At 73.4% G+C, this 56,501-nt stretch carries 51 protein-coding genes and 1 pseudogene (1 of these 52 running past the window's edge); 37 read left to right on the top strand and 15 right to left on the bottom strand.

Features of this window, described 5'->3' with window-relative positions; translation table 11 throughout:
• Positions 1 to 452, bottom strand: the 5' portion of a protein-coding gene (locus CGE01nite_RS08375) for a flavodoxin domain-containing protein (protein ID WP_048343620.1). 40 nt of this gene lie to the left of the window's left edge; only the first 452 of its 492 coding nucleotides appear in the window; the start codon lies at positions 450 to 452; the stop codon falls past the left edge of the window.
• A 146-nt stretch (positions 453 to 598) separates the two neighbouring features.
• Here CGE01nite_RS08375 and lipA point away from each other — a divergent pair, with 146 nt between their 5' ends.
• Together lipA and CGE01nite_RS08365 are read left to right on the top strand one after the other, a co-directional pair.
• Positions 599 to 1,600 carry a lipoyl synthase gene (lipA, locus tag CGE01nite_RS08370; protein ID WP_048343621.1) on the top strand — a complete coding sequence of 334 codons (1,002 nt, stop codon included), beginning with the start codon at positions 599 to 601 and terminating at the stop codon, positions 1,598 to 1,600.
• A 92-nt stretch (positions 1,601 to 1,692) separates the two neighbouring features.
• Positions 1,693 to 2,403 carry a DUF4191 domain-containing protein gene (locus tag CGE01nite_RS08365; RefSeq protein WP_141370218.1) on the top strand — a complete coding sequence of 237 codons (711 nt, stop codon included), beginning with the start codon at positions 1,693 to 1,695 and terminating at the stop codon, positions 2,401 to 2,403.
• 57 nt (positions 2,404 to 2,460) lie between these two features.
• Here CGE01nite_RS08365 and CGE01nite_RS08360 read toward each other — a convergent pair whose 3' ends face one another.
• On the bottom strand, positions 2,461 to 2,952 hold the full coding sequence (locus CGE01nite_RS08360) for an RDD family protein (protein WP_141370216.1): 492 nt from the start codon (positions 2,950 to 2,952) through the stop codon (positions 2,461 to 2,463).
• 183 nt (positions 2,953 to 3,135) lie between these two features.
• Between CGE01nite_RS08360 and glnA the strand changes: the two genes are divergently transcribed.
• Entirely contained in the window at positions 3,136 to 4,560 is a 1,425-nt protein-coding gene (gene glnA, locus CGE01nite_RS08355; protein ID WP_048343624.1) for a type I glutamate--ammonia ligase, read from the top strand.
• Positions 4,561 to 4,606: 46 nt separating this feature from the next.
• Here the strand turns inward: glnA and CGE01nite_RS08350 are convergent, their stop codons facing one another.
• Together CGE01nite_RS08350 and CGE01nite_RS08345 are read right to left on the bottom strand one after the other, a co-directional pair.
• Positions 4,607 to 5,698, bottom strand: coding sequence for a site-specific integrase (locus CGE01nite_RS08350; RefSeq protein ID WP_170210927.1), 1,092 nt, complete (start codon positions 5,696 to 5,698; stop codon positions 4,607 to 4,609).
• Positions 5,658 to 6,344, bottom strand: coding sequence for a hypothetical protein (locus CGE01nite_RS08345; protein ID WP_141370214.1), 687 nt, complete (start codon positions 6,342 to 6,344; stop codon positions 5,658 to 5,660). The genes CGE01nite_RS08350 and CGE01nite_RS08345 overlap by 41 nt, the downstream gene beginning before the upstream one ends.
• A gap of 112 nt (positions 6,345 to 6,456) precedes the next feature.
• Between CGE01nite_RS08345 and CGE01nite_RS08340 the strand changes: the two genes are divergently transcribed.
• The 11 genes from CGE01nite_RS08340 (at position 6,457) to CGE01nite_RS08295 (ending at position 12,977) form a co-directional block, all read left to right on the top strand.
• Positions 6,457 to 6,654, top strand: coding sequence for a helix-turn-helix domain-containing protein (locus CGE01nite_RS08340; protein WP_141370212.1), 198 nt, complete (start codon positions 6,457 to 6,459; stop codon positions 6,652 to 6,654).
• Between the two features lie 86 nt (positions 6,655 to 6,740).
• A complete protein-coding gene (locus CGE01nite_RS08335) occupies positions 6,741 to 7,340 on the top strand; it encodes a hypothetical protein (protein ID WP_141370210.1) in 600 nt (199 codons plus the stop codon).
• Entirely contained in the window at positions 7,337 to 7,582 is a 246-nt protein-coding gene (locus CGE01nite_RS08330; protein WP_141370208.1) for a hypothetical protein, read from the top strand. The genes CGE01nite_RS08335 and CGE01nite_RS08330 overlap by 4 nt, the downstream gene beginning before the upstream one ends.
• Before the next feature lie 2 nt (positions 7,583 to 7,584).
• A complete protein-coding gene (locus tag CGE01nite_RS08325) occupies positions 7,585 to 8,430 on the top strand; it encodes a helix-turn-helix domain-containing protein (RefSeq protein WP_229747429.1) in 846 nt (281 codons plus the stop codon).
• Positions 8,431 to 8,432: 2 nt separating this feature from the next.
• Positions 8,433 to 8,939: a hypothetical protein gene (locus tag CGE01nite_RS08320; protein ID WP_141370204.1), complete on the top strand. Its 507-nt coding sequence runs from the start codon at positions 8,433 to 8,435 to the stop codon at positions 8,937 to 8,939.
• Positions 8,936 to 9,190 (top strand): hypothetical protein, encoded by a 255-nt coding sequence (locus CGE01nite_RS16950; protein WP_170210926.1) that lies wholly within the window; start codon positions 8,936 to 8,938, stop codon positions 9,188 to 9,190. Before CGE01nite_RS08320 ends, CGE01nite_RS16950 begins: the two co-directional genes overlap by 4 nt.
• On the top strand, positions 9,096 to 9,542 hold the full coding sequence (locus CGE01nite_RS17540) for a WhiB family transcriptional regulator (protein WP_141370202.1): 447 nt from the start codon (positions 9,096 to 9,098) through the stop codon (positions 9,540 to 9,542). The genes CGE01nite_RS16950 and CGE01nite_RS17540 overlap by 95 nt, the downstream gene beginning before the upstream one ends.
• The gene (locus tag CGE01nite_RS08310) at positions 9,539 to 9,922 is read left to right on the top strand and encodes a helix-turn-helix domain-containing protein (RefSeq protein WP_141370200.1); all 384 of its coding nucleotides are present in this window, start codon (positions 9,539 to 9,541) and stop codon (positions 9,920 to 9,922) included. The genes CGE01nite_RS17540 and CGE01nite_RS08310 overlap by 4 nt, the downstream gene beginning before the upstream one ends.
• Complete coding sequence (locus CGE01nite_RS08305) at positions 9,919 to 10,707, top strand: hypothetical protein (protein WP_141370198.1); 789 nt, start codon at positions 9,919 to 9,921, stop codon at positions 10,705 to 10,707. Before CGE01nite_RS08310 ends, CGE01nite_RS08305 begins: the two co-directional genes overlap by 4 nt.
• 100 nt (positions 10,708 to 10,807) lie before the next feature.
• Positions 10,808 to 11,146, top strand: coding sequence for a hypothetical protein (locus tag CGE01nite_RS08300; protein WP_141370196.1), 339 nt, complete (start codon positions 10,808 to 10,810; stop codon positions 11,144 to 11,146).
• The gene (locus CGE01nite_RS08295; RefSeq protein ID WP_141370194.1) at positions 11,139 to 12,977 is read left to right on the top strand and encodes a phage tail tape measure protein; all 1,839 of its coding nucleotides are present in this window, start codon (positions 11,139 to 11,141) and stop codon (positions 12,975 to 12,977) included. The genes CGE01nite_RS08300 and CGE01nite_RS08295 overlap by 8 nt, the downstream gene beginning before the upstream one ends.
• 430 nt (positions 12,978 to 13,407) lie before the next feature.
• Here CGE01nite_RS08295 and CGE01nite_RS08290 read toward each other — a convergent pair whose 3' ends face one another.
• Positions 13,408 to 14,616: a hypothetical protein gene (locus CGE01nite_RS08290; RefSeq protein WP_141370192.1), complete on the bottom strand. Its 1,209-nt coding sequence runs from the start codon at positions 14,614 to 14,616 to the stop codon at positions 13,408 to 13,410.
• 121 nt (positions 14,617 to 14,737) lie between these two features.
• Positions 14,738 to 15,016 carry a hypothetical protein gene (locus CGE01nite_RS08285; protein ID WP_141370190.1) on the bottom strand — a complete coding sequence of 93 codons (279 nt, stop codon included), beginning with the start codon at positions 15,014 to 15,016 and terminating at the stop codon, positions 14,738 to 14,740.
• 20 nt (positions 15,017 to 15,036) lie between these two features.
• Here CGE01nite_RS08285 and CGE01nite_RS08280 point away from each other — a divergent pair, with 20 nt between their 5' ends.
• A complete protein-coding gene (locus tag CGE01nite_RS08280; RefSeq protein WP_141370188.1) occupies positions 15,037 to 15,252 on the top strand; it encodes a helix-turn-helix transcriptional regulator in 216 nt (71 codons plus the stop codon).
• A 177-nt stretch (positions 15,253 to 15,429) separates the two neighbouring features.
• On the opposite strand, the gene CGE01nite_RS08275 is transcribed toward CGE01nite_RS08280, so the two are convergent.
• The 4 genes from CGE01nite_RS08275 to CGE01nite_RS08260 all read right to left on the bottom strand — a co-directional run bounded on the left by CGE01nite_RS08275 (position 15,430) and on the right by CGE01nite_RS08260 (position 17,762).
• Positions 15,430 to 15,681 carry a helix-turn-helix domain-containing protein gene (locus CGE01nite_RS08275; protein ID WP_141370186.1) on the bottom strand — a complete coding sequence of 84 codons (252 nt, stop codon included), beginning with the start codon at positions 15,679 to 15,681 and terminating at the stop codon, positions 15,430 to 15,432.
• Positions 15,682 to 15,782: 101 nt separating this feature from the next.
• The gene (locus CGE01nite_RS16940; RefSeq protein WP_170210924.1) at positions 15,783 to 15,968 is read right to left on the bottom strand and encodes a helix-turn-helix domain-containing protein; all 186 of its coding nucleotides are present in this window, start codon (positions 15,966 to 15,968) and stop codon (positions 15,783 to 15,785) included.
• Between the two features lie 346 nt (positions 15,969 to 16,314).
• On the bottom strand, positions 16,315 to 17,220 hold the full coding sequence (locus CGE01nite_RS17460) for a methyl-accepting chemotaxis protein (RefSeq protein WP_141370182.1): 906 nt from the start codon (positions 17,218 to 17,220) through the stop codon (positions 16,315 to 16,317).
• The gene (locus tag CGE01nite_RS08260) at positions 17,217 to 17,762 is read right to left on the bottom strand and encodes a PAS domain S-box protein (RefSeq protein ID WP_170210923.1); all 546 of its coding nucleotides are present in this window, start codon (positions 17,760 to 17,762) and stop codon (positions 17,217 to 17,219) included. Before CGE01nite_RS08260 ends, CGE01nite_RS17460 begins: the two co-directional genes overlap by 4 nt.
• 316 nt (positions 17,763 to 18,078) lie before the next feature.
• Here CGE01nite_RS08260 and CGE01nite_RS08255 point away from each other — a divergent pair, with 316 nt between their 5' ends.
• Both CGE01nite_RS08255 and CGE01nite_RS08250 read left to right on the top strand, forming a co-directional pair.
• Positions 18,079 to 19,356: a hypothetical protein gene (locus CGE01nite_RS08255; RefSeq protein ID WP_141370178.1), complete on the top strand. Its 1,278-nt coding sequence runs from the start codon at positions 18,079 to 18,081 to the stop codon at positions 19,354 to 19,356.
• Positions 19,357 to 19,409: 53 nt separating this feature from the next.
• Positions 19,410 to 20,237, top strand: coding sequence for an alpha/beta fold hydrolase (locus tag CGE01nite_RS08250; RefSeq protein WP_048341911.1), 828 nt, complete (start codon positions 19,410 to 19,412; stop codon positions 20,235 to 20,237).
• Here the strand turns inward: CGE01nite_RS08250 and CGE01nite_RS08245 are convergent.
• A complete protein-coding gene (locus CGE01nite_RS08245; RefSeq protein WP_170210922.1) occupies positions 20,234 to 20,950 on the bottom strand; it encodes an esterase/lipase family protein in 717 nt (238 codons plus the stop codon). The two genes, CGE01nite_RS08250 and CGE01nite_RS08245, sit on opposite strands and share 4 nt — an antisense overlap.
• Positions 20,951 to 20,966: 16 nt before the next feature.
• The gene (locus tag CGE01nite_RS08240; protein WP_255318488.1) at positions 20,967 to 22,259 is read right to left on the bottom strand and encodes a hypothetical protein; all 1,293 of its coding nucleotides are present in this window, start codon (positions 22,257 to 22,259) and stop codon (positions 20,967 to 20,969) included.
• 335 nt (positions 22,260 to 22,594) lie between these two features.
• On the opposite strand from CGE01nite_RS08240, the gene CGE01nite_RS08235 reads away from it, so the two are divergent.
• The 19 genes from CGE01nite_RS08235 to CGE01nite_RS08145 all read left to right on the top strand — a co-directional run bounded on the left by CGE01nite_RS08235 (position 22,595) and on the right by CGE01nite_RS08145 (position 50,343).
• Entirely contained in the window at positions 22,595 to 23,920 is a 1,326-nt protein-coding gene (locus CGE01nite_RS08235; protein ID WP_141370173.1) for an AI-2E family transporter, read from the top strand.
• A 155-nt stretch (positions 23,921 to 24,075) separates the two neighbouring features.
• Positions 24,076 to 25,443 (top strand): cellulose binding domain-containing protein, encoded by a 1,368-nt coding sequence (locus tag CGE01nite_RS08230; RefSeq protein ID WP_170210921.1) that lies wholly within the window; start codon positions 24,076 to 24,078, stop codon positions 25,441 to 25,443.
• A 267-nt stretch (positions 25,444 to 25,710) separates the two neighbouring features.
• Positions 25,711 to 27,405, top strand: a complete 1,695-nt coding sequence (locus CGE01nite_RS08225; RefSeq protein ID WP_141370169.1) for a hypothetical protein — start codon at positions 25,711 to 25,713, stop codon at positions 27,403 to 27,405.
• A gap of 10 nt (positions 27,406 to 27,415) precedes the next feature.
• Entirely contained in the window at positions 27,416 to 27,796 is a 381-nt protein-coding gene (locus CGE01nite_RS08220) for a hypothetical protein (RefSeq protein ID WP_048341910.1), read from the top strand.
• Positions 27,797 to 27,808: 12 nt separating this feature from the next.
• Complete coding sequence (locus tag CGE01nite_RS08215; RefSeq protein WP_141370167.1) at positions 27,809 to 29,197, top strand: hypothetical protein; 1,389 nt, start codon at positions 27,809 to 27,811, stop codon at positions 29,195 to 29,197.
• Complete coding sequence (locus CGE01nite_RS08210; RefSeq protein WP_141370165.1) at positions 29,194 to 29,904, top strand: hypothetical protein; 711 nt, start codon at positions 29,194 to 29,196, stop codon at positions 29,902 to 29,904. The genes CGE01nite_RS08215 and CGE01nite_RS08210 overlap by 4 nt, the downstream gene beginning before the upstream one ends.
• A complete protein-coding gene (locus CGE01nite_RS16935) occupies positions 29,901 to 30,923 on the top strand; it encodes a hypothetical protein (protein WP_048342161.1) in 1,023 nt (340 codons plus the stop codon). The genes CGE01nite_RS08210 and CGE01nite_RS16935 overlap by 4 nt, the downstream gene beginning before the upstream one ends.
• Positions 30,920 to 31,570, top strand: coding sequence for a phage baseplate assembly protein V (locus tag CGE01nite_RS08200; RefSeq protein ID WP_141370163.1), 651 nt, complete (start codon positions 30,920 to 30,922; stop codon positions 31,568 to 31,570). The genes CGE01nite_RS16935 and CGE01nite_RS08200 overlap by 4 nt, the downstream gene beginning before the upstream one ends.
• On the top strand, positions 31,570 to 31,971 hold the full coding sequence (locus CGE01nite_RS08195) for a PAAR domain-containing protein (protein WP_048342159.1): 402 nt from the start codon (positions 31,570 to 31,572) through the stop codon (positions 31,969 to 31,971). Before CGE01nite_RS08200 ends, CGE01nite_RS08195 begins: the two co-directional genes overlap by 1 nt.
• On the top strand, positions 31,968 to 32,420 hold the full coding sequence (locus CGE01nite_RS08190; RefSeq protein ID WP_141370161.1) for a hypothetical protein: 453 nt from the start codon (positions 31,968 to 31,970) through the stop codon (positions 32,418 to 32,420). The genes CGE01nite_RS08195 and CGE01nite_RS08190 overlap by 4 nt, the downstream gene beginning before the upstream one ends.
• Positions 32,417 to 34,204 carry a baseplate J/gp47 family protein gene (locus tag CGE01nite_RS08185; protein WP_048342157.1) on the top strand — a complete coding sequence of 596 codons (1,788 nt, stop codon included), beginning with the start codon at positions 32,417 to 32,419 and terminating at the stop codon, positions 34,202 to 34,204. Before CGE01nite_RS08190 ends, CGE01nite_RS08185 begins: the two co-directional genes overlap by 4 nt.
• Positions 34,204 to 35,475, top strand: coding sequence for a hypothetical protein (locus CGE01nite_RS08180; RefSeq protein WP_141370159.1), 1,272 nt, complete (start codon positions 34,204 to 34,206; stop codon positions 35,473 to 35,475). Before CGE01nite_RS08185 ends, CGE01nite_RS08180 begins: the two co-directional genes overlap by 1 nt.
• Before the next feature lie 10 nt (positions 35,476 to 35,485).
• Positions 35,486 to 35,983 (top strand): hypothetical protein, encoded by a 498-nt coding sequence (locus tag CGE01nite_RS08175; protein ID WP_141370157.1) that lies wholly within the window; start codon positions 35,486 to 35,488, stop codon positions 35,981 to 35,983.
• Positions 35,984 to 35,996: 13 nt separating this feature from the next.
• A complete protein-coding gene (locus CGE01nite_RS08170) occupies positions 35,997 to 36,944 on the top strand; it encodes a hypothetical protein (protein WP_048342154.1) in 948 nt (315 codons plus the stop codon).
• A gap of 27 nt (positions 36,945 to 36,971) precedes the next feature.
• Complete coding sequence (locus CGE01nite_RS08165; RefSeq protein WP_048342153.1) at positions 36,972 to 38,657, top strand: coiled-coil domain-containing protein; 1,686 nt, start codon at positions 36,972 to 36,974, stop codon at positions 38,655 to 38,657.
• Between the two features lie 3 nt (positions 38,658 to 38,660).
• Positions 38,661 to 39,560, top strand: coding sequence for a hypothetical protein (locus CGE01nite_RS08160; protein ID WP_048342152.1), 900 nt, complete (start codon positions 38,661 to 38,663; stop codon positions 39,558 to 39,560).
• Complete coding sequence (locus CGE01nite_RS08155) at positions 39,557 to 41,029, top strand: hypothetical protein (RefSeq protein ID WP_141370155.1); 1,473 nt, start codon at positions 39,557 to 39,559, stop codon at positions 41,027 to 41,029. The genes CGE01nite_RS08160 and CGE01nite_RS08155 overlap by 4 nt, the downstream gene beginning before the upstream one ends.
• A gap of 10 nt (positions 41,030 to 41,039) precedes the next feature.
• On the top strand, positions 41,040 to 44,273 hold the full coding sequence (locus CGE01nite_RS08150) for a hypothetical protein (protein WP_141370153.1): 3,234 nt from the start codon (positions 41,040 to 41,042) through the stop codon (positions 44,271 to 44,273).
• A 4-nt stretch (positions 44,274 to 44,277) separates the two neighbouring features.
• Positions 44,278 to 50,343 carry a hypothetical protein gene (locus CGE01nite_RS08145; RefSeq protein WP_141370151.1) on the top strand — a complete coding sequence of 2,022 codons (6,066 nt, stop codon included), beginning with the start codon at positions 44,278 to 44,280 and terminating at the stop codon, positions 50,341 to 50,343.
• Here CGE01nite_RS08145 and CGE01nite_RS08140 read toward each other — a convergent pair.
• The 3 genes from CGE01nite_RS08140 to CGE01nite_RS08130 form a co-directional block, all read right to left on the bottom strand.
• Positions 50,330 to 51,088 carry an AfsR/SARP family transcriptional regulator gene (locus CGE01nite_RS08140; protein ID WP_141370149.1) on the bottom strand — a complete coding sequence of 253 codons (759 nt, stop codon included), beginning with the start codon at positions 51,086 to 51,088 and terminating at the stop codon, positions 50,330 to 50,332. The two genes, CGE01nite_RS08145 and CGE01nite_RS08140, sit on opposite strands and share 14 nt — an antisense overlap.
• 233 nt (positions 51,089 to 51,321) lie before the next feature.
• The gene (locus CGE01nite_RS08135; protein WP_141370147.1) at positions 51,322 to 54,369 is read right to left on the bottom strand and encodes a bifunctional [glutamine synthetase] adenylyltransferase/[glutamine synthetase]-adenylyl-L-tyrosine phosphorylase; all 3,048 of its coding nucleotides are present in this window, start codon (positions 54,367 to 54,369) and stop codon (positions 51,322 to 51,324) included.
• Between the two features lie 4 nt (positions 54,370 to 54,373).
• Positions 54,374 to 55,711 carry a glutamine synthetase family protein gene (locus CGE01nite_RS08130; RefSeq protein ID WP_048342146.1) on the bottom strand — a complete coding sequence of 446 codons (1,338 nt, stop codon included), beginning with the start codon at positions 55,709 to 55,711 and terminating at the stop codon, positions 54,374 to 54,376.
• 459 nt (positions 55,712 to 56,170) lie between these two features.
• Here CGE01nite_RS08130 and CGE01nite_RS08125 point away from each other — a divergent pair.
• Positions 56,171 to 56,501: pseudogene (locus CGE01nite_RS08125) on the top strand (hypothetical protein); the annotation flags it as partial.

Below are 56,501 nucleotides of genomic sequence, written 5' to 3'. Positions count from 1 at the left end.
CACGCCCGGACGGCGTCGAGGTCGCGGTAGTCGCCGTCCTGCGCCCGCACCAGGGCGACGAGCGCGCGCTCGGACATCGACAGCGACGCCTTGTCGAGAGCTCCGATGAAGCACTTCGCCTCACGCGCCCCCGTGGCCGTGACCATGGCCTCGACGTCGTCGGGCACGCTCGTCGTCGGGTGGCTGCCGACCGGGCCCGACCAGAACAGCCACACGGGACGCAGCCTCAGGTGGGCACCCTGGCGCACGACGAGGTCGCGCAGGGACGCAGCCAGCCGGCCGACGTACACCGCGGAGCCGAGGACGACGGCGTCGTACGGCATCACGCGCTCGACGTCGTCCGGCGCGGTCACGTCGACCGTGTGCCCGGCCTCCCGCAGGACCGCGGCGACGACTTCGCCCATCTCGGCGGTCGCCCCGTGGCGGGACGCAACGCTCACCAGCACTCGCATGGTCGTCTCCTCCCAGAAGGCACCGTTGCCTGCGTCCAGCCTGACCGCTGACCAGCCCCGCGGCGCGGGACCCAGGTCCCGTGACTGTGACGCCCGCCTCGTGCGTGCGCGGGTGCACCCGTGCGCGCTGCGGCTAGTGTGGCCACGTGACGATCGCACCCGAGGGGCGCCGGATGCTGCGCGTGGAGGCACGCAACGCCCAGACGCCCATCGAGAGAAAGCCCGAGTGGATCCGCACGCGCGCCACCATGGGCCCGGAGTACTCCGAGCTCAAGGGCCTGGTGAAGCGTGAGGGCCTGCACACCGTGTGCGAGGAAGCCGGCTGCCCCAACATCTTCGAGTGCTGGGAGGACCGCGAGGCGACATTCCTCATCGGCGGTGACCAGTGCACGCGGCGGTGCGACTTCTGCCAGATCGACACGGGCAAGCCCGCGGACTTCGACGCCGACGAGCCGCGCCGCGTCGCGGAGTCCGTGCAGGCGATGGGCCTGAAGTACTCCACGGTCACCGGCGTCGCGCGCGACGACCTGCCGGACGGCGGGGCGTGGCTGTACGCCGAGACGGTCCGCCAGATCCACGCGCTCAACGCGGGCACGGGTGTCGAGCTGCTGATCCCGGACTTCAACGCGATCCCCGAGCTGCTCGACGAGGTCAACGCGTCGCGGCCCGAGGTGCTCGCGCACAACCTCGAGACCGTGCCCCGCATCTTCAAGCAGATCCGGCCCGGTTTCCGGTACGACCGGTCGCTGTCGGTCATCACCCGGGCGCGTGAGGCCGGTCTGGTCACCAAGTCCAACCTCATCCTCGGGATGGGCGAGACGTACGACGAGGTCGTCGAGGCGCTCGGTGCGCTGCACGACGCGGGCTGCGACCTGATCACGATCACGCAGTACCTGCGCCCGTCGGTGCGGCACCACCCCGTGGACCGGTGGGTGCGGCCCGAGGAGTTCGTCGAGCTGTCGACCGTCGCCGAGGAGCTCGGGTTCCTGGGCGTCATGTCCGGCCCGCTGGTGCGCTCGTCGTACCGGGCCGGTCGCCTGTGGGGCCAGGCCATGCGCCGCCGCGGCCTGCCGATCCCCGACGCGCTCGCGCACCTGGGTGAGCCGACCACCGCACGCCAGGAGGCGTCGAGCCTGCTCGCCCGCTGAGCCGGGCCCGTCCCAGCGCCTCCGACGACTGGTGCGTGCACGCTCCTCGGACGCGCGCGAGGTGACCCCCGACGCTCGGTAGACTCGGCCGCATGGCCCGTGACAAGTCCGCCTCCCCCGCCGCGCCCAAGACCAAGAAGGTGCGCTGGTACCACCAGGTGTGGGAAGCGTTCAAGATGACGCGGGAGACCGACCCCGCGATCACCTGGATCCTGCTGGCGACGTTCGTCGGCATCCTGGGCATCGGCATCATCGTCGGCCTCGTCCTGGACGCGGTCGTCTACTTCATCCTGCTGTCGCTGCCGTTCGCGCTGCTCGCTGCGATGTTCCTCCTGGCGCGGCGCGCGGAGGCCGCCGCGTACTCTCGGATCGAGGGCCAGCCCGGCGCCGCACTGGCCGCGCTGCGCACCATCCGCCGTGGCTGGACGTTCGTCGAGGAGCCCGTCGCGATCGAGGCCCGCTCGCAGGACATGGTCTTCCGGGGCGTCGGCCGGCCGGGCATCGTGCTCGTCGGCGAGGGCGGCGGCAACGTCGCTCGCCTCCTGGAGTCGGAGCGCAAGCGAACGACTCGCGTGCTCCCGACCGTGCCCGTCACCGTCCTGCAGACCGGGCGCGGCGAGGGCCAGGTGCCGTTGCCGAAGCTCCCGTCCACGGTGCGCCGGCTCAAGCCGAAGCTCACCAAGCAGGAGGTCGCGGAGGTCACCAAGCGCCTGCAGGCGCTCGGCGGCGCGCGGCTTCCCGTGCCGAAGGGCGTCGACCCGATGCGTGCTCGCCCCGACCGCAAGGGCATGCGCGGCCGCTGAGCCGGCCCGCTGGTCTCGACGCCGCCGACCGGCGTGCGAGCCACCGGCGGACGTGGGTCAGCGGCGGACGATCGCCGTCCCTGCGGCGCGGTCGTGCAGGCCGCGGCCGTCGGAGTCCCACACGACCGCGGGGATGACCAGGCACAGCAGGAACGTGCGCAGCGCGGCGCGGCCGAACCCAGGCGCGCGACCGTCGTCGGGCAGCGGCCCGTCCGGGGTCACGCCGGCGCGGCGCACGCGGATGCCCAGCACCCGGTGCCCGACCGTGAACCCGAGCGTGCCGACCAGCACGAGGTTCTCGACCGCGAAGATGGCGAGCGTGACCATGCCGTCGGCGCGCTGCCAGAAGGGGCCGGTCGCGTCACCGGCGAAGAAGGCGGAGGCGAGCAGGAGGCACAGCGTCCAGTCGAGGACGAGCGCGACCGCCCGGCGCCCGATCGTCGCCGCCGATCCGCTCCCCTGCGCCGGCAGACCCAGGGCGGTACCCCGGCCACCGCCGCCGGACGGCCCGCCCTCGAGCCACGACCCCACGTTCTGCCTCGTCGTCACCTGCTCAGCCTAAGCGGGGCCAGTCGCCCGCCCGAACCGCCTGCAGGGGCCACGCGTTCGCATGATCGTTACACCCGCGCGCTGCGCGTAACCTCACGGAAACACTTGCCTCACATCAGAGAAACGGCCCACGCCTAGCGTCTGGCTAGCCCGATGCGGGCACCATCGACCGAGGAGCAGCGGATGTTCAGCAAGCCAGAGGAAGTCCTGGCGTTCATCAAGAGCGAGGACGTCAAGTTCGTCGACGTGCGATTCTGTGACCTGCCGGGCGTGATGCAGCACTTCAACGTCCCGGCCCAGTCGCTGGACGCCGACTTCTTCACGGACGGCCAGATGTTCGACGGCTCGTCGATCCGCGGCTTCCAGGCGATCCACGAGTCTGACATGAAGCTGGTGCCGGACGTCACGACCGCCTACGTCGACCCGTTCCGCGCGGAGAAGACGCTCAACATCAACTTCCACATCGTCGACCCGTACACCGACGAGCCCTACAGCCGCGACCCGCGTCAGGTCGCCGCGAAGGCCGAGGCGTACCTGAAGTCGACCGGCATCGCGGACACCGCGTTCTTCGCGCCCGAGGCCGAGTTCTACATCTTCGACGACATCCGCTTCGAGACGAAGCAGAACGCGTCGTACTACTACATCGACTCCATCGAGGCCGCCTGGAACACGGGCCGCGTCGAGGAGGGTGGCAACCTCGGCCACAAGACGCCCTACAAGGGCGGCTACTTCCCCGTCCCGCCGGTCGACCACTTCGCCGACCTGCGCGACCAGATCTCGCTGCAGCTGGACGCGCTCGGCCTCGGTGTCGAGCGCGCGCACCACGAGGTCGGCACCGCCGGCCAGGCGGAGATCAACTACCGCTTCGACGAGCTCGCCAAGTCGGCCGACAAGGTGCAGCTCTTCAAGTACGTCGTGAAGAACGTCGCGCACGCCGCGGGCAAGACCGCGACGTTCATGCCGAAGCCCCTGTTCGGCGACAACGGCTCGGGCATGCACGTGCACCAGTCGCTGTGGAAGAACGGCGAGCCGCTGTTCTTCGACGAGAAGGGCTACGGCGGCCTGTCCGACCTCGCCCGCTGGTACATCGGTGGCCTGCTCAAGCACGCGCCCGCGCTACTGGCGTTCACGAACCCGACGGTGAACTCCTACCACCGCCTGGTCCCGGGCTTCGAGGCGCCGGTGAACCTGGTCTACTCGGCCCGCAACCGCTCCGCGTGCATCCGCATCCCGGTCACCGGTTCGAACCCGAAGGCCAAGCGCATCGAGTTCCGCGTGCCGGACCCGTCGTCGAACCCCTACCTGGCGTTCGCGGCCATGCTCATGGCCGGCATCGACGGCATCCAGAACCGCATCGAGCCGCCCGAGCCGGTCGACAAGGACCTGTACGAGCTGCCCCCCGAGGAGCACGCCCTGATCCAGCAGGTCCCGGGCTCGCTCTCCGAGGTGCTCGACAACCTCGAGGCCGACCACGACTGGCTGACCGCCGGCAACGTGTTCACGCCGGACCTCATCCAGACCTGGATCGACTACAAGCGCTCCGCCGAGGTGGACCCGATTCGTCTGCGGCCGCACCCGCACGAGTTCGAGCTCTACTACGACGTGTGATCGGCCCTAGCGGGTTGACCTGCGACGACGCTGCCCGAGCCGGGGCCTAGTCCGCAGGGAGTCCGCGAGAGGTCGCCTGGACCGAGGCCACGTGCTCGGTGATCGCTGCTCCGATCGCCGAGCGCGTGGCCTCTTCCGTGCCCGGAAACAGGTGCGAGTACGTGTCGAGCGTCGTCTTCGCGGACGCGTGACGAAGCCGCTCCTGGACGACCTTCACGGAGAGCCCCGCCTCGATGAGCAGGCTCGCGTAATGGTGCCGCAGGTCGTGGAACCGGAAGCCGTCCGGCAGGCCGACCGCCTCGCGGACCGCTCGCACCGCCCGGTCGATCTGCCAGGGCGGCACCTGCTCCCCCGTCGGCTGCTCGACCATCCAGGTGCGCTCGTCGGCGCCATCGGCGAGGAGAAGCGCGAGCTCGTTCGGGATCGGCACCGGCGTCCGTGACGTCTCGGTCTTCAACGGATCGGCCGGCCACTGCACCGCGGGCGAGATCACGCCGCGCATCAGGTCGACGTCGGCGACGCGCAGGCCGCACACCTCCGCTGTCCGCAGACCGGCGAACGCGCCGAGCAGCACCGCCGCGCGAAGGTGTCCCGGCACGACGTCGTGCAGCGCCCAGACCTGCTCCGGCGAGGCGACGTAGGGACGCTGCTTGCCCGCTCCCGGCGACGTGCGGCGCGAGCACGGGTTCCGCGGCAGCACACCGTCGTGCACCGCGTCACCGAGGATCTGGGACAGCCTGCCGTGCAGCGCGTAGACGTAAGAGTCCGCGGCGCCCTCCGCCTTGAGCTTCGCCGTCCACGCCTTCACGTGGGACGGCCGCACCGACTGCAGGGGCACCGCCCCGAACTCCTCGACGATCTTCGCGACGTGCACGCGGGCCTGGCGGACGGTCGAGGGGCGCCGCGTCGCGTAGCCCTCGAGCCACGTGGCGCACCACTGCCCCACCGTCTTCTTCGCGGTCTTCGGGTCGACGTAGGTGCCCGTGACGATCGTTGCCGTGACCTCGTCGAGCCACCGCTGCGCGTCCACCTTCCGCGCGAAGTGCCTCGCGTGCTCCTTGCCGGCGGCGTCCCTGTAGCGGGCGCGCCAGACGCCGTCAGCGCGCTTCTTGACGCTGGCCACGAACTGCCTCGACATCGCTTCGAACCATCGCAACACGCTTCTCCAGCGCGCGGTGCCGTTCACGCACCGACTCGATCTGCTGCTGACAGAAGAGCAGCCGGCGCTCGATGACACGCAGCTCGGCTCTCGCATCCTCTGCCGCAGCGCTATCGACCGCCACCGCCTCGCTCTCCCTCACCTGTGCGGCTCGCACCGTGTACTCGTCCCGCTCGATAGCGAGTTCTGCCAGCACGTCCACGAAGTGGTCCCGCATCAACGCAAGAGTGAGCGGGTCAAGCCGGTCTAGCGCGTGGGGTGACTCCGCGATCGTCCCCGCGGACAGCTGCGCGCGAATCGGAAACGCCCACCACTGTGCGACCTCGGAGACCGAGGCGAACTCCCCGGGCCGCACGTCGAGACTGTCGATGACATCCGCGGGCAGGGTTAGCGACAGTGGGGACACCTTGAGCGCTGTCGCAAGAACAGCAATCTCGTGGACACCGATCGTGGTCTTCCTCCGGTGCTCAAGGTTCACGATCGCGTTGCGCGGAATCTCATAACCGGCTTCCGCTGTCAACTCACTCAAGCGCTGCGCACTGATGCCCTGGCGTCGCCGCTCGGCTCGCACCGCTAGGCCGATCGCGGCCGTCCAGTCCCCAGGCCAGCCCGCATCTTGTGTCATGGAGACACACTAGCCCCATCCCCTTGCGTCTTGCGCCAGCATCACCCATCATGGCTTCCACCAGCACAACACGACGGGCCATTCGTGTTCTAGCAACACTTAGGGAGCTCTCATGGCAAGGATCCTGCTCACGCTGGACCAGGCGGCCGAGCGCACGGGCATCAGCAAGGCCACGTTCAGGTGGCTGCGACACCAGGACCGCGGACCAAAGTTCGGCGTCATCGCCGGACGTCTGCGGATCTACGAGGACGACCTCGAGCGGTGGATCGAGCGCGAGCTCGAATCGACCGCCACCGGCGGCGCCGCGTGACCGCGGCGCCCGTCACCAAGAAGAAGGCCGGGCACCTGGTGCAACAGGTCCCGGCCACGATCCCGACCCCTAGCAGGGAGTTCAAGATGAGCGCCATCATGCCCGACCGCGCGACGACGCGCGAGCCTGTGGCCGTCGACTTCCACTACGCGTGGTGCGACCCGCGCTACTGCTGCCGCGACGACATGTGGGGCGACGGCCTCGAGACGGGGGTCCTCCACTGCTCGGCACCGCTCGTCTGGCCCGGTGACCCGGCTCGGCCGGTGTCGGGTCAGCGCGGATCGGTGCACGTCCAGAGGTGGCGCGCCGACTGGTCCGAGGACGAGACCCCGCTGATCGCGATCGTCGAGCCGCCGGACGAGCTCGCGCCGGAGTCGCTCGCGGAGTACGCGTACTGGCTCATCGACGCACGCTGGGACTTCCTGCGCGCGACGACACCGCGCCCCGCCGCCGACGCACCCTGCCCCGAGTGGTGCACGAAGGCGCAGGACCAGGGTCAGGACGTCCACGAGTGGCAGCTGCAGGCCGGCATGGTCACCGCGACCGCCCCGCGCTGGACGCGGGTGCACAGGGGCGTCGTGGGGCGTGCGTGGGTGGAGCAGCTCGAGTCCACGACGCCCGACGGCGGCACGGAGCTGCGCCGTCGGCGAGCGATGGGTCGGGTCCGTGCGGAGGACGCAGGGTGAAGCCGCTCGACGCGGTACGAGCGATGGTCGCGGACGCGCTCGGCACCGAGCCCGTCGACCGGTACACCGCGGCGCGCGCTCGAGCCGCTCGCGAGAAGCCCGACCGGATGACGTTCCAGCCAGTGCGCCGTGCTCGCCGCAAGACGGCGAAGCGCGATCAGCGGCGGGAGTACGTCGACCAGCTCCGAGAGCAGGGCTTCGACGCCGAGTACCTCGCGGACCGCTACGGGAGGCGCCGGTGAGCATGAAGGCCCTCACTGCCGCCGTGAGGTACATCGAGGCGCAGCCCGCAGGGTCGCTCGCGGGCTGCGCCCCGGCACTTCTGCTCGTGCTGGCCGACATCGCGAACGACGAGGGCCGTGGCTGGCCTTCGGTCGCGACGCTCGCTCGACGGGTCAACCGCGACGAGCGGAACGTCCAGCGAGCCCTGAGCGTGCTCGTCGGCGCCGGCGCGGTGGCGCGCGAGGAGCGTCGAGGCCGCGCCACCGCCTACACCGTCACCCCCGGCGTAGGCGCCACCCCCGGCGCGCAAGTCACCCCCGGCGTAGGCGCCACCCCCACCCCCGGCGCTGACGTCACCCCACCCCCGGCGTCAGCGTCACCCGCCCCCGGCGTAGACGTCACCCAGAACCCTCTACCAACCCTCACTGAACCCGAAGGTGAACCCTCACCCGCGCGCGCGAGCCAGGACGTCGCGGTACCGGATGCGTTCGACGAGTTCTGGGCCGCGTACCCGCGGCGGACCGACAAGAAGCGCGCACGGGCAGCGTGGGCGAAGGCGCGGCGGTCGCACGACGCGACGCAGCTCGTCCAGTGGGCCCGGGCCTTCGCGGCGGACCCGAACCTGCCCGAGTCGCAGTTCGTGCCGCACCCGAGTACCTGGCTGAACGGCGAGCGGTGGACGGACCTGCCGCTGCCGGCGCGTCACCAGTCGCAGACCGCTCAGCAGGCCGTGCAGTCCAAGAACCTGCGCTCGTTGGAGCGCAACGTGCGCGCCGTGCAGGCCGAGCTCAGCGAACGCGAGCGAGCCGGGCTCGCACTTCTCGACGACGCCTTGGCGCAGGAGCGCCGGCAGATCGGAGGCCGCTGACCATGTCGACCCTTGCTGAACGGACCGACCTGCAGGTGCTGCTGACCGCGGACGCCTCGCTGTACGGGTACGAGGTCAGCGACGTCATGCTCAACACGTTCCTGCGGTTCCTCGATGTCGGCGTGACGCGCGACCAGATCGCTCGGGCGCTGGTCGACCACCGTCGCGAGTCGGACCGGCGGTTCACCCCTGCTGTGGTCAACACCTGGGTGCGGCGCCAGCGGGCGGCGTCGAGCGCGCGACTGGCGTACCCGCCGCCGCAGTCGCTCGACGGTGACCCGCTGCGCGAGATTCCGTGGCTGCGCACGTACAACGAGGCCGTCGAGGGCGGCGCGACCCCACAGGCGGCGTACGTGCTGGCGTGCCGAGCACACGGCTGCGATCCCGAGGCGGCGTTCCCCGATGAGCTGGCGAAGCAGCGCGCGTATCGAGTGATCGAGCAGTACGCGGCGGACGCGCGGGCACGGCTCCACGTGTCCACGGCGCCAGAAGGACCGGAGGCCGCGTGATGACGATCGACTGGGAGACCCACGAGGACCGGTGCCGGTCCATCCATCTCTCGCTGAAGCTGCAGGAGTCGGCGATCCAGGACGTGGTCGCAAGTGTCGAGCGCAAGCTCGAGCTCTGGAACGAGTGGCAAGCGTTGCTCATCGAGCTGCGGGCCTATGCGGGGGCCGTCATGGAGCGCGATGCCGAGGCGTTGGGGCTGGTCGCGCTCGTGTACGGCACCGATCTCGTCGGCGATGGGAGCGGGGCGTGAGCGGCGAGCGACGAACGGAGCAGGGACTCACGCTGACCACGGCTGCAGACCACACGGAGGCGGCATGAACTCGCAGGCGGAGTTGTCCGCGAGCCTCGTCGAGCTGCGCGCCGCGGGCCGGCCGGTCCCGTGCATGGACACCTCTGCCGAGGCGCGCAGGGCGTGGACCTCGGACGACCATGCCGAGCAGTCGATCGCTGCGCGTCTGTGCGCCGGCTGCGCCGGGCTGGCGGGCTGTCGCCGGTTCGTCGAGGACCACCCCGACGAGTGGGGTGTCTACGCGGGGTCGACCGATCGCGAACGGCAACCCGGACGCCCACGGCAGAGCCCGAGGGCGGCAGGGGCCGCATGACGGGCCGCGCCCGCGTCGAGATCGCGAGGGACGGAACGCCGCGCCTCGTGATCGACGACGAGTGGACGCTGCTGGAGCTCGGCGGTCTGGTCGAGATGACGAACCGCGGGCGACAGCGGCGCGGGTTGCTCCCGCTCGAGCACGCATCCAGCGTCGTCGCGCCCGCACGGGCCGCGGTCGCTCTGCTCGGGGTTGTGCAGTCACAACCCTTCGACGCTCAGGTGGCCGCACCGGGTGGAGCGTGGATCACGACAACAGAAGCAGCCAGGCGGATGGGGATCAGTCCTCAGGCGATCACGAAGAGGGCTCGAGCCGGTTCGATCACGGCGACGAAGGCCGCGGGCTGCTGGTGGATCGACGCGAAGGAGACAGCACAGTGAGCATCGGGAACCCGTGGATCGGAGCGTGGAACAAGATCATCGGCGACGGCCTGGCGACCGCGGAGGACGTGCTCTCGCGCACCGCAGTCCCCAGCTCCGCACGTGCCGCGTGGTACCCGGTGCGAGACGGTCTGCGCGAGATCCGCGACGAGATGCAGACGCTGTCGCGTCAGGCGACCACGGCCTCGCTCAACCGCGACCTGGTCCCGCAGGCACGGGTGCGGGTGCTCAAGGAGTACCGCGAGCAGGCTCGCGAGAAGATCGCTCCGAACGCGAGCGCGGTGACCGCGGCCGTCCAGCGCACCATCGAGATCCTGCGAGAGGCGTCCTCGCCGCAGCGGCCCGCGCCGCACGACGCCGCACAGGAGACCGCGATCCTCGGCATCAAGGCTGACCTGCAGATGGTCCTCGCGCCGGCAGGAACGGGGCTCGACCTGACCGCACGTCTGCGCCGTCTCCTCGAGCGCGCCCTGCGTGACGGTGACACCCTGCGCGCCTGGGTCCTGTGCTCGCAGTGGGGCGAGGACTACCTGACCTCGCGCGACGCCGAGCAGTACGTCTCCTCGTGGTCCATCTACCTGAGCGAGACGCTCTCGAAGTTCACGCCTGCCGGGCAGATCGGCGAGGTCCGCAACGCGTACGACGACCTGACCAACCCCCAGACGGGCGCGACCGGGATCGTGCTCGCGATGAACACCCTCATCGACCGAGTCCTCAACGAGATGGTCGAAGCGGCCGTTCGAGCCGAGGGCAACGCGATCGTGCTCACTCCCTCGCTCACGTGACCGGGGCACACCCCCTCCCCCCCCGGGGCCAAGGCCACCCCGAGGCATAGGGCCGATCTCTCCCTGACGTTTTTTCCACCACAGCCCGGAAGGGGAACCCATGACCGCAGGAGAGCCGCACGAGGACGCGATGCGCGCCGGTGCCCGTCTCGCGGACATCGCACGAGCGCTCAGCGAGCCACCGCCCGAAGGCAAGGAACGAGTGCTGCGCCTGATCAACGAGGCCGCGGCGTCCCCCGGAGAGATCGCGTACCTGTGCGCCTGCCTCGTGGGCGTCTGGGAGGACACGGTCGTCGAGTGGGCAGGCGGCGACGTCGAACGAGCGCGGCGGGCGTTCGCAGCCGCCGCGCCCAGCATCGTCGCCGACGCCGCAGCCCTCGGGGCCGACGTCATCGTGCAGTCGATCCTCGACCGCGACGGGGAGGTGCACGGTGTCTGAGATCGCGTCCGCCTACGTCTCCATCCTGCCCAGCTTCAAGGGCGGCGAGGCCAGCATCACCAAGCAGCTCGACGGCCCCATCTCCAAGGCCTCGCAGACCGCCGGCAAGACCTCAGGGACCGCCTACGGCAACTCGTTCTCGACGTCGGCCAGCGGCGTGATGAAGGCCGCTCTCGGCGCCGCGGTCATCACGTCCGCCGCCGCTGCCGCCAAGGACTTCATCGGCTCGTCGATCGACGAGGCCCGCGAGGCGCAGAAGGTCGGCGCAACCACCGAGCAGATCATCAAGACCACGGGCGGTGCGGCGAAGATCACCGCCGCCCAGGTTGGCGACCTCGCGACGGCCATCTCGCTCAAGACGGGCATGGATGACGAGGCGATCCAGTCGGGCGCGAACCTGCTGCTGACCTTCAAGAACGTCAAGAACGAGGTCGGCGAGGGCGCGAACATCTTCGACCGCGCGACCGCGGCTGCCGCGGACCTGTCGGCGGCCGGCTTCGGCGACCTCAACGGCGCGAGCAAGCAGCTCGGCAAGGCGCTGAACGACCCGATCAAGGGCATGGCCGCTCTGTCCCGCTCCGGGGTGACGTTCACCGCCGAGCAGAAGGAGCAGGTCAAGGCCCTCATGGCGACCGGGGACATCCTCGGTGCGCAGAAGATCATCCTCGGCGAGGTCGAGGGCCAGGTCGGCGGAACCGCGGCGGCGTCGGCGACGGCGGCCGAGAAGATGGCCGTCGGCTGGGGGAACCTGCAGGAGTCGATCGGCACGCTGCTCCTGCCCGTCATCGACCAGCTGCAGGGCGTGCTCACCGCAGCGTTCGCCTGGATCTCCGAGAACACCTGGGTGCTCGGCGCGTTCGCCGGCGGCGTGACCGCCATCGCGCTCGCGATGGGCGTCGCCAAGATCGCGACCATCCAGTGGAGCGCCACCCTGCTCGCCAACCCCATCACCTGGATCGTCCTGGGCATCGTCGCGCTCATCGCTGCGCTCGTGCTGCTGATCGCGAACTGGGACAGCGTCGTCGCCTGGCTCAAGAAGGTCTGGGGCGGCATCGTCGACTGGCTCGGCGGCGTCTGGGACTCCATCGTCAGCGGCGTCCGTGCCGGCTGGGACGCGGTCGTGCGCTGGATCAAGGACGCCGCGACCAAGGTCGTCGGCTTCTTCATGAAGTGGTCGCTCATCGGCGTCATCGCCTCGAACTGGGACTCGATCAAGTCCGGTGCGACGAGCGCGTGGAACGGCATCGTCGACTGGATCCGGGGCGTCCCCGGCAAGGTCGTCGGCTTCTTCAAGACCTGGACGATCGTCGGGCAGATCGCATCCCACTGGACCCAGATCAAGGCGGGCGTCGAGGACATCTGGGGCAAGATCCTCGACTTCTTCAAGGCGGTCCCGGGCAAGATCAGCGGCGCGTTCTCCGGTCTCGGGTCTGCGCTGACGAGCCCGTTCCGCAGCGCGTTCAACTCGATCGCCGGCTTCTGGAACCGCACGGTCGGGTCGCTGAGCTTCTCGATCCCCGACTGGGTGCCTGGCATCGGCGGCAACAGCTTCTCGCTGCCGAAGATCCCACTGCTCGCACAGGGCGGCATCGTCACCTCGGCCACCGCGGCGATCCTGGGCGAGGGCGCCGAGCCCGAGGCGGTCCTTCCGCTGTCCCGGCTCGACGGGATGCTCGAGCGCGCCGCCTCGTCCGGCGGCGGCATTCCGCGCGAGCTCGTCGTCGTCGACTCCGACGGCGCACTCATCGGGCGCATGCGAGTCGAGGCCGGTGGCGTGATGACGGGCGCAGTGCGGCCCCTGGACGCGGGGGTGGTCGCGTGGGCGCGGTGAGGAGCGCGGGAGAAGGCCCGGTGCGACTAGGTCAGAGGGCCTGCGGCCTCGACTGCGTCACGGATCTTGCGAGCAGCCCTTAGTTGGGCGCTCCGAGACGGGAGGACACGGTGGTCAACACTCGCATGGTCCTCGGGGTACATGGCCTCGCACCCGCAGGCGCACGGCTGCTGCCCGTCGTCGTAGCAGGGCAGGCCGATCTCGTTCGCCAGATGGACAGGCAATGGCCACGTACCGATCAGGGGCGAGTTTCCTTCCCACCGGGAAGCGGCGTCGGCCACCGAGACGTGGCCGCGGAGAGTCGAAGTCATCCCGTCGTGATCCGACGGGGCAAACGCCGTCTTCGACATCTTCTCGCCGTCGAACATCGCGCGCGGCACGTTGCGCCGCAGGATCTCGCCTGGCTCGGTGAGCTCAGGTCCGGTCGCAGTCAACGGAGAACCCCGGTCTCAAGGAAGCGCACGAAGACCTCAGGGTCGAAGGGCGCTGTCATCTCGTCGGCCTGATCAGCTTCCGGATCGTCGAGGCACAAGAACATCTCCGTGCCCTGATGTTCAATCGAAGCGGTGAGGAAGAGTCCCCGCACCTCACGCTCGACCACCACGGATCCGTCGGGCTGAGCGATGACGATCGCGCGGTCACCTGAGAGCCTGCCGAGCGCCGGGACCAACTCGCGCGCGGCCTCGAGTGTGTCGATCTCGACGGCACGACTGTTGGGCCCCCACCATCCGTCGGTGAGCGCCTCGACCTCGTCAATGCGTCGCGACAGAGTCTTCTCCTCTAGGGACCGAACGATCTCAACATCGGTCACTTCGTGTAGGACCTTGAATCGGCCCTCAACATCTGGCGCCGCCCAGCCCTGTACCCGGACGTCAGGTGCGGTGACGCCATCCTCGGCCATGACCGACTTGACGAATGTCGCCAGTGTGGTCTCACCATCGGCAATCTCGCAACGGGTGAGCCCCCGGCGCCCGACAGTGCGGAGATGGAACGTCTTGTCCGTCCCGTCCAGCTCAGTGATGATCCCCTCGACCCACACCGGTTCGGGCTCCGGATCGGCGCTCAGCGCGACTGCGATCTGCCTCAGCGTCTCCCGCACGTCGGCAGTGACCGCAACGACCTCGGAAGGCTCCGCATCCAGCGGTGCCCCCGGCGGCACGATGCCCACCTCGATCGCTTCCAAGTCGTAGAGGGACTTGCCGATCTTCGCGAGTCGAGCGACATCCTCGGCGGCCATCGAAGGCGGCACCGCGAGATCGTCGCGGACGGTCGTGAGGGCCCGCACCAGCTTCTCCGGGGCACGCTGCATGGCCGGATAGATCTCGTCCAGGTCATCGTCGCGCCAGCCTGCTGGCTTCATCAAGACGAGGTGCGGTCGAGCGCTGCCATCACCGATCGAGACGAGCCGAACGTCGAACGCTTCTTCGAAGCCGGCCGGCACGCGCTCGCGCCACGGATGATCCTCGAGCCATCCCTCGCGCGCGAACTGGAACAGGGCCTCGACAACTGGACGGAGTTCGGCCGCGGACTCCGCGGGCATGCCCTTCGCATCGAACCGCTCGCCCGTGAGGCGCAGGTGCAGGAAGAGCTCCGGGCTCTCGGCCGCGCCCTTGCCTGCAGGGGCCCCCTCGTCAGCCATGCCGGGGAACGTAGCACCGCCTGCCGACGCGGCGGGCAAGTTCGCCGGGCGAACTTCGGTAAGGCTCCAGAAGGCCGAGGGCCATCGGCGGCGAGGGAGGCCCCTCGGGTTGACCGGGCGCCTAGAGGGAGGGGGTGCGACCCCCTCCCTCGTCAGCCCCGCCGACATCGAAGAGCTCGGGATACGTCATGCCGACCAGACCGAGCGCGACCACGTCCTTGTGCTGGATCGCGCCGGCGTAGGCGGCGATCGCCGAGAACACCTGCTCCTTGCGCTCTACGAGCTCCGGGGGCGCATCTGAACCAGCTCCGTTGATCTCCGTGAGCAGCGCATCGAGCGTTCCGACCCAGCGCATGAAGTGCGTTCGATGCTCATCCCAGTCGACAGTCGGCTCGCCCATAGGTGGCAGTCTGCCTCGTCATGACGACACTCATCACGCTCGCGCGCGTCGCCTACAGCCTCGCCGGGGCTGTCGAGGCCACCGGCATCTCGTCCGACACCATCCGTGCCGCCGTCGCCGACGGCACGCTCGTCGCTCACTACGTGGGCGAGAAGGCCAGCAAGCCTGTCTTCCGCGCCGTCGAGCTCGACGCCTGGATCGCGTCCCTGCCGACCGAGCGCGGCGCCCGGCGGTAGCGCCCCCGGCATCCGCCCCCGGGCCGGCGCGCTCAGGCTGATGTCGCGTCGTGGGGGCAGCTCAGTACGTCCGCCCTCACCGCGCGCGCCAGTGCAGGGCCACCCCGGGCCGGGGGTGTGGGGGCCGACGTCGCCAACACGTCGTTGAGTGCCCTCTGGGGTCAGCACAGGGCGGCGTCACTGCCGCCTGAGGCGCGCGTGACGGTCGAGCGCGGCCTGCGAGCGTGCCGACCTCGGCTCGATGCGATTCGGGTCGCCGGGGCGCGCGGCCTTCTTGGCCTTCCACTCGGCGAGCTCGTCGGGGTCGACGCGCCACGCGCGCCCGACCTTGAAGCCGGGGAGCGTCCCGGCGCGCAACATGCGCAGGACGGCCTCGACGTTCTCGAGGCGCAGGTCATCGGCGACGTCCGCAGGTGTCATTGCTCGCATGGGCAACAGCCTGCGCTATTCCGCGTATCCCGCACGTCGGATGGGTCCGCGCTAGCCCGGACCCCCTGGCGGTGCCGCGGACGCTCGACGGTGCAGCTACGTCACGCCTCCGGCAGCGACTCGAGCCACGCCTCGAGGTCCTTGGCCAGAATGGCGTACCGACGACCGAGGCGCCTGGCCCGCAGGGTCGGGAGGCCAGTCGCGGCCTCGCTGCCGTGGATCGCCTTCTGGATCCGCGAGACGCTCGTGCCGGCCAGTTCGGCCGCTTCGCTGATCGTGTACGCCATGCGAGACCTGTCGCGCTCTACGCGCCGGATGCCCATGCCCCAGCACCGTAGTCCGCAGAGAGTCCGCAAGAGCACCAACCGCACCCAACCGTCGCCAACACTCGCCAGCGCCGTGACCTGCGGGTATGCATCCCAGTCAACACGTGCCGACATCGCTCAACACGCAGGACGTAGTTCGAGCTCTACTACGACGTGTGATCGTCCCGGCCCCCGGCTGCTCCCGGGGGCCGGTGACCTGCAGTGACGAGACCCCCGTCGCCCTCGTGGCGGCGGGGGTCTCGTGTGTCGGCGGGGGCTCGTCGTCGCCGGGTGCTGTCGGCGAGCGTCGTGAGCGAGGCTGACGTCCTCAGACCGTGAAGCGGCCGATGTCGCTGCGCAGCGTCTCCGCCATGCGTGCGAGGCCGCCCTCGTCGTGGCCCGCCGCGGTCGCGACGCCCTCGGCCTCCTCGTCGATGAGCGAGATGACCGACGCGATGCGCTCCATGGCGACGACGACGTCGCGCGCCGCCTCCTGCGCCGCGGCGACCTGCGCGGCGATCTCCGACGACGACTGCGCCACGTCGTCGGACAACGACTTCACCTCCCCGGCGACCACCGAGAACGCCCGCCCGGCGGCTCCCGCGCGCGCCGCCTCGATCGTCGCGTTGAGCGCGAGCAGACGGGTCTGGGCCGCGACCGCACCGATGACGGTGACGGCCGAGTCGATCTTCTCGGACGACTGCGCGAGCCGCTCGACCAGCCGGGTCGCCTCGTGCAGCTCGCGCACCGCGTCGCCGACGGAGTCCCCGAGCGACTGCGCGGACGCGCCCAGCTCGGTCGACGCCGCGGCGACGTGCTGGGAGACCTCCACGGCCTGCCCGACGATCTCGGCCCGTAGGCGCGACTCGCGCGCCGAGCGCTCGGCGGCATCCCGCATGAGGTCGCGTGAGGCGTTGATGCGCCGGGCCCCCTCGCGGTAGGCGCCCGGCAGACCGCGCTCGATGAGCGTGCGGTGGAAGCGCCCCTGGGAGCTCGCGCTGAGCGCCGCGCCCGACTCACGGACGAACGCGTCGTTGACGTCGAGCAGGTGGTTGAGCATGTCGGCGAGCTCGCCCACGGGTCCGGTTCCCGGCTCGACGACGCGCGCCTCCAGGTCACCCGAGGCAGCGAGACGCAGCACGTCGACGATCGGCGCGAGGTCCTGGCCCACCACGTCCTGCCGGGCCGGCTCGACCGACGCCGGTGCGGTCGTCGAACGTCGGAGACCGATCATCGCGCACCGCCGTGGCGGTTGATGACGTCCCAGACGAGCTCGTCGTAGGTCACGCCTCGGTCGGCCAGCTCACGCGCGAGCAGGGCGCTCGAGGCCGCCACCGCCTGGTTGCCGGTCGTGTGCCGGCGTTCTTCCGCGAGCAGGAGGTCGTAGAGGATCTCGATCTCCCGCACCGCGCCCGGCGCGGGCAGGCGCCGGTTGGAGTGGTACCCGACCGTCCGGCCGCCGCGGGACGAGGGCGTGACGTGCGCGAGCACCCAGTAGAACGACCCGTCGCGAGCGATGTTCTTCACGTAGGCGAAGATCTCGTCTCCCGCGCCGATGGTGTCCCACAACCGCTGGAAGAGCGCGCGGGGCATGTCCGGGTGACGGATGACCGAGTGCGGGCGCCCGAGGAGCTCGCTGCGCTCGAAGCCCGAGACGCGGACGAACACGTCGTTGGCGTAGGTGATGCGCCCCTGCGGGTCCGTCTTGGAGACGATGATCTCCTCCCGACCGAACGTGCGCTCGACCGACGTCGGGGTGATCGCGGTTGTCCTCACGAGCGGGCTCCAGGTGTTCGGCGCGACGGATGCGCCTCGCGCGCGACCGCGGTCCATCCATCGACCGCCGCCGCGGCCGCAGGAGGCCTCCCACGAGTGAATCTGCAGGTCAGGACGGGCAGATGGGTGAGCGCGCCACCCGATCGGCCGCGGACCTTCGTCCCGCCGTCGGGTCGCGGGGCCCGTGCGGGGCACCCGCCCGCGCCGGGCGGCGCCGCCGCACCCGGTGACCAGGGCGACGAGGACCCCTGCCGCCCGGTCGACCGCAGCGCTAGCGTTCGCGTGTGACTCGTCGCGCGGCTCGAAGGAGAACCCCGTGAAGCTCGGTACCACGCACCGCATGCACGCCGCTCGCCGTCGAGTCGTCGCCGCGACGACCGCTGCGCTCGCGCTCGTCGTCCTCGGCGCGGTGCCCTCGTCCGCGGCGACCTGGCGATCGTCGGTCGCGCTCCCCGTCGCCAAGAACGCCACGACCGATGTGCGGGTCGGCGAGGACGGCATCACGGACGTCACGGCGGTCTCCGGGCCGTCCGGCGGCCTGTCGCTGACCGTGGTGGGCGTCGGAGCCTCGTCGGGGGCCGTCCCGAAGGTCGCGTTCAGCCGCACGAAGGTCACGGGCGACGTCGAGCTCGTGGAGTCTCCGAAGGGCGGTGCGCTCGTCGCGTGGACGCGCGACACCGCGGTCGAGTGGGACGACCCGACGACCCTCTACGTCGCGGCGCGGGCCGCAGGGTCGACGACGTGGTCCGCCCCGACGAAGCTCGCCTCCGTGCACCTCGGCGGCTTCGACGTGGGTGTCGACCGCTCGGGTCGGTACACGATCGCGTACCGGACGGCCACGGCGACCAAGGTCCTCACGGGCCGGCCCGGCTCCTGGGCGGCGCGCACGCTGCGCGCGGCGCTGCCGGAGGTCGAGCTCGCGGTCGCGCCGGACGGCACCGCCGCCCTGCTCGCGGTCGACGTGGACACCACCGGCGCTGCCGTGCTCTCGGTCGCGTCGCGCGCGTCGGCGACCGGCGCCTGGACCGCACCGACGGTCGTGCGGCGCGACGCGAGCCCGGCGTTCATCTACGGCCGGCAGGCGGTCGTCGCGGCGTCAGGAGGCAGCGTGAGCGTCGCGTGGAACTCGGGCTCGGGCGTCCGCGTCGCGTCCCGCGCCACGTCCACGGGCGCGTGGGCGACCGCCACGGTGCCCGGGTGGTCCTTCGACCTGACCAGCCGCCCCGACGGGCGCGTCGAGCTCGCGACCGATGCGGTCTCGGTGCGCTCACGCTCCCGCACGTCGACGACCTGGAGCTCGCCGACGACGGTCGCGAAGCGCTCCGGCGTCGTCGGCGTCGACGAGGCCGCGGGCGACGCGCGCGCGGCGACCGTCGCCTGGGTCCAGGCGAGCGGCGTCGAGGCGGGCGTGGTGTACGCGCGCGACCGGACGACGTCCGGCACGTGGGGCACGATCCGCAGGGTCGGGTCGACCGCGGTCGAGCAGGGCGACGTCGCGCACACCTTCGTCGAGGTCGCCCGCTCGGTCGCCGGACGTGGCGCTCTGGTGTACCGGTCGACCACCGGCAAGATCTGGCTCCAGCGGTTCGTGTAGCCCGCGCCTCGACCCGCCTCGCCTGGGCGGGGCAGGTCTGCCACGCTCAGGAGATGGAGACGCCCGACGAGGGCTGGCACGAGCGCCGCGTGGTGGTCGACGGTCACACGGTCAGGGTGCGGTGCAGCGCCGACCGCCCCGACCGGCTCCCCGTGGTCCACGTGCACGGCTTCGCGATCTCGGGTGCGTACCTCATGCCGACGGCCCGCCGGCTGGCGGGTCACTCACCGCAGGTCGTGCCGGACCTGCCGGGCTACGGCGGCAGCGAGGGCTGGGGCCACACGCTCGGCATCCCGGCGCTGGCGGACGCGTTGCTGCGCGTCCTCGACGCCCTCGAGCTCGAGCGCGTGGTGCTGCTCGGCAACTCGATGGGCTGCCCGATCAGCCTCGAGCTCGCCCACCAGGTCCCGGACCGTATCGACCGCACGGTGCTGGTGAGCCCCGCGGGCGGCGTCCAGAACCAGCCGCTGGGCCGTGCGCTGCGCCAGCTGGGCCAGGACGTGCTCCGGGAGAGCACCCGGATGGCCCCGGTCGCACTGCCCGACTACGTGAGGTTCGGCCCGGTCAACGCGTTCCACCTGTTCAGCGAGCTCACCCGGTTCCCGTCGCTCGAACGGCTCCTGCGCACGCCCGTGCCGGCGCTGGCCGTGCTCGGCAGCCGCGACCCGCTCATGCCGCCGCCGCGGCGTGTGCGCGAGCTGGCGCAGCTCGCCCCGGCGCACGTCACGGTGGTGCTCGTCGAAGGGGCGGCGCACGCCGTGAACTTCAGCCACCCTGGCGAGCTCGCGCACGTGGTGCGCTCCTGGCTGGACGGCGAGGAGATCGTCGACGACCCCGACGAGCCAGGCCAGTCCCGTGTGCTCCAGCTCGGCGGGCGCTAGCGGTCCTCGTCCAGCACGTGCCGCACGACGAGGTCCTCGAGCGCGCGGTCGGCCAGAGCACGGAAGTGCCCCGGCGTGCGCAGCACCACGGCCTCGCGGCCGTCAGGCCCGCGGGCGTCGGGGACGTGCGGGTCCCAGACGCTGCGCACCGGGACGATCCTCTCGTCCACGGTCCGGTCCACCACGAGCGCGAGGATCGCCTCGTCGTGGGGCACGAGCGCGCGGACCGCACGCAGCGGGACCCACCGCGCGTAGCGCGAGCCGACGAACGGGGTGTTCACGGTGATCATCGAGGCGATGCGCGGGTCGTCGGACACCAGGTCGTCGATCATCGCGCGCTTGCCGATCAGGCCGCCTTTGCTGTGCGCGAGCAGCACCACGTCGTGCAGCCCCAGGGCCGCGATCGACGCGCGCAGGAGGTCGGCGGACTCCGGCACGGGCCGGCGGTTGCGCCCCAGCGACGGCACCGCGTGCACCCGCAGCCCGTGCTCGTGCAAGCGGCGCGCGAGCGGCCTCAGGAAGTGCCACGCCTCGTACACGCCCGGCACGAGCACCACGGGCCGACCTCGCACGGGCGGCCGCGCGAGCTCGGCGGCGCCGCCGGGCCGCAGCCATCCCGCGACGATCCACCGCACCGCGAACTCGTAGTCACGAGCGCGCCACGCCAGGTGCGCGCCGGCGCGCCGGTGCGCCCGGCCTTCCTGGCGCGGCACACCGTGCACGGGTACGTCAGCGGACGCTGGCAGGGCTCGCCGCCGGGTCGACGTCCGCCGCGTCGGCCGGCCGCGCCGGCCGCGCAAGGAGCGAGACGACGAGCAGGACCAGGATCGCGACGATCGCGGTCCACCCCACGAGCGCGGGCGTGACCCGGTCCGCCAGGACGATGACCAGTCCCGCGACCGACACGACGACGATGCGGACGAACGTGCGCTGCTCGTCGAGCCACCGTCCGACGGGCCCGGTGGACACCCCGTGCCGGTCGCCCGCACCGCGCACCGCCGCCACCCCCCGCGACCACGAGCGGCGCAGCGAGCGGGCCGCGGTCGTGCCACCCGCGACGAAGGCCACGATCGCGACGACGAGGCCCAGCACGGCGACCGCGCGCAGCGCGATCCGCAGCAGCGAGATCACCTGGTCGTAGACGATCACCGCCACGTCGGGCCGCTGCACCGCCTCGGGCAGAGACTCGGTGTAGAGCGTGCGGCCGACCGCGAGGCCGACGCCCAGGAGCAGCATCGCGCCCGCGAGCGCGAGGCCCGCCACGACGAGCGCGCGCGAACGGTGCCGCGAGGCGAGCACGCCGCCCGCGAGCAGCAGCAACGACACCCACGGGAGCCACGTCCCGGCGGCGTGCAGGAGCCGGTACGCGCTCTGCAGACGCACCAGGTCCGCGCTCTGCATGAGCGGGAACGACGCGTCGATGGCGGGCAACCGCTCGAGGATCGTGAAGCCACGGTCGACGAGGAGCTGGGTCACGGCGTCGACGACCGTGGCGAGCTGGACGCTCAGGGTGCCGTCGGCACCGATGCTCGCGAGCGCGTCCGGGTCGCCGCGCAGCGCGGCGACGAGCTGCTCGTGCGCCGTGCGGTTGGCCTCGGTCCACGCGGTCGAGAACGCGTCCGAGGTGACGACCCGTTCGACCCCGCGGCGCACGAAGTCCGTCGCCGCGCTCGCGAGCGGCGCTTGCAGCGACTCGACGAGCGTCGAGACGCGCGGTGGGAGCCCGAGCCCGGCGAGCGCGGACGTGGCCTCGGTGGCGAGGTCGTCGACTCCGACCGCGTCGACGATCGCCGTCGTGATCCGGTTCGTCACCGCCTGCTGCACGGCGGGGTCGTCGGCCAGGGGCGCGACGGTCTCGACCCAGCGGTCGGTGTCGTCGATCAGCCCACCGGCCCAGGAGGCGATCACCGCGACGGGCGCGAGGAGCGCACCGAGCAGCAGGAGCACGACCGCGAGCGTCGAGCGTCCGACGTGCCGGGGCCCGCGCGGCACCGGCGCTGCGACGGGCACGGGTGAGGTCACGGTCGGGACCGCGTCGAGCTGCTCCCTGAGCCGCGCGTTCTCGGCCTCCAGGGCCGCGAGCCGTTCGCGTACGGCGTCGTCCCCGACGGGGACCTCGCCGACGGGGACCGGCTCTGTCAGCTGGTCCGCCGGGGGCGCGCCCGCAGCAGGGCGTCGGGGCCGGGAGCCCCTCGCTTCGCGTGGTGTCGACTGGTCCGCCATGACACACCTCCGTGAGGTCACGCTGGGACGAGCATGGCAGCATCTGCCCGGCGGTGCGCGTCCGCAGGTCCCCGCACCGGTAGCGTCATCGCGACGACCTGCTCGCCCGATCCTGCTCGAGACGACGAGGACCGATGCCGAAGCTCCGCCCCACCGCTGTCGACTCCCGGCGCCCGCCGGCGTGGCTGCCCCGCGCCCTGCTCATGACCGGTGTCGCGGTGTTCGCCGGGATCTTCATCTGGCGCTCGCTCGGGCTGCTCACCAACGTCATCACGATCCTCGCGTGGTCGTGGTTCATCGCGCTCGCGATGGAGCCGCCGATCCGCTGGATCGTGCGGCGCGGCGTGCGCCGCACGCGTGCGACCGGCCTGGTCATGCTGACGGCGGGCGTCCTCATGACCCTCGTGATCGCCCTGTTCGGCAGCCTCTTCGTCCAGCAGGTCGTCGACTTCGTCACGCACCTGCCGGAGTACTACGCGGACTTCGCCGAGTGGCTCGACAACCGGTTCGGGACCCAGATCCCCACGGCGGACGAGGCGCTGGACACCCTCGGCAAGCACTGGCAGTCGCTCGCTCCCGGGATCATCGGCGCCGGCGCGTCGCTCATCGGCGGCATCTTCAACGCCACCTCGATCCTGCTCGTGACGTACTACATGGCGAGCGCCGGCCCCCGCTTCCGCGCCGCGGTCCTCGCGTACCTCGAGCCGAGCCGTCAGCGCGAGGTCCTGCGCCTCTGGGAGGTCTCGCAGGAGAAGGTCGCCGACTTCATCAACTCGCGCCTCGTGCTCGCCGCGCTCTCAACCGTCTTCACGTGGATCTTCCTCATGATCGTCGAGATCCCCTACGCGCTCCCGCTCGCGGCGTTCACGGGCATCGTGTCGCAGTTCGTCCCGACGATCGGAACGTACATCGGCGGGGCGCTCCCCGTCGCGGTCGCGCTGACGATCTCGCCGCTCAAGGCGTTGCTCGTGGTCGCGTGGATCATCGCCTACCAGCAGCTCGAGAACTACGTCTTCTCCCCCAAGATCTCCGCCCGGGCCCTCCAGCTGAACCCGGCGGTCTCGTTCCTGGGCGTGATCGGGTTCGGCGCCGTGTTCGGCGCGATGGGCGCGTTCCTCGCGCTGCCCGTCATGGCGACGATCCAGGCCGTCGCGTCCACTTACGTGCGGCGCCACGAGATCGTCGACGACCCGCTCCTGCACGAGGACGTCGAGGCCCTGCGTCGCAACCGCGGCTGGGAGGACGTCGCCGAGGCCGACGAGCCGACCGCCGACCGATCGACCAGCGACCAGCCGACCGGCGACCGACGGACCCGCACGTGGACCGACCGCATGCGCCGCCGCCCCGACGCCACGTCCCCCTCGACGTCCCCCTCGACGTCGCCGGTCGCTCCGTCGGCGACCGAGGAGGACCGCACGACGGACTCGTCGGAAGACTCCCCCGATGCCGACGACCACTGATCGTCGCTCCGAAACCTCCGGTGCCCGAGCCGAAATGATTCGGCCCTAGCCCCTCCGTGCCACGGCTGACCACAGTCGGTCGACCAGGCAACCGCGCGAGGGGAGACATCGTCATGTGGAGCACACGCAGGAGGGCGACGGCCTGGTGGGGGGCGGTGGCGCTCGCCGCCGTCGGCGCGATCGCGGCGGCAGGCGCACCCGCGAGCGCGGTCCAGACCACGACGAACGTCGCCTACGCACCCGCCGACCCGCAGGGCAGCCGCGGCCACCTGCTCGACCTGTACGTCCCGGACGGCGCCGGGCCTTGGCCACTCGTCGTGTGGTCCACGGGTTCGGCGTGGACGTCCGACGACGGCAAGTCGGGTGCGAACGCGATCGCGCAGCAGCTCAACCCCCGCGGCATCGCCGTCGCGGGTGTGAGCGTGCGCTCGAGCTCGCAGGCGAAGTTCCCTGCCCAGGTGCACGACGTCAAGGCGGCGATCCGCTTCCTGCGCGCCAACGCCACCCAGTACAAGCTCGACCCCGCCAAGTTCGCGACCATGGGCGACTCCTCGGGTGGCTGGGTCGCCGCCATGGGTGCGCTCACGGGCGGCTTCTCCTCGCTCGAGGGCACCATCGGCACGGTCGGCGTCTCGAGCGCCGTCCAGGCCGGCGTCGACTTCTTCGGTCCCACGGACTTCGTCAAGCTCGCGCAGCAGGACCAGGGCGGCTGGATCGACCACAACAGCCCCGACGCGCCCGAGGCGCAGCTGCTCGGGTGCGCGATCCCGACCTGCCCCGCCAAGGCGCAGCAGGCCAACCCGATCGCCTACGTCGACGCGAACGACCCGCCGATGATGCTGCTGCACGGCCGCAGTGACAACGTCGTGCCGCACGCGCAGACCGAGATCCTGTACGACGCCCTCAAGGCCGCGTGCGTCGACACCCAGTTCTTCTCGGTGCCAGGCGCGGGTCACAGCCACGCCGACGTGACCAGCTCGTCGCGCTTCGGCCAGCAGACGGTCCGGACCACCGACGGGTGCCGCGAGAGCGTCACCCAGGGCACGCCGAACCCGAGCTGGGACACCATCGCCGCGTTCCTGAAGGACGCGTGGGGATCAGGCCCGCAGCCGAGTCCGACGCCGACGCCGACCCCCTCGCACACGATGCCGCCGACGCCGACGCCCACCCCCACCTACTCGCACACCCCGTCCCCGCCGGCCACACCGACGCCCTCTCCGACGTCGCAGCCCAACGCCGGCTGCACCGCGACCTACACGCTCGTGAACGGCTGGCCCGGCGGGTTCGTCTCGGACGTCAAGGTCACCGCCGGCAGCACGCCGCTGAACGGGTGGCGGGTCACCGTCACACTGCCGTCCGGCTCGGTGACCAACGTGTGGAACGGCCAGGCGAACGGCGGCGCGCAGATCACCGTCGCCAACGCACCGTGGAACGGGCAGGTGAACGCAGGCCAGAGCACGACGTTCGGCTTCCAGGGCACCGGGTCCGGCGCTGGGGCCACGGTGACGTGCGCGGCAGCATGACCTGACGGCGTCGTCCGACGGCTGATCGCCGGACGACAGCCCCGACGGAGCGACGCCTGCGACGAGCGGCGTGCACGGGTCTCCTGTGCACGCCGCTCGTCTGCGTGGTGCGCCCGCTCCCCGCGCGTGCTGTGACGCGCGCGTGACGCCCGTGAGGCGCAGCCGGTCGCACGCTGCCCTTCGGGGGCTGCGACGCGGGCGTGGGATCCGCGGGCTTCCTCCGGTCGACGTGCTCGCGCCGGCCGGTCGTCGCGCGAGGAGGAAGCCATGGCGACGCTCGTCGTACCCGGAGTGCAGGTCGAGACGCGGTTCGACGTCCTGCCGCCGCTACCCGCGTCGTCGGGCGTCGTCGGCATCGTCGGCATCGTCGACCGGCCACCCGTCCCCGCCGCGCTGGTGGGGCTGTCCCGCGCGGCCGAGATCCCCGGGAGCCTCGGCCCCGGCACGGTCGCGTCGGCTCCCGAGATCGTGCACGCGCTCGCGAACGGCGCCTCGGAGGTGCTCGTCGCGCCGGTGACCGGCGGGGGCGCGGCCTCGCTCGTCCTGCGCAACGCGGTGTCGACGGACGCCGTGCTGCTGCGCGCCCGGTCGGTCGGCACGTGGGCCAACCAGGTCTCCGTCGACGTGCGGACCGTGACGAACGCCGCGGGCGAGACCGTGCGCGTGAGCCTGCGGGTCCTGCGCGGCGGTCAGGTGGTCGAGGAGTTCGCCGACCTCGTCGTCGAGCCCGGCTCCCACCAGGACCTGCTGGACACCATCAACACGCGATCGCTGTACCTCGTCGCGCTCGACCCGTCGCTCGCCGACACGCTCCCCGCCGCGGGCACCTACGTGCTCCCCGCCGACGGCACGGGCGTGGACGTCCCCCGCTCGGGGGCCGCTCAGACGCTGTTCACCCTGCTGCCCGAGGCCGAGGTCGACCCCACGGGGCTGACGGTCGAGATCCTGTCGCCGTCCGCCGACAACGTGCGGGTGCGGGTGTTCCGGGACGGCGCGCAGTCCGAGGAGTTCACGCGCCTGACGATGAACCCCGACTCGGCGAACTACCTGCCCGCGGTCGTGCTGCGCGAGAGCGCGCTGGTGCACGTCCGGCAGGCGTCGTCGCTCGCCGCACCCGACCGGCTGCCCGTCGCGATCTCGCCGACGCCGCTGACCGGCGGCACGTCGCCGTCGGCGGCCGACTACCAGGACGCGATCAACCTGCTCGCGACCGACCCCCGGATCAGCCTCGTGACCGCGTCGCTCGAGCCGACGCGCACCGAGGCGTTCGTGCAGGTCGTGCACCAGGCGCTGGTCGCGCACGCGGTCGCCCAGGCCGACGCGGGTGCGCCGCGGATCGCCTTCGGGTCCGTCACGGTCGCCGAGCAGACGAACCTCGACCGGATCCGCGACCACGCGGCGGGCGTCCGCAACCGCAGGTTCGTGCTCGTGACCCCGGCGGGCGCTGCGGGCGCCGTGATCGGGTCGGTCGCGCGCACCGGACCGTCGGTCTCGCCGACGTTCAAGCCGGTCCCCCTGTTCGGTATCCCACCGGCCCGCTACACGGACAGCGAGCTGAACCGTCTGCTCGGCCCGACGCACAACGCGCTCGTCGTCGCCGACCGTTCCGGCCGCGGCGTGATCGTGCTGCGCGGCCTCGACACGACCGGCGACCAGATCTCGGTGACCCGTGTCGCCGACGCGTGCGTGCGCGAGGTCAAGGCGATCGCCGAGAACTTCATCGGCGAGCTCAACACCGTCGACGCACGCACCGCGTTGCGCCAGCAGATCGTCGCGACGTTCACGCGCATGGAACGTGCCGGCGAGCTCGTGCCGTCGACCGACGGCACCGACCCCGCGTTCCTGGTCGACGTCTACTCGACGCAGCTCGACTTCGCCCAGGGCAACGTCCGCATCGACATCGCGGTGCGCCCCGTACGGGCCATCGACTTCGTCTACGCCACCATCCGCGTGAAGAACTGAGAGGCGCGTCATGCCCACCGTGTATGCGGCCAACGAGAGCTCCGTCCTGGTCAACGGCACCCCCGTCGAGGGCGTGCGCTCGGTCGAGCACCGCTCGGCCACGGTCCGCCAGGACCTCTACGCGCTCGGGTCGTCCGAGCGCATCGGCGTGGTCACCGGGCCGCGCAACGTCGAGGGCCGTATCCGGGTCGCGTCGTCGGCCCCGGACCTGGACGCGCTCGTCGGCGACGACTTCTTCCAGATCACCGCGCCGCTGCGGCAGGGCGGCACGACCGTGACCGTGAGCTTCGACGAGTGCCTCATGACGGAGAAGTCCTTCGCGATGAGCGCCGGCGGGCACGGCGAGACGGTCTACGCGTTCACGGCGACGCGCGTGCGCGAGGAGCGGTGAGGTCGGTCGACCATGAGCGGTGCGGTCCAGCTCGTCGCCGGTGGCGAGGTGCGCGTGGGCGACGCGACGTACCCGGGCGGGGCCCTGCCTGACGGCCGGGTCGCCCTGCTCGGCGTCGCCCTGCGTCGGCTGCGGCTTGCTGAGCGCGACCGTCTCGTCTCGCTGGTCACCGGGCTCGTGCCCGGGTCCGACGAGGCACGGACGCTCGCGGGGCTCGTCCTCGCGGCCGCAGCCACGCCGGGCGAGCCGCTGCCGCGGGACGACGAGGAGCGCGCGGCGGCCGAGGCGGTCGCCCTGCACCTGGCCGGCGCCGCGCTCGACGGACCGCTCGCCCGCACCCGGCTGCTCGTCGCGCGGTCGGCGGGCGCTGCCGCCGACGAGCTCGCCGCGGCCGACGCCGACGTGCTCGCGGCCGAGCTCGCGCGCGCGGTGGTCGCCGACGACGGCTGGACGCGCCTGGTCCTGGACGCCGCCGATGCGTCCGGTGGGAGGCCCGGTGCCGTCCGTGACCGCCTGGCGTCCGCGCTCCTGGCCCGCGCGACCGAGCCTCTCGAACCCGCCCTGGCGCGCGCGCTCCTGACCGGGCCGCTCGAGGACGTCACCGACCCCGGCGACGACCCGCGCTGGGCGGACGCGCGCGCGTCCGGTGCGCCCGACTCGCGGTGGCCGACGAGCGCGTCGCTCGACCTGGTCGGCGACGGCGGTGCCCCGTGGTCCGCCGATGACGCGAGCACGAGCGCCGACGAGCACGCCGTCACGACCGGTCCAGTCGTCACGACCGGGCACGAGGGAACGCCCGACCCGGACCTCCTGACGGGTGGTGCCGGAACCGGTACGACGACCGACCCGGCGGCGCGCCGAGAGCTCGCGGACCGCCCGGACGGCGCCGGCCTGGCCGGATCGCCCGCCGTCCCGCCCGTCCTGACACCCGCGGCCGGGCCGGTACCCGCTGCGCGACGCGACGTCGTCGCGCCAGGCACCTCGGGCGGCAGGCCGTTGACGGCCGGGCCGCGCCTCAGCCCGCAGTCGCCGCCCGGGACGCTTCCCGAGCGCTCCCCGCAGGTCGACCGATGGGGCGCGCCGGTCGGCGCCGCAGCGCACGGCCCGCTCGCGACGACCACGCCCGAGCGCGCCGGAGGCACCCCTGTCGGCGGCGCCTGGGCGACCGAAGCCGGCGCCACCACGCCCGCGAGCGCCGGCGCGCTCGCCGCGACAGCTGTACCGAGCACCCCGGGCGCGACGCTCATGCGGCCGTGGCCCGCCGCGGCGCTCCCCACCTTCCACGATGCCTGGGACTCGGCGGCCTCCACGCGCACCGACGGGCCCGGCACCGCGCCGAGCACCGACGAGCTCGCGCTCGCGCTCCACCGCGCGGCCGACCTGCGAGGGCTGCGCCGATGAGCCTGCCCACCGGTCTGCCCAGCGGGCTGCCTTCGACCGCCCCGTCGTCGGGCGCACGCCCGATGCCCGTGATCGGCGACGTCACGCTCACGGCCGCGCAGCGCGTCGACCACGCGCTCGACGGCGGCTTCGTGGACGTGCCGGTGCTCGGGCTGCAGGGGTACGCGCAGCAGCGCAGCGGCCGCCCGAGCCACCGCATGGCCATCGCGGCCGTGCTCGCCGGGCCGACCGCGCTCGACGACCTCGCCGCGCTGCAGACGCTCGCGGCCTCGGGCGAGGCGACCACGTTCTCCGCGGACATCGTCACCGCGCTCGAGCTCCAGCAGGTCGTCGTGACGCGCCTGGCCGCGAGCGAGGTCGCCGGGCGTCCCGGTGTCGTCGAGATCGTCGTCGAGCTCGCGGAGAGCCCGCCCCTGCCGCCGCCCGCCCAGCTCGCCGGGTTCGGCGGGCTCGACGACTTCGGGCTCGGCGACCTGGGCTTCGACACCGACCTGCTCGGTGACCTCGCCGACCTCGCGGGCGACGTCGCCGGGGCCGTCGAGGGTGCGCTCGCGGCCGTCGACGCGCTCTCCGCGCTCGCAGGGCTCGCGTCGTTCGACTTCGACGGCGTGCTCGCGCCCGTGCAGGACGTGCAGCGCTCGCTCGAGGACTCGGGTGCGCAGCTCGGCACCGCGCTCGACGCACTGGGTGGGGTGTTCGGCTCATGACGCTGACCACCGGCGCGACCGTCACGCTCGACGACCTGCAGTACACCGTGCAGATCAGGTCGGTCGCAGCCGAGCTCGTCCTGCTGCCGGGCGTCAACCGCGTCGAGGTCGCGATCGCCGCCGGGGTCGACGTGCCCGCGAGCACGGGCGCGCGCGCGAGCGTCGAGCTCGACGGCGGCGACGGCGCCGCGGTCGTCATCACGGGGACGGTCGACCACGTCGCGCACACGACGACGGGGGCCGTGGTCGTCGTGACCGACGCGGGCGCCGCGCTCGCGGCGGCGCGGCCCGCCGAGACCTACAACGGGCTCACCGGCGTACAGGTGGTCGGCAAGCTCGCCGACCTCGCGTCGGCGGACACCGGACCGGTCGCCGCGCTCACGCAGACCGCCGCGTACGTGGCCGACCCGCGGCGTACCGCCGCCGAGCACGTCGCGGCGATCGCCGCGCGCTCCGACGCGGTCGCGGTCGTGGACGCCGAGGGCCGGGTCACGGTCGTCGCGTGGCCCGTCGGCGTCCCGACGGCCGCGATGCGGCTCGACCGCGAGTTCACGTCGTTCACCACGTCGAACCACACGCCCGGGCACGACTTCACGCCCGTGGGAGCGGGCGGATCGGGTGCCGCGCTGTCCCCCGACGTGTGGGTGCCCAGCACCGAGGCGGTCACGGGTGCCGACGACCCCGACGGCTCCCGCACGTGGACGCCGGACCCCGTCCTGCGCACCCGCACCGACGTCGACCTCGCGGCGCGCGGCGCCACCAGCCGCCGGGCCGCGTCGACCGCACGCATGCGCGCCACGTGCTGGCTGCAGCCCGCACGCCGACCCGGCGACGTCGTGCGGATCGACGAGACCACCGACTCGGCGCAGGCTGGGCCGTGGCTCCTGACGTCGGTGCGGCACGAGCTCGCCCCCCGGCTCGCACGGACCACGCTCGTCGGCGTGGCCGCGGGCGCGTCCGACGACCTGCTGGGCGGGCTGCTCGGCGGGCTCGCCGGCGGACTGGGAGGCCTGCTGTGACCGACCTGCTGTACGACGCCGTCGCGCGCATCGCGCGCCACGAGGCCGACGCGCGCTCGTGGGTGACGATCGGCTCGGTCACGGACGTCCACACGACCGCCGCGGGCACGCCCGACCACAGCGTGAGCGTGAAGCTGCGCGACTCGGGCGTCGTCGTGCCGCACCTTCCGGTCGCGGTGGGGGCGCTCGGGTTCGTCGCGACGCCCGCGGTCGACGACCTCGTCGTCGTCGCGTTCGCCGACGGCGACCCGCACGCGGGTGTCGTCGTCGGACGCCTCTACCACCGGGACCTCGCACCGCCCGAGAACGCCGACGGCAAGGTCGTGCTGCAGCTGCCGCCCGGCGACACCAAGGTCGACCTGCAGATCGAGGCGGCCACACCGCAGATCACGTTGACGGTCGGCGACGTGCAGGTCGAGATCGCGCAGGACTCCGCGAAGGTCACGATCGGCGACTGCGCGCTCGTCGTCGACGGCGCCTCCCCCGGGACGCTGACGGCCAAGGCGAAGGACAGCACCCTGACGCTCGGCGGCAACGGCGAGGTCAGCCTCGAGGCGTCGTCGAAGCTCACGCTCAAGGCGCCCGAGATCGTCATCGACGGCTCGGGCAAGGTCAAGGTCTCCGGTGGCGTCGTGGAGGTGAACTGATGGGCTCCCCCGCGGTCGGCCAGGACGCCCAGGTGGTGGGGGTCGACATCCACATCGTGCTCGTGCCCACCCCCGCGGGCAGCGTGCCGACGCCGCTGCCGCACCCGTTCGTCGCGAAGGTCTCGGGCGCGACCGTCTCGACCGTGAAGATCGCCGGCAAGCCCGCGGCCACGAAGGACAGCACGACCGAGAACAGCCCGAAGCACATCGCGATGCCACCTGGCGTCTCGTTCCAGTCCCCGCCCAGCGACGCCGGCACGGTCGACCAGGCCTCGAGCACCGTGAAGGTCGGCGGCAAGGGGCTGGCACGCGTCGGCGACCTGGTCACGACCTGCAACGACCCGAGCGACCAGACCACGGGCGCGATCATCGGGCCGGTCGGGACGGTGATGGCCGGATGAACGACGTCCTCGGCACCGACCTGCGCGTGCTGCTCGGCCCGCCCGCGATGGGCGCGCACGACGGCTCGGCGCTCGACCTGCGCCTCGGCGCGGGCGTGGTGGACCGCGCCGCCGACGGGCCGCTGCTGCTCGACGGTCGGCACAACCTCGGGCAGGCACTCGTGCTGCGGCTCCTGACGCCGCGCGGCGCGCTGAGCGACCTCGGCCACGGCGAGTACGGCTCGCGCCTGCACGAGCTCATCGGCGAGCGCAAGGACGAGGCCAGCCGCGCGCGGTGCAAGACCTTCGTGCTCGAGGCCGTGGCGGCCGAGCCCCGGGTCGAGGACGAGGTCGTCGAGCTCGCGTTCGACATCGCGTCCGAGGGGCCGTCGGAGCTGCGCTTCCTGCTCACGGTGCAGCCCGTCGCGGGCGGCGAGCCCGTGTCCGTCGGACTGGGGGTGGACCTGTGAACGGCCTGCCGGACGGCTTCTCGCCGCGCCCGTACCCCGAGATCGTGCGCGACACGCTGACCACGCTCACGGGCGGGACGGTCCGCGAGGTCGTCACCGTCCCGGCCGGCGACCTCGTCGTGCTGGACGCGCTGCACGACCGGCCGATCCGCCGCGTCAGCCACCTGCAGGGCACTGTCGAGGTCACCCGGCCGCTGCGCGACGTCAACGGCGACGTCGTGCGCGACGCGCAGGGTGAGGCGGTCAGCGAGACCGTGCCCGTGCCGTACCGCTTCACCGACGCGGACTTCGAGGTCGTCGCCACCGGCCAGCACGGCGCCGAGCGCGACGCGATCCGGTTCCGCCCGACGGGCCGCAAGCCCCCCACGGGTTCGACGGTCGTCGTCAACTACTACCCGTCGCAGGCCCGGCCTGCGCCCATCACCGACCTCAACGTCGGCTCGGTCGCCCGGACGCTGCTCGAGGCCGTGGCCCGCGAGCTCGCGCTCGTCGAGCTCCAGCTCGAGGCCGTGTACCGCTCGGCGTACGTCGAGAGCGCGCAAGGGACGTCGCTCGACAAGGTCGTGGCGCTCGTCGGCATCGTCCGTCGTCCCGGGGGCGTGCCCACCGCACGCGTGCGGTTCACGCGCTCGGCCGGGTCGTCCGGACGCATCACGGTGCCCGTCGGGACCGTGGTCGCCGACGCGCACTCGAACCGGTACGCGACGACCGTCCCGCTCGTGCTCGAGGTCGGCGAGGAGTCCCGCGAGGTCCTCGCCGCTGCGGTGTCGCCCGCGACCCCCGCGGTCGGCGCGGGTGAGCTCGACCGGCTCGAGGTGCTCATCGCGGGTATCGGCGAGGTGGGCAACGAGTCGCCGGCGGCAGCCGCCGGTGGAGCCGAGTCGGACGACGACCTGCGGCGCCGCGCACGCGGCGCGCTCGCGGTCGCGGCGCGCGGCACGCTCGACGCGCTGACGATGGGCGTCAAGAACCTCGAGGGCGTGCAGGACGTCACCGCGACCGAGTTCCCGCACGGCCTGCCCGGTGAGGTCGCGCTCGCCATCGCCTACGACGGCGAGCCCACGCCCGAGCTGCTCGCGCTCGTCGCCGAGCGCATCGAGGACCTGCGCCCCGCGGGGATCCGCGTGACCCCGGGCCGCACCGCGACGACACCCGTGCAGGTCACGGCGACACTCGTGCTCGCGGGGACGGGGGTCGGGGGCGCCGAGCTCGCGTCCCTGCAGGCGGCGCTCGAGGAGCGGGTCACCGCGGTGCTGCGCGACCTGCCGCCCGGCGGCACGGCACGTCCGGGCCCGCTGTCCGCGGCCGCGCTGTCCGACCCGCGCATCGTGGACGCGACGTTCGGGCTCGACATCGGCGCCGGGCCGCAGCCGTCCGTCACGGCACCTGCGGGCACCGTGCTCGCACCCGTCGCCCCGTTCACGCACCTCGTGAGCACCGAGGGCGGCGCGGGCCCGGGGGCGACGGTCCTCGTCGACGCGCTCGTGCCCGTGCACCTCTCGCCGGGCGTCACCGCGAGCGACGCGGAGCAGGCGATGGGCCTGGCCGCACGCTCGTGGGCCACCGCCCTGCGGCCCGGCACCGCGATCACCGTCGACGCGTTCATCGCCGCGGTGCGGGACGACACGCGCTACGCCGTGGTGCGCAGCGACGTCGCGCTGACCACCGAGGCGGGTGACCGGTTCCTGCGCCTCGCCGACGGCCTGGGCGCACACCCGCTCGGCACCGACGACCGCGCCGAGATCCGCTCGGTCGCGCTCGACGTCCGCGAGGGAGGTGCCTGATGCGCACCGACGCCGTGCTCGAGCACCTGCCGACCCTGTACCGCGAGGGCGAGGTGATCGGCTCGTTCGCCGGCACGTGGGGCGTGCAGCTCGACGGGCTCGACGAGGCCGGCGTCTCGGTGCAGCGCGCGCACTGGTTCGACTCGACGCCGGACCTCGACGAGGCGGTCGCCCTGGCGGCGCTGCTCGACATCCCCCCCGAGCCGTTCCACGCCGGGCTCGGCGAGTTCCGCGCGTGGGTGCACGCGATCGTGCGGGCGCGCCTGCAGCTCGGTGCGGTGACGCGCGAGGCGCTGCGGGCGCTCGTCAGCGACTACGCCGAGGGGTTCCAGCAGGCCGCGGGGATCCGCACGGTCGCCCGCATCGACGCATGGGCCGCAGACGAGCGCGGCCCCCAGCTCCTCGACAACCCTCCGCGCATCCGGGACGCACGCCTGCCGGACTCCGGCGGGTGGGAGCCCCTCGCGCACCTCGAGGTCGAGAACCGGGGCCTCGACCCGGCGCCCTGGGCGGTCGTGCTGCGCGGCATCAGCGAGGCGCCCGAGCACTCACCGCTCGTCGTGAACCGCACCACGGGCCACGCCGTGCTGTTCCGGGGGTCGCTCGCCCTCGGCCAACGCCTGACGATCGCGCCGTCGGCCGCCGACCGCGCACTGCTTCGGGCCGACCTCGACGGCAACGACGTGACCGACCGCCTCACGGTCTGGACGGACCTGACCGCGGGCGCGGGTGGGCCCGGCGACCCCGCGACCACGCTCGCGGCCGGCGCGCTCGCCCGCGGCACGAACGTCCTGTGGTTCCTCCCGCTCGCGACGTACGACTCCCCCGGTCTCGGCCGGTACCTGCTCGCGATGGCCGACGACACGCTCACCCAGGCGCGGTTCGACACGACCGCGTTCGACCGTTCGCTGTTCGCCCAGCCGGCGCTCGTGTCCGCGCGCGTCGCGTGGGTCGAGGCGCAGCCCGCCACGCTCGAGGTGCGCCTGCACGCCGCGACGCTGACGTCGCAGCCGGGCGGAGCCGAGGACGCCGTGCTCGCGCGCGGGCGGCTCGAGGCCGGGCTCGACACGGCGGTCGACCGCACCGCGGGTGCGGGGATCGCGGCGGACGTGGTGCTGCGCGCGTTCACCGAACGACAGCCGGGCGAGGCGCACCTCGTCGGGATCTGGCCGCGCACCTTCCGGGCCGCCGGCCCGACCGGCGCCGACTCGCTGCCGGACTCCGGCGCGACGTTCGACGTGACCGACTTCGACGACTCCGTGCTGAGCTGAGGGAGCGACCATGAAGGCGAAGCTGCACCTGATCCTCACCGATCCCGGCGGGGCGGTCGTCGACGAGCGCCGGGCCCACAACACAGTCATGGCCACCGGCGCCCAGCTGATCGCCGACCTGTTCGCGGGCACCGGCGCACCCATCACGCACATGGGTGTCGGCACCAACGACGACGCGCCCGAGGACGTCGGCGTGACGGCGCTGACCAACGGGAGCGGCGACGACACGACGCTCACGGGCGACACGACGACCGCGCTCCCCGCCTCCGCGTTCACGGCGACCTCCGTCCCCGAGCGGCGCGTGGTCCAGGTGCGCGTGCGCGCGACGCTTCCGAACGACGCGGCCGTCGGTCGGATCCGCGAGGCCGGGCTGCTCTCGCAGGGCGACGGCGACCCCGTCCTCTACAACCGTGTGGTCTTCGCACCCGTCGACAAGGGCGACGACCACGAGCTCACGCTGTTCTGGGAAGTCGAGTTCCCGTACGGCGACCTCCAGTGGCTGACGTGAAAGGGGCCCGGTGATGGCCAAGGCAGCGTTCGACATCCGCCTCGAGGGGTACACCCCCGCGAACCGCGACGCGGTCGTCAAGCTCGTGAACCAGTCGACCGGCCAGGCGGTCGAGCGCAAGCCGTTCCTCGACGGCTCGCTGCTCGTGCGCGACCTGGACCCGGGCAGCTGGGAGATGACGGTCTCCCACCCGAACCTCGTCAACGCGATCGACCGTCGGGTCGTGCGGCTGTTCCCGCAGGACATCCCGACGCGCGTCCCGGTGATCGTGCCGCCGGACCTGTTCCGGGACACGCCGATCCGCGACATCCCCGACGCCGACCTCGCACCCGTGCAGCAGCAGGCGGGCGCGATCACGACGAACGTCGGCCGCCTGGCGAACAAGGCCGCGGGCGAGGTCATCCGCGCCGAGGACTGGAACGTGCTCGCCGCGGCGGTCGCCGACCTCGCGCGGGCCGTGGGCGAGCTGACCCGGCTCGTCTCCCCGGTCGGCCACGACCACCCGGAGATCGCCGACAAGATCGCCGAGGTGCAGGGCAACATCCTGCGGTTCAGCGAGTCGTTCGGGCGCAGCCTGCTCGAGCTGCGGCGCGAGGTCGAGAGCCAGAACCTGCGCGGCCGCCTGACCGCGGTCCTGGACAAGGGCGCCGCGACGACCGCCGTGCGCGACCGGGTGCTCACACGCGTCAGCGAGCTCGAGCAGTCCACGCTCGTCACGACCGCGCAGTGGTCGCCCATGATCGCGAACCACTCCAACGCCGCGATCCGCGAGGTCATGGAGCTCGCCAACGGCCAGGGCACGGGCGCGGACGACTTCCTCGCGTCGCCCGAGGTGAGCGGTGCGCTCACGCTCCTGCAGACCTTCTCGGCCGCGGGCGGCGTGAGCAAGCCCGAGGAAGAGCTCGAGACCTACCGGCGCGGCATCGCGGTCGCCGGTCCCGCGCTGTTCCGGTCCCTGTGACCGGACCGTCGTCCGAAGGAGTGCGTCATGGCCACCGTCGTCGAGATCGAACGCCTGCAGGCGCTCGTCGAACGCCTCGGCCCGCTCGCCGCCAAGGCGCGCGGTGAGCTGATCGCGGCCGACGACTGGAACACGCTCGTCGCCGCGCTCATCGAGGTGGGTCGCGCGACCGTCGCCACCGGGCAGGCGGGCGTGCCCCAGCACGAGCACCCCGACCAGGTGTCGATCGGGTGGCTCGACCCGCAGCTGCGCCAGATCATCACCGGCGGCGGGCTCAAGGACCCCGCGCTGGACAGCACGCTCATCAAGCTGCGCCGGGACGTCGGCCTGCTGGACTCGCGCCTGAGCCGCGTGGGCGACGACCTCGCGTCGACCCGGACGCGCGTCGACGCGGTCGCGACGAACGACCTGACCCGCAGCGCGACCCTCGACCGCCTCAACCGCAAGGTGCTGGGCGCGGCCGACGACCGCGGCGACATCGTCGACATGCGCGCGACGTTGCGCACCCTGCAGGTCGAGGTGGGACGCGCGGTCGAGGTCGGCAGCAAGCTCGAGGTCGACGGCCGGCCCGTCGACGTGCCCGAGCTCGTGCAGCGCGTCGACGAGGTCGAGAAGCTGCGCGAGCGGCTCACGCGGCCCGACGGCTCCCTGCTCGACGCGTCCGGGCTCGAGGTCCGGCTCACCGAGCTGCAGTCCGCGCTCGTGACGCAGGAGCAGCTCACGGAGGCGATCGACGAGGTCCGCCAGGGCGGCGGGACGCCCGGCGACCTCGCGCAGCTGCTCGACGCGGCGCGCGAGGCGGCACGTGCCGAGGCGGGTTCGGCGGTCGAGACGCTCGGCACCGACCTGCGCTCGCAGCTGCAGTCCCGCTTCGCCGAGATCGGTCAGGTCGTCGACTCCGCCGTCAAGCGCGAGACCGCGGCCCTGGTGGACCAGGTGCTCGGCACGACGCGCAACGAGCTCGCCGAGTCTCTCAAGGGACTCGACGAGCAGCTGCGCGAGAGTCTGACGTCCGACCTGGACAAGCGGCTCGAGGCCGCCGACGAGCGCCTGCGCGGCCAGCTCGCGCAGATCCAGGACTCGATCGGCGCGCAGGTCGAGCGCGCGGTCGACAACCAGCTCGCGAACGCGCTCGGCGAGGTCCAGGGCCAGCTCGCGCGCGTCGACGAGCGCCAGTCCGCGCTCGAGTCCCAGGTCAAGGAGAACGACACCCGCATCGCCCAGCTCGACGAGCGAATCGAGGTCAACCGCCGCAACGAGGCAGGCGAGCGCGAACAGCTCCGCAAGGACCTGCTCACGGAGATCGGCAAGCTGCAGGAGCAGATCGACACCCGGATCGGGCGCGGCCTGACGGACCTGCGCTCGCAGCTCGCGCTGGACCTCGAGGCGAACGTGGCCGCCGCGCGCCGCGAGCTCGAGGTCAACCTCGCCGAGGTCGCCCGGCAGGCCGCCACGACCGAGGTGCAGGTGCTCGGCAACGGCCTGCAGACCGACGTGCAGGGCGTCGTGCGGCAGGCGGTCGCCTCCGAGACCGCCGGGGTGCGCGACACGGTCGAGAGCGAGCTCGCGGGGCTGCGCCAGCAGGTCGCCGGGCTCGTCACCAACGAGGTCGCGCGGCAGACGCAGGACGTCCCGCTCCTCGTCGAGAAGCAGCTCGCGACGCTGCGACCCGAGCTCGAGCGGATGGTCGACTCGCGCATCGGACGGAGGTGACGCGTGCTCACCGAGCTCGAGTCCCGTCTCGCGGACGTGCTGGGAGCGGCGCTGCCGGCGCCGTTCGGCGGGCGCGTGCGCAGGCGGGGTGCGGCGGGGCCGGCGGGTGCCGGACCGGTCGTGCGGCTCGGTGTCGAGGGCTTCGTGCCGCTCGAGCCCGACGTGTTCTCCACGCGCCCGGAGATCGCCGCGGGCGCCTCGACGCTGCGCCGCGTCGTGCGGCTGCGCGTGACGATCGGCCTGGACGTCACCACGGACCCGCCCGGTGACCGGCTGGGCGAGCTCGCCGGCACCGACGCGCTGCTGTACGCGTTGCAGGACCCGGCCGTGCGGTCCGCGAGCGCGCTCGTCGCACCGGGCGACCAAGGCTTCCGGCTCGACGGGATCGACCTCCTCGAGGTCGGTGCGCAGGACGACGACCCCGACGTGCTCGTCGGTGCCGAGGGCTGGTTCTGGCCCGTCGGCGTGGCCGGGCAGGACGGCCGCGAGATCACGCACGCGCTGGTGCGCGAGGTACGGCTGCCGATGCGGCTGACGTTCGACGCACCGCTGGTCGCGGGCGCCGCGGCGGTCGCGTGCGACCTCACGTTCGGCGCGACGGGCACGCTCGACGTCGCGTCGGGACCGGGCGGCGCGCCGACGACGGCGGCCCCCTTCGGCGCGGTCGCACTGCGGCTGCTCGACGACGGCGGCGGTCCGGGCGCGGGCGTGCTCGACACCGCCGCCTCCCCACCGGGCACCACGGTCGTCGCGACCGTCGACGCCGACGGCGCCGCGTTCACCTACACCCCGCCCGCAGCCGCGGCGCGGGAGCACCTCGTCGTCCTCGCGCACGCCGGGACCGGCGCCGGCGCACGCACCGGCATGGAGCTCGCCCGCTTCGACCTGGTGGTGACGTCGTGAACGCCCCCTCGGTCGGGTTCGTGCCGGTCGAGGCGACGATGACCCTCGTCGCGCCGGTCAGCTATCTGGTCGCCCAGGGCGTGACGATCCCTCCGTCGGGGTACGTCCTGGCGACGCCGTGGCGGCCCGTGGCGGGTGCGACCGGCGCGCGCGTGGACAGCGCGGTGCTCACGGTCGACCCCGTGACGGCGGGCACGGGCCGCGACCTCGGAGTCGTCACCCCCGCGAAGAACCCCACGACGAGCATCACCGTGACCCCGCCCGACCCTCGCGTGCCGACCCGCGGCCTGACGATCCCCTCGCTGCGCTCGGCGCCCGACGGCGAGGCGCTCCCGCTGTCCGCCGACCTCCACCTCGTCGTGCAGCAGGCCGGCAGCCCGGTGGTGGCCGTGCCGCCGCTGCCCGGTGACCACTACCTGCCCGCCCAGCTGACCGGCGGCGACATCTCCGGCTCGCTGCTCACGCTGCCCGACCTCCTCGGTCCGCTCACCGTCACGGTGGGCGCGGGGCGCACGCTCGACGAGCTCACGAGCCTCAGCTTCGCGCACGGCGACGTCCGGCTCGCGGCCGCCCCGATGCCTGTGGGGCTGCACGTGATCGGGCCGGACGGCGACGAGCAGCTCGCCGTCCCGGGGCCGCTGCGCTCCACGCTGACCCACGACCTGGCCCCCGCGCTGCAACGCCACCTGGCGGCTGCGGTCACGGCGCCCGCGCCGGGCACCGCACCCGTCACGCTGCGCTCGGACGCCGCGGGCAACGCCCTCGTCCGGCTCGACGTGACCGGCTTCGTCATCGAGCGAACCGTCGAGGGACGGCCGAGCGTCGAGAGCGAAGGGCTGCCGACGAGCGTGCCGCGGCCCGGTGTCGCACCGGGCCGGGCGCCCACGCGCACCCGGGCCGACGTGACCGTGACCCATCACGGAGCCGCGCTGCACCCCTCGTCGGACCCCGTACCCACCGCCGACGCGGACGTCGGGGGCGTCGCGGTGCACGACGCGCCCGTGACGCGGCGGATCGCGGCGGCGACGCTCGCGGGCGAGCAGCTCGTGCGCGTCGCGGTCGTCGGGTGGCCGCACGGCGAGACCGATCTGGCGCTCGGCGTCGCGGGTGCGAACCTCACCGCCTCTGCGCTGCCCGGCGCGGACGGTCGCGGTGCACCCGCCGTCGTGTGGTTCGCGCTGCCCGCACCGGTCGCCGTCGACGGGCCCGTCGAGGTCACGCTGCGGGCGACGCGCGGCACGTTCCGCTGGTTCGACCCTCCGGGCGGGAGCGGTCCGGCCGTGCGGGTGGCGGTCGCGTCCTCGCCGGTCGGGACGGCCGTCGTCGTGGGCGGCGTCCGGGTGGACCTCACGGGTCCGACGACGACGCTCACCGGCCTCTCGCTCGCCGGGACCGACGGCTGGGAGGTCGCGACCGACCAGCTGTGCACGGTCGCGCTGTCGAACGCCGTCATGGAGTTCGCGCCATGAGGAGCCCGTCATGACGCTGCTGGACGACCTCCAGGGCCTCGACCTGTCGGCCATCGTCGACGCCAAGGGCTCGATCTCGGTCGCGCTCGACGCGCAGGACCTGCAGGCGCTGCTCGGCGACGGCGCTGTGGCCGGGGTGCTCGGCGACCTGGGCACGGCCGTGCAGACCGCCGTCGCCGCGGTCGACGACCCGGCGGCGCTCGTCGAGCCGCTCGCGGGCGCGCTCACCCAGCTCCTCGACGCGATCGGCGCGGACCTTCCCGTGGCCGAGTACGCCCAGGCCGTCGCCGAGGGCGCGCGCGTGGTCGCGAGCCTGATCGGCGCACTGTCGGGCGACCCGCTGCAGCTGAGCCTGCCCGGGTCCATCGATGCGGGATCGGCGCTGGGCAAGGTCGCGGGCGGGCTGGGCGACCACGCGAGCGCGGTCAGCGGCGGGCTGGCTCGCCTGCAGTCGCTCGTCCGCACCGTCGACGGCGGGCTGCCGTCCGACCCGAGCGCGCTCGTGGACGTCGCGATGCAGATCCTGCTCCCGTTCGGCGCGTCCGCGATCGACCCCGTGCGCGCGTGGACGGCGAGCGTCGACGCGCAGCTCGAGCGCGTGCGCATCGACCCTCGACTCGGCGAAGGGCTCGTCCTCGCGCTCGGACGCGTGCGGGCCGCCGCCGAGGTCGGGGACGTCGCCGCCGTGCGCGCCGCGCTGACCACGCTCGAACAGGTGCGCACCGCGACGATCGCGCAGCTCGCCTCGGCGCTGCGCACGGTCACGGGGGTCATGTCCGCGACCCGCGTCGGCGACCTGGCCGGCCCGGTGCGGGCGCTGCGCGGCACGCTCGGCAGCGTCGAGCAGGGTGCGCTCGACCTGCTCGACGACTGGCGCGGGATGATCGCCGACGCGCGCGGCTTCGTCGAAGGGCTCGACGCGCAGCGCGCGCTCGACGCGTTGCGCGACCTGCTGGACAGCGTCGAGCAGGCCGCGCGCGAGACGGTGCTGGGCGCCGTCGACCAGTCGGTCGAGGTCGTCAAGGGCTGGCTGCGCGACCTCTTGCGCGAGCTCCCGCTGCGCTCGCTGCGCCAGTCGCTGTCGGACGCGATCGCGCGCCTCGCGCAGGTGATCGACGACGCGGACCTCGACGCACCCGTGGTGTTCGTGCGCGACACGCTGGCCGACGTCGCCCAGACCCTCGCCGCGGCCGACCCGGCGGCACTCGTCGCCGCAGCCGTCGACAAGCTCGAGCAGGTCGTCAAGGAGCTCGTCGACGCGCTCGCCGCGGCGCTCGGGGACATCGCGTCGGGCGTCGAGGCCGTGGCCGACGAGGCACGCGTGGTGCTCGAGCGTGCGGTCGAGGGCCTGCGCGCGTTCAGCGAGGCGGCGGCCGCGATCGCCGACGCGGTCGGGGGCACTCAGATCAGCGACGCCGCGACCGCGATCGCGGCGCAGCTGCAGGACCTGCGCGAGCAGGTCAGCGAGGTGGTGTCAGGCGTCGAGCTGCCCGAGCCACTGCGCGAGGGTGTCGACCAGCTCGTGTCCCTGCTCGAGACCATCGACCTCGACGAGGCCGTGCGGCGTCCGCTCGAGGACGCCGCCGCGCAGCTCCAGGTGCCGCCGAGCGTCGGCGCGACCGTGCGGGACGGCCTGCAGGCGGTCAGCGACGCGATCTCCTCGCTCGTGCCGACGGACCTTGTGGCGGACCTCGACGCGATGCTCGCCGGTGCGCTCGACCAGCTCGGCTCGATCGACATCTCGTCGCTCACGTCCGGGGTGACCGAGGTGCTCGACGACGCGGCGGGCACGATCGAGGGCGTCCACCTGACCGAGCTCGTGGCGCCGGCCAGCGACGTGTTCGCGCAGGTGCTGGGCGCGGTCGACCGCGTGCACCCGCGCACGCTCCTGGCCCCCGCCATCGACCTCTACCAGCAGATCGCCGGTGCGATCCCCGTGCCCGCACCCGACGCGATCGGCACACGCGTCGGGACGGTCGCCGCGCAGGCGGGCGAGGCCGCGGCCAGGGCCGCGATCGAACCGACGCTCGGCGCGATCGGCCTGGGCGGCGGGACGCCGACCCCCGCCGGCACCCAGCCCGCTCCCCCGCCCGACCTGCGGCCCGGTGACATCGTGCGTCTCGTCGGGTACCTGCCGGCTCGGCTGCGCGAGGCGCTCGTCGACCTCGGCACCGGACCCGTCGGCGAGGTCCTGTCGTCGCTGGACGACATGCTCAGCGGCACCGCGGGCGCGCTCCGCACGACGCGCGACCGCCTCCTGGGCCTGCAGGCGCAGGTCGACCGCGCGCTCGAGGCGGCCGTGGCGCCGGTCGGGGCGGCCCAGCTCGACGCGCAGCTCGCGCTGCGTCGCTCGGCCGCGCTCTCCGCGGGTGGGGTGGACCTCGCGGTCTCCGTCGACCTGGTCGCGACCGTGTCACCGGCCGCACTCCTGCGCGCGGTCGAGGGTGAGCGCGCCCTGGTCGCCGCGGGTGCCGGTGGGCTCGCGGGCGCGCTCGTCGGACCGGTGGCCGACGACCTCGTGTCCGTCGCCGAGCTGCTCGAGGCCGTGCTGCCGTCGCAGGTCCTCGCCGACGTCGACGGGTTGCTCGCGGCGCTCGACCCCGAGCCGCTCGCGGCCGAGCTCGACGCGTTGTTCGCCTCGATCGTCGCGGCGCTGCCCGCGTTCCTGAGCGCGGCCGGCACGGCGGTGACCGAGGCGGTCGACCGCATCCGCGCGCTCGTCGAGGAGTTCAACCCCGGCGCGCTCGCCCAGCGCTACCTCACGGTGATCGACGTGGTGCGCGACGAGCTCGCGCTGCTCGACCCCGCCCGCCTCGCCGACGAGCTGGGCGAGGTGCACGCCGTGGTCCGCGCGACGATCGCCGCGTACGACCCGGCGGTCCTGGCGGGCGACCTCGACGCGCTGCTCGCGCAGGTCGCGGGCGCGATCCGCGGGCTGGACCCCGCCGGTCTCATGCCCGACCTCTCGGGTGTCGCCGAGCAGGTCGCCCGCGTCGCCGACGTGCTGCCGATCGCCGCGCTCGACGGCGTGGGGCAGCAGCTCGTGGAGGTCGGTGACCAGCTCCGCGAGCTCGACGTCGACGGCATGATCGCCACCGTCAACGCGATCCCGCCGCAGGTCGCCGACGCGGTGTCCACCCTGGTCGACTCGATCCGCGACGAGCTCGTCGCGCTCCTGGAGTCGATCCGCTACGCGGGCGGGTCCGCATCGGCGTCCGTCTCCGTCTCTGGATCCGTGGGGTGACGCCATGACCATCACCGACCCGACCCGCACGCCCGCGGCCGCCCCGGCACAGCCCGGTCCGGCACAGCCCGGTCCGGGACCGGACCTCGGCACGCAGACCGACGAGCTCGACCTGGGCGCCGCGGGAGTGCTCGAGATCGAGCGGGACGGCTCGTCGGGTGTCCTCGTCGCGCTGCGCGGCGGCGGGCGGGACTACCTCGTCGTGGACCGGGACGGTACCCGGACGTGGCCGGGCGTCGCCCGGAGCGTCGAGCGGATCGGTGAGGGCTCGCTCGTGCGCGAGGTGCATCCGGTCGTCGGCCCGTCGTGGAGCGAGCACTACCGCTGGGAGGGCGACGACCTCACGCTCGTCGACGGGGTCGAGGTGCGCCGGGACGCGCTCGGCCGCGTGGTCGCGTGCCTGCCCGGCGGCCCGGACCCGGCGCCCTCGTCGCACCGCTGGTGGTACACCCATGGTCCGCACGGGCTCGTCGAGGTCCGCGGCCCGGGCACCGCACGCCGCCTCGTGCTCGGCCCGGACGGCCGCGTGCGCGAGGTCCACGACGAGACCGGCACCCGGGTCCTGACGTACGACGACCGCGGCCGGCGCACGGTCGCGGCCCGGCCCGCGGGCGACGTCGTGGACGACGACGGCCGCACCTGGGTCACGCGGGACGCCGACGGCCGGGTGCGCGCGGTGTACCTGTGGGACGGCATGCGGTGCCTCGCGCGCGTCGACGGCCCGCTCGGTGCGCCGCTGGGCGCCGTGTTCAGCCTCGACCCGTCGGGCACGCCCGTGCGCGTGCTGACCAGCCGCGACGCGCTGCGGATCCCCCGCGACGCGTACGGCGAGGCGCTGCTGCGCCACCCAGGGGTCCCTGGGCTGTTCGGCGGCCGCGTGCACGGGCAGGTCGTCCATCTGCCGCTGCGCCGCCTCGACCCGACCACGGGCACCTTCGGCGAGCCGGACCCGTGCGACGGCGGGGACGACGACCCTCGTCGGCCGGCGGGGTACGAGGGCCCGCTGCCGGTCGAGAGCGCGCCGCGGTCGGCGTACGAGGTGTGCCGGGGCGACCCGGTCGGCCGGTCGGACCCCACGGGCGGGGTGTCCGGAGGCCTGGTCCTGTCGACGCTGACGTGGTCGTTCCAGAACAACATCATGTCGTTCTTCGGGATCGACTGGTGGTTCAACCTCTTCATGAGCCTGATCGCCGCGCCCTTCGCGGGCAGCCAGTACGACTTCTTCAGCTCGACCGGCATGAGCACGACCGACCGGCTCGGCGCGTTCGGCGTGCGACGCGACGGCTTCATGAACGTCATCACGGGCGGCCGCGCCTTCACCACGCAGCACATCGTGTGGGCGCCCGACAGCGCGTTCGAGGAGCTGCAGCGCGGCGAGGTCGTCGACCCGCTCGGTCGGTACGAGCCGACCCACTACGGCACCTACCTGTCCCTGGCCCCGACGGGAGCGGCGGCGTCCCTCCTCGCGTGCGGCCCGACGAGCGCGCCGTGGTTGCCCGGTGACCTCACCGCGTGGACGCGGCACGGTGGCGTGGGCGTGCCTGCCGCACCGGGCACGCTCACGCCGTGGTTCCCGTCGGGTGGGCTGCACCTCGACCGGACCCGCCTGGACACCCGGCACGACGTGACCGCCACGCTCACCGAGCTGCGGGCCGGGCCCGTGGCGGCCGGCGACTTCGAGCTCCGCTCGGTGCTGACGGCGCCCGCGCCGACCGGGCTCGCCGCCGGCGCACGCATCCTCGTCGACGACGGCACCGCGATGGCGATCGCCACCGTGCTCGGCGTGCTGCCCGTGCCCATGGGCGAACGCGTCCAGCTGACCGAGGACCTCCCGCTGACCGGCGCCGCGCTGACCGTGACCCCGCTCGCCGCGGCGCCCGCGTCCAGCGAGTCCCGACCCGCCGGCGCGCCGGCGAACTCCTTCAGCGCGCGCGGCACCACCGCGACGTACGCCGCGGGAGACCTGCTGCGGCTGACCGCGGCGACCGGTCAGGTGCTCGTCGCGCGCGTGGCCCGGCTCGAGGCGCGGCTCCCCCTCGAGCGCCCGCTGCCCGGCACGCTCGCCTCCCCGATCTCCGTCGCGGCCGGGACGCTCGGCCCGAACCAGACCGTGACCCCGAGCGGCACGACGCTCGACTTCGGACCGACGACACCCCCCGGCCAGGGCGCGACGGGCGTCGTCGAGGGCGGCACGCGCACCGGGGTGCGCGTCGAGGCACCGCCCGCGGGGAGCGTCGTGACCATCGACGTCGCCGCACCCGCCGGCACGACGTCGTTCCGGAGCGTCACCGCCGGGACCGTGCTCGGCGCCCGCGCGGACGCGGTCGAGACCGACCCCGCCCTGACCTACACGCCCGTGTCCGCGGGCACCGCGCCCGACGGGTCCGCGGGCACGGTCGTCCTGAGGGTCGAGGGCGGGGGCCTCGCGCACGCGCGCGTCGTGCCCGGTGCACCGACGCACGACGTCGTCGTGCTCGACCGCCCGCTCGTCGGCAGCGGGCCGTGGATCGTCGAACGGTGGACGACCTCCGGCTCGGCGATCACGTCGGTCGTCAGCACGAACCTGCTCGCGATCGCCGTCCCCTCGCCCGAGCGCTTCGAGGGCATGCCCGTCATGCTCACGCGCGTCACCGGTGAGCCGCCGACGGCGACCTCGCGGCTGACCGGCGACGCGGTGTCCGGCACGTTCACGCCCACGCCCTCCACGGCCACGCCCCCGGTGCCCGCGCTCGCAGCGGCGCTGCAGGTCGGCCGGCCCGTGCTCGTCGGGACCGAGCTGACCGCGATCCGCTCGCTGCGCTGCGCCGTGACGTTCGCCCCCGCGGTCGATCTCGGCGCGACCGGCCTGAGGCTCGTCCGGCTCGCGCCGACCGGCTACACCTACGACGCGGTCGTCGCCTCGGCCGCCGCCGTCGACCTGCGCGGGACGGTCACCCCGCCCGGTGGCACCACGGTCCCCGCGCCGTTCCTGCGCGCGGTGCCCGGCGACATCCTGGCGGTGACCCCGGCGGGCGCCACGACCACGTGGCACCGGGTCGCGTCGGTCGCGAACGGTCGCCTGACGCTGGCCGGCGGCCCCGCGCTCACCGCAGCGGTCGGGACGGGGGTCACGGTGCAGCAGGCCGCGGTCTCGGACCCGGACACCGGCGGACCGTTCCTCGGCACCGACGGCACTCGCACCGGGACCGGCGCGACGACCACGGCCACCTTCACGCTCTGGCGCTCCGACGACCTGCGCGGCACCACCTCGGTGCTCGGGATCGTGGACGGCGAGGTCACCCACCCCGTGATCCTGAACGGCGACGCGCCCGTCGCGGAGGTCACGTTCTCCACACCGGTGACCGCGACCGGCGCCGCGCTGTCGACCTTCGCGCACACGAGCACGACCACCGGCTCGACCGTCACGCGTGACACCGCCTTCTTCGACGCCGTCACGCGCGACGGCGCGTTGCTCTTGGCCGAGGTCCCGGCGGGGGTGACCCCGCTGACGACCGCCGCGAACCAGTCGGTCGTCGTCGTCGCGCTCGAGCCGGTCGGCGACGTGCGGACCGCGACGTTGGGGCCGGGCACGTTGCTCGTGCCCGACGAGGAGCCCACCGAGATCGACCGCGGGCAGTCCCTCGTCAACCACGAGCTCACGCACACCGTGCAGTACCACCGCTGGGGCCCGCTGTGGTTCTGCGCGTTCCCGATGATCGCGCTCGAGCTGCCCGGCATCCTGGCGAGCGACACCGAGCTGCCCGAGTTCTCGGCGTTCCTCGACGCGACGGTGGCCACCGGGACCGGCGGCACGTGGTCGGTCACGATCCCGCAGCACGCCACCGTCTCGATCGGCTCTGGCGCCACGTTGCAGGTCGTTCAGGGCGCGCGGATCGTCGAGGCGTCGGTGACCGCCGTGACCGGCGACGAGTTCAGCGTCCGGGTCGAGAACGGCGCGCTGCCCACGGGGCGCGTCGCCGTGCGCAAGAAGCAGGCGGTCGGGGGCTTCGACGTCCCGTTCGCGATCCTCGACCTCATGACCCACGGGGGCCTGGTCAACCTCCTCGCGGGCACGACGTGGGGCGGCATCTTCTGGCTCGTGGGCAAGGCGTTCTACGGGCTGGGCCGCGCGATGGTCGGCACGGGCGACCTGTTCGCGGCGACGGTCGGCGCGGGCGGGACGACGCTCACGCTCGCGCAGGCCGCCGACGCCGAGAAGCTCCCGGCGACGGGCCGCGTCACGATCCGGCGCGGCGAGGACACCGTGATCCGGTCCGCGACCAAGGACGGCACGACCCTCACCCTCACCGAGGCCGTCGCCTTCACCGGCGACGTCCGGGTGGGCGGCTACGACTCGCACGAGCCGGAGAGCGCGTTCGACTGGTACTCGTACAAGGCGGGGACGATCGACGCCGCGAACCACTTCGCGATCGACCTCGGCAGCGGGCACGGCCTGTCGCCGGAGGACCGCGTGGTCGTCCGCTACCGCGCCGGGCGGCCGTTCCGGACGGACGTGCTCGCGGTGAGCGGCGGGCGCGTCGAGCTGTCCACCGCCGTGCCCGTCACGGGCGACGAGCTGTCGGTCCGCGTCGCACGCGTGGGCGCGAGCGACCCGCTCGGCAACGCCGACTCCTCGGCGATGGTCGAGATGGGCATGGGCTGGATGAAGTGGCTGTTCGACCCGTACGGGCAGGTCGAGCCCGCCGTGGCGCCCGGCGACTGGACGCGCTGGCTGCTGCGCGTGATGCGCTGGCTGCTCGGCACGCAGAACTTCTCGCTCCTGCCGTTCGGCCACCTGTGGTGGGACCGGATGTTCCCGGGTGACGCCAACGCCCACAAGTCGCAGATCGAGCAGGAGGCCTCGAGCGAGTCCGGTGACGTGTACTCCCCGCTCGGGCGTCTGACGGGCGACGTCACGCACGACGGGCTCACCACCGCCCACGCCGTCGTCGGCGACGTCATGCGGTACCGCTACTGGCCCGAGTCCTCCAGCACGTCCTTCGTCGAGGACGGACGCCTCGACGCGCCGGGGGTCCACCTCACGCGCGACCTGCGGCTCATGCCGAACGGAGCCGCCGTCGGCACGTCCGCCGCGCCGAACGGCACGACCGTCCCCAACCCGACCGTCACCGACCCGGGCACGTTCGTCGCGAGCGACCTCACCGAGCGCGACCCCGACCCTCGCGCGATCGCCGTGACGGACCCGGCGGCGGGAACGCCCGACCCGCTCGGCTTCCGGGCCTCCGACCTGGGCACGGTGCCCGCCGGCGCGCGCATCGAGCGCAACCAGGCGGTCTACGCGGCGTTCACGCGCCCAGGAACCCACCGCGTGACGACCCGGAACGGGATCGGCGGCGCCCAGCAGTCGGTCGACGCGGTCGCGGCCGGGCGCCAGCCCCTGTGGTTCGACGTGCGGGTCGACGACGTCACGGTGACCGGTGCCGGCCAGACGCTGGACGCGTCCGCACCCGGCACGAGCGACCACCTGACCCTCGTGCCGTTCCAGTCGGTCGACCTCGTGATCGCCCCGGCGGTGCCGCGGATCCACCAGGTCACCGCGCTCGAGCCCACGGGTGCGCTGGTGATCGACACGGCCGCGCGGCTCACGGCCCGCTCCGCCACCACGACGCCCGTCCCGGTCGAGGTCAGCCGTCTGCACGCCGCGACCGACGGGCACTACCAGGGTGGGCTGGCCCGCGCCGGCATGCACCTGTCGCGCGACCTGCACGTGCCCGTGCGGACCCTGACCGTCGAGGTCGTCGCGACGCTCCCGCTGCGCGACGCTGCCCGTCGGGAGGCCACCGAGCTCACGACCCTCGCGCGCGGCACCGAGGCCTTCCTCCTGGTCCCGGCGCCGGTCACGACTCCCCCGGCGATCACCTCGATCAACGGCGCCGCACCGCCCTCGGGCACGGCCGACCCGGTCTCCCGCGCGGACGCACCCGACGCCGCAGCCTTCCTCGGGGCGACCGGCTCGGCGTTCCGCGTGCAGTTCGCCGACACCGCGACCACCGGGACCTACACGCTGTCGGTGCAGGTCGGTGACGGCGGTTCGTCCCAGACACTCACCTGCGACTTCACGCTGAGCTGAGCGCACGGTCGGGCACGAGGCGCGCGACGAGCGCCGCGGTTGCGGCCGACGGCTCGACTCCGAGCTCGCGGCGCAGCAGCTGACGGCACGCGGCGAACGCGCGGCGGGCCTCGGCCAGGTTGCCCTCCGCGAGGTGCACCGCGATCACGGTGCGGTGCGCGCTCTCGCGCAACGGGTCGGCGCGCAGCGCCGTCAGCGCGAGGTTCACCGCCGCCGCGAACCTGCTCTCGGACGCGAGCCGGCGGGCCACGGCCTCGAGCAGGTGCAGCCGCAGCTGTCGCACGCGCTCACGGTCCTCCGCGACCCACTCGTCGTCCCAGTCCGGGAGCAGGTCCGCGTCCGCGAGCCGCGACAGCGACGTGACCTCGTCGTCGGGCTCGTCGACGGCCAGCGCCCGCTGCGTGAGGTCCTGCACGTCCACCGTGACCGCGAGTCCCAGCTCGACCCAGCCCCGGTCGACCCGCAGCACGAACGGCGCCACGAGGCCCACCCGCCACAGTGCCGTGCGCAGGTTCGCCCCCGCGCGCTGGTCCGCGACCGACGGCCACAGCGTGCCCGCCGCACGTGCCCGGGGCACCGCTCCGCGCAGGCACACCAGGGCGACGACCCGCCGGCACGACCCGCCGAGCTCGACCGACCTCCCGGCCACCTGCAGGCGGAAGTCGCCGAGCAACGTCACGCGTGCGCCGGGCTCCTGCACGCCCGTCCGCGGCTGAGCCGCGCGCTCCGTCCCATGGTCGCCCATCGCCCGCCGCCCGTCACGCCCGGCCGGACCCGGGCGGTGCGGGCACGGGCGTCGTCACGTTCTCGCCGGACCTCGTCGTCACAGCGTCCCCCCACGCTCGGACCACCACGGACGACACGAAGGAGCGCACGAACGGCGCCGTAGATACTCGTGCGGCCGCGGGCTGAGTCAGTGCATCAAGGGCACCACCGTGGCACCGCCGCCGAGCTCGCGCTCGTCGGGGCGCGTACCCGTCAGCCGTAGAAGACGCGCTCGACCACCGCTCGGGCGCGCCGGGCGGTGCGCAGGTACGTCTGCTCGAGCTCGCCACCGGAGCCCGACGGGTACCCGATGACGCGCGCGAGCCCGCCGAGCGCGTGGTGGTCGTGCGGCAGGGCGTCGGCGTGTGCGCCCTCCGCACGGCCGGTCCACAGCACGTTGGCGTCGCGCAGGCGCGACGCGAGCTCCCAGGCCTGGACCAGGGCGGTCAGGTCGTCCGCCTCGAGCAGGCCCGCACCGCACGCCGCGGCGAGCGCGTCGAGCGTGCTCGTCGTGCGCAGCCCCGCCACCTCGTGGGCGTGCTGCAGCTGCAGGAGCTGGGCGGTCCACTCGACGTCCGCGATCCCGCCCCGGCCGAGCTTGAGGTGCCGCGCGGGGTCCTGGCCGCGGGGCAGTCGCTCCGCCTCGACGCGCGCCTTGATGCGCCGGACCTCGCGCAGCGTGCTCGCGTCCAGTCCGCCCTCGGGGTAGCGCAACGGGTCGACGAGCGCGACGAAGCGCTCCCCGAGCTCGGCGTCACCGGCCACGGGCCGCGCACGCAGCAACGCCTGGCTCTCCCACGGCGACGACCAGCGCTCGTAGTACTCCGCGTACGCGTCGAACGACCGCGCGAGGGGGCCGTTGCGGCCCTCCGGGCGCAGGTCGGCGTCGACCGCGAGGGCGGGCTCGGGACCGAGCGCGCCCAGGAGCTGGCGCAGGGCGGTTGCCACCGCGACCGCGAACTCCTGTGCCGCGCGCGAGTCCGCGCCCGGCTCGGGATCGTGCACGAACAGCACGTCGGCGTCCGACGCATACCCCATCTCGCGCCCGCCCAACCGGCCCATCGCGACGACGAGCATGCGCGTCGGGTTCCGGTCGAGGCCCCGCGCCTGGCGGGTCTCGGCCTCCGCGACGCGCAGCGCCCCCGCGAGGACGACGTCGGCCGCGGCGGTCACGCTCTGGGCCGCCCGCGCGCCCGTCACGACTCCCAGGACGTCCGCGACCGCTGTGCGCGCGAGCTCACGACGACGCAGCCCACGCAGGAACGTGACCGCCGGCACGGGCTCGTGCGCACGCGTCAGCGCCGCGTCGACCTCGGCGGCCAGGCGCTCACGACCGCGGGGCTCGAGCTCGTCGTCGTCCGCGAGCCAGGTCACCGACTCGGGCGAGCGGGTGAGCGCGTCGGCCACGTAGCGCGACGTCGACACCGCGTGCGCGAGGCGCTGCGCGGCCGTGCCCGAGTCCCGCAGGAGCTTGAGGTACCAGTGCGTCGTACCCAGCTGCTCGGACAGGCGTCGGAACGCGAGCAGGCCGCCGTCGGGGTCCGGGCCCTCGGCGAACCAGCCGAGCATGACCGGCAGCAGCTGGCGCTGGATCGACGCGCGCCGCGAGACCCCCTCGGTGAGCGCGGCGATGTGCCGGGCCGCACCGGCCGGGTCGCGGTAGCCGATCGCCGCGAGCCGGGCGCGCGCGGCCTCGGGAGCCAGGCTCGCCTCCTCGTCGGACAGCCGCGCCGTCGCGGGCAGCAGGGGCCGGTAGAACAGCTCCTCGTGCAGGTGGCGCACGTCGCGCCGCACCTGGCGCCAGCGCTCGAGCAGTCCCTCGGCGCCTTCGGCGCGCATCCCGACCGAGCGCGCGAGCCGCCGCAGGTCCGCCTCACCCGTCGGCAGCAGGTGGGTGCGCTGCAGCCGGTGCAGCTGGATGCGGTGCTCGAGCAGCCGCAGGAACCGGTAGCAGACCGCGAGCCGGGCCGCGTGGTCGCGGCCCACGTAGCCGTCGGCCGCGAGCGCCGCGAGGGCCGTGAGCGTGCTGCCGCTGCGGATGGCCTCGTCGGACCGGCCGTGCACGAGCTGCAGCAGCTGGACCGTGAACTCGACGTCCCGCAGCCCTCCGACGCCCAGCTTGAGCTGACGGTCGGCCTCCGCGGCGGGGATGTTCCCCTCGACGCGTCGGCGCATCGCCTGCGAGTCCTCGACGAAGTGCTCGCGCTGCACCGCCGACCACACGAACGGCTGCGTCATCTCGACGTACGCGCGTCCCAGGGCGACGTCTCCCGCGAGCGGGCGAGCCTTGAGCAGCGCCTGGAACTCCCACGTCTTGGCCCAGCGCTCGTAGTACGCGCGGTGGCTCGCGAGCGTGCGGACCAGCGGCCCGTCCTTGCCCTCGGGCCGCAGCGCCGCATCGACCGGCCACAGCGCAGGCTCGCCCGCGGGCGTCGAGCAGGCCCGGGCCAGCCCTGAGGCCAGCCGGGTGCCCGCCGCGAGCGCGTCCGCCTCGCTCAGGCCCGAGCCCTCGGCGGGCTCGCACACGTAGATGACGTCCACGTCGGACACGTAGTTGAGCTCACGGCCGCCAGCCTTGCCCATCCCGATCACCGCGAGCCGCACGCCCGCGCCGTGGTCGGGCAGGTCCGCCCGGGCCAGCGCGAGCGCCGACTCGAGCGCCGCAGCGGCCAGGTCTGCGAGCGCGGCCGCGACGCCCGGCATGCGGTTGAGGGGGTCGGGCACCGTCAGGTCGGTCGCCGTGATCCGCAGCAGCCGCGACCGGTACGCCCGGCGCATCGCGTCGATGCCGTCCGTCCCGACGACCGTCGCGACCGGAACGTCGTGCGTCGGGTCGGCACCCACGGCGCGCAGCAGCTCGGCGCGCACCTCCGCCGCCGGCACGCCCGTCCCGGGGGTCGGGTCGGCGACCAGCCGCAGGTTGGCCGGGTGCGCGCCGAGCGTGTCGCCGAGCGCGACCGACGCGCCGAGCACGGCGAGCAGGCGATGCCGCGGCTCGTCGTCGTGCGTGAGGGTCTGCGTGAGCAGCGCGCTCAGCCCGGCGTCGTCGCGGACCGCTCCCGCGAGCTTGGCGAGCGCGAGCAGCGCCGCATCGGGGTCGGCGACGTCGGCCAGGGGCCCGACGAGGACCTCCGCCGCGTCGGGCAGCACCTCGAGCAGCGCCGCGTCCGCGAGCAGCCGCTCTGCCCGCGGGACGTCGTCGACGCCCGCGCGCGTCAGGCGTGCGGCGAGCGACGCTCCGCGCTCGGGACGTTCGCTCATCGGTTCACAGGACCGGCAGGAACCGCTTCAGCTCGTACGGCGTGACCTGCGCGCGGTACTCGTCCCACTCGCGACGCTTGTTGCGCAGGAAGAAGTCGAACACGTGCTCACCGAGGGTCTCGGCCACGAGCTCCGACTTCTCCATCACCGCGATCGCCTGGTCGAGCGACTGCGGCAGCGGCTCGATGCCCAGCGCGCGACGCTCGGCGTCGGTGAGCTCCCACACGTCGTCGTCGGCACCCTCGGGCATCTCGTACCCCTCCTCGATGCCCTTGAGGCCGGCCGCGAGCAGGACGGCGAACGCGAGGTACGGGTTGGTCGCGCTGTCGACCGCGCGGTACTCGACGCGGCTCGAGTTGCCCTTGCCCGGCTTGTACATCGGGATCCGGACGAGCGCGGAGCGGTTGTTGTGACCCCAGCAGATGTAGCTCGGCGCCTCGGCGCCGCCCCACAGGCGCTTGTAGGAGTTCACGAACTGGTTGGTCACGGCGGTGATCTCCGCGGCGTGCTTGAGCAGTCCCGCGATGAAGTGGCGCGCGACCTTCGACTGCTCGAGGTGCGCACCCGGCTCGTGGAACGCGTTGCGGTCGCCCTCGAACAGCGACAGGTGCGTGTGCATGCCGGAGCCGGGCTGGTCGGCCAGCGGCTTGGGCATGAAGCTCGCGAACACCCCCTGCTCGAGCGCGACCTCCTTGACGACCTGGCGGAACGTCATGATGTTGTCCGCGGTCGTCAGCGCGTCGGCGTAGCGCAGGTCGATCTCGTTCTGTCCCGGGCCGGCCTCGTGGTGCGAGAACTCCACCGAGATGCCCATGGACTCGAGCATCGTGATCGCCGCACGCCGGAAGTCGTGCGCGGTGCCGCGCGGCACGTGGTCGAAGTAGCCACCCTGGTCGACCGGGACGAGCGGCAGGCTCGGGTCTGCGGGCGCGTCGAACAGGTAGAACTCGACCTCGGGGTGCGTGTAGAACGTGAACCCCTTGTCGCTCGCGCGGCTCAGCGCGCGCTTGAGCACGTTGCGCGAGTCGGCAAGGCTCGGCTCGCCCTCGGGCGTCAGCAGGTCGCAGAACATGCGCGCGGTCCCGTGCCGCTCGCCACGCCACGGCAGCACCTGGAACGTGGACGGGTCGGGGCGGGCGATCATGTCGGCCTCGTACACGCGCGTCAGGCCCTCGATGGCGCTGCCGTCGAACCCGATGCCCTCGGAGAACGCGGCCTCGAGCTCGGCGGGAGCGACCGCCACCGACTTCAGGATCCCGAGCACGTCGGTGAACCAGAGACGGATGAAGCGGATGTCCCGCTCCTCGACCGTACGGAGCACGAACTCCTGCTGCCTGTCCATGCCGCCCATCCTGCCTGATCCCACCCCCTGCACACGTGCCCATCCCACCCACCGGCGCGCCCCGCTCCGAGCCACCCACCCCCGACCCCACCTTGCACCCCCCACCCACGCTCCCGTCCAGCGCAACGACACCCCGCCGCACCCCCCGAGCGCCACCACCCCCACCCCGCCCCGCTACGTACCTGCCATCGCTGCGTGGGTGCATGGATGAGTGCAGGCTTCATGCGCTCGACCACCACCCACCCTGCATTCATCACTGCAGCGACGGGCGGAAGGGGGCGGCGTCGCGGCGTCGGAGCTCAGCGTGAGCGGGTGGCCGTCGGCCGGGGCTGGGCAGGGCGAGCCGATCTCAGCGTGCGGAGCGGGGCGAGCCGACCTCAGCGCTCGGGGCGGGGTGGCGCGTCCACAGGTGGGGCGGTCGTCGCGACGATCGTGCGGGGACACGCGGTGAGATGCGGTGTGGTCAGGACATCGATCGGCGAGCCACTGCTCGCACTGGCTGACGTGCAGGAAGGCATGCTCACACGCGCCCAGCTGCGCGCGGCCGGGGTCAGCGACGCGGTGGTCCGAGGTCGGCTCGTCAGCCAGTGGCGCGCGGTGCTTCCCGGCGTGGTGCGACTCTCCCGCGCGCCGCTCGACGAGCACGCGAGGTACCTCGCCGCGACGCTCATGGCCGGACCGGACGCCGTCATCACCGGCATCGCGGGCGCACGGCTGCACGGTCTCACCAACGCCGGGACGCCGGAGGTCGTCGACCTGCTCGTCCCGGCCCGCCGCGCCCCGCGGCGGG

Origin of the sequence: Cellulomonas gelida (genome assembly GCF_006538725.1) — a bacterium.
GTDB classification, from domain to species: Bacteria; Actinomycetota; Actinomycetes; order Actinomycetales; family Cellulomonadaceae; genus Cellulomonas; species Cellulomonas gelida.
Note: the sequence above shows the minus strand (reverse complement) of the source record. Positions and strands in the feature narration are given on the sequence as shown.

What these genes read in the sequence shown, in the direction of transcription:
- CGE01nite_RS08175 (WP_141370157.1), top strand. Translation starts at nt 35,486, where the DNA reads ATGAAGGCGAAGCTGCACCTGATCCTCACCGATCCCGGCGGGGCGGTC.
- glnA (WP_048343624.1), top strand. Translation starts at nt 3,136, where the DNA reads ATGTTCAGCAAGCCAGAGGAAGTCCTGGCGTTCATCAAGAGCGAGGAC.
- CGE01nite_RS08210 (WP_141370165.1), top strand. Translation starts at nt 29,194, where the DNA reads ATGAGCCTGCCCACCGGTCTGCCCAGCGGGCTGCCTTCGACCGCCCCG.
- CGE01nite_RS08145 (WP_141370151.1), top strand. Translation starts at nt 44,278, where the DNA reads ATGACCATCACCGACCCGACCCGCACGCCCGCGGCCGCCCCGGCACAG.
- CGE01nite_RS08290 (WP_141370192.1), bottom strand. Translation starts at nt 14,616, where the DNA reads ATGGCTGACGAGGGGGCCCCTGCAGGCAAGGGCGCGGCCGAGAGCCCG.
- CGE01nite_RS08165 (WP_048342153.1), top strand. Translation starts at nt 36,972, where the DNA reads ATGGCCACCGTCGTCGAGATCGAACGCCTGCAGGCGCTCGTCGAACGC.
- CGE01nite_RS08235 (WP_141370173.1), top strand. Translation starts at nt 22,595, where the DNA reads ATGCCGAAGCTCCGCCCCACCGCTGTCGACTCCCGGCGCCCGCCGGCG.
- CGE01nite_RS08285 (WP_141370190.1), bottom strand. Translation starts at nt 15,016, where the DNA reads ATGGGCGAGCCGACTGTCGACTGGGATGAGCATCGAACGCACTTCATG.
- CGE01nite_RS08250 (WP_048341911.1), top strand. Translation starts at nt 19,410, where the DNA reads ATGGAGACGCCCGACGAGGGCTGGCACGAGCGCCGCGTGGTGGTCGAC.
- CGE01nite_RS08190 (WP_141370161.1), top strand. Translation starts at nt 31,968, where the DNA reads ATGAACGACGTCCTCGGCACCGACCTGCGCGTGCTGCTCGGCCCGCCC.
- CGE01nite_RS08345 (WP_141370214.1), bottom strand. Translation starts at nt 6,344, where the DNA reads ATGACACAAGATGCGGGCTGGCCTGGGGACTGGACGGCCGCGATCGGC.
- CGE01nite_RS08215 (WP_141370167.1), top strand. Translation starts at nt 27,809, where the DNA reads ATGAGCGGTGCGGTCCAGCTCGTCGCCGGTGGCGAGGTGCGCGTGGGC.
- CGE01nite_RS08320 (WP_141370204.1), top strand. Translation starts at nt 8,433, where the DNA reads ATGTCGACCCTTGCTGAACGGACCGACCTGCAGGTGCTGCTGACCGCG.
- CGE01nite_RS08220 (WP_048341910.1), top strand. Translation starts at nt 27,416, where the DNA reads ATGCCCACCGTGTATGCGGCCAACGAGAGCTCCGTCCTGGTCAACGGC.
- CGE01nite_RS16935 (WP_048342161.1), top strand. Translation starts at nt 29,901, where the DNA reads ATGACGCTGACCACCGGCGCGACCGTCACGCTCGACGACCTGCAGTAC.
- CGE01nite_RS17460 (WP_141370182.1), bottom strand. Translation starts at nt 17,220, where the DNA reads ATGATCGGTCTCCGACGTTCGACGACCGCACCGGCGTCGGTCGAGCCG.
- CGE01nite_RS08275 (WP_141370186.1), bottom strand. Translation starts at nt 15,681, where the DNA reads ATGCGAGCAATGACACCTGCGGACGTCGCCGATGACCTGCGCCTCGAG.
- CGE01nite_RS08310 (WP_141370200.1), top strand. Translation starts at nt 9,539, where the DNA reads ATGACGGGCCGCGCCCGCGTCGAGATCGCGAGGGACGGAACGCCGCGC.
- CGE01nite_RS08365 (WP_141370218.1), top strand. Translation starts at nt 1,693, where the DNA reads ATGGCCCGTGACAAGTCCGCCTCCCCCGCCGCGCCCAAGACCAAGAAG.
- CGE01nite_RS08180 (WP_141370159.1), top strand. Translation starts at nt 34,204, where the DNA reads ATGCGCACCGACGCCGTGCTCGAGCACCTGCCGACCCTGTACCGCGAG.
- CGE01nite_RS08225 (WP_141370169.1), top strand. Translation starts at nt 25,711, where the DNA reads ATGGCGACGCTCGTCGTACCCGGAGTGCAGGTCGAGACGCGGTTCGAC.
- CGE01nite_RS08170 (WP_048342154.1), top strand. Translation starts at nt 35,997, where the DNA reads ATGGCCAAGGCAGCGTTCGACATCCGCCTCGAGGGGTACACCCCCGCG.
- CGE01nite_RS16940 (WP_170210924.1), bottom strand. Translation starts at nt 15,968, where the DNA reads ATGGCGTACACGATCAGCGAAGCGGCCGAACTGGCCGGCACGAGCGTC.
- CGE01nite_RS08280 (WP_141370188.1), top strand. Translation starts at nt 15,037, where the DNA reads ATGACGACACTCATCACGCTCGCGCGCGTCGCCTACAGCCTCGCCGGG.
- CGE01nite_RS08340 (WP_141370212.1), top strand. Translation starts at nt 6,457, where the DNA reads ATGGCAAGGATCCTGCTCACGCTGGACCAGGCGGCCGAGCGCACGGGC.
- CGE01nite_RS08325 (WP_229747429.1), top strand. Translation starts at nt 7,585, where the DNA reads ATGAAGGCCCTCACTGCCGCCGTGAGGTACATCGAGGCGCAGCCCGCA.
- CGE01nite_RS08335 (WP_141370210.1), top strand. Translation starts at nt 6,741, where the DNA reads ATGAGCGCCATCATGCCCGACCGCGCGACGACGCGCGAGCCTGTGGCC.
- CGE01nite_RS08130 (WP_048342146.1), bottom strand. Translation starts at nt 55,711, where the DNA reads ATGGACAGGCAGCAGGAGTTCGTGCTCCGTACGGTCGAGGAGCGGGAC.
- CGE01nite_RS08350 (WP_170210927.1), bottom strand. Translation starts at nt 5,698, where the DNA reads ATGTCGAGGCAGTTCGTGGCCAGCGTCAAGAAGCGCGCTGACGGCGTC.
- CGE01nite_RS08195 (WP_048342159.1), top strand. Translation starts at nt 31,570, where the DNA reads ATGGGCTCCCCCGCGGTCGGCCAGGACGCCCAGGTGGTGGGGGTCGAC.
- CGE01nite_RS08140 (WP_141370149.1), bottom strand. Translation starts at nt 51,088, where the DNA reads ATGGGCGACCATGGGACGGAGCGCGCGGCTCAGCCGCGGACGGGCGTG.
- CGE01nite_RS08150 (WP_141370153.1), top strand. Translation starts at nt 41,040, where the DNA reads ATGACGCTGCTGGACGACCTCCAGGGCCTCGACCTGTCGGCCATCGTC.
- CGE01nite_RS17540 (WP_141370202.1), top strand. Translation starts at nt 9,096, where the DNA reads ATGCGGGGGCCGTCATGGAGCGCGATGCCGAGGCGTTGGGGCTGGTCG.
- CGE01nite_RS08135 (WP_141370147.1), bottom strand. Translation starts at nt 54,369, where the DNA reads ATGAGCGAACGTCCCGAGCGCGGAGCGTCGCTCGCCGCACGCCTGACG.
- CGE01nite_RS08300 (WP_141370196.1), top strand. Translation starts at nt 10,808, where the DNA reads ATGACCGCAGGAGAGCCGCACGAGGACGCGATGCGCGCCGGTGCCCGT.